At 71.1% G+C, this 41625-nt stretch carries 39 protein-coding genes; 17 read left to right on the top strand and 22 right to left on the bottom strand.

Going from position 1 to position 41625, the window contains the following annotated elements; translation table 11 throughout:
• Positions 1-73: 73 nt before the first annotated feature.
• From KDL01_RS12330 to KDL01_RS12275, 11 genes are all read right to left on the bottom strand, one after another.
• Complete coding sequence (locus tag KDL01_RS12330) at positions 74-397, bottom strand: effector-associated constant component EACC1 (RefSeq protein ID WP_212528575.1); 324 nt, start codon at positions 395-397, stop codon at positions 74-76.
• A 731-nt stretch (positions 398-1128) separates the two neighbouring features.
• Positions 1129-1584 carry a hypothetical protein gene (locus KDL01_RS12325; RefSeq protein WP_212528574.1) on the bottom strand — a complete coding sequence of 152 codons (456 nt, stop codon included), beginning with the start codon at positions 1582-1584 and terminating at the stop codon, positions 1129-1131.
• A gap of 28 nt (positions 1585-1612) precedes the next feature.
• Positions 1613-2905: an aminotransferase class I/II-fold pyridoxal phosphate-dependent enzyme gene (locus KDL01_RS12320; RefSeq protein WP_212528573.1), complete on the bottom strand. Its 1293-nt coding sequence runs from the start codon at positions 2903-2905 to the stop codon at positions 1613-1615.
• On the bottom strand, positions 2902-5358 hold the full coding sequence (locus tag KDL01_RS12315) for a putative bifunctional diguanylate cyclase/phosphodiesterase (RefSeq protein ID WP_212528572.1): 2457 nt from the start codon (positions 5356-5358) through the stop codon (positions 2902-2904). Before KDL01_RS12315 ends, KDL01_RS12320 begins: the two co-directional genes overlap by 4 nt.
• Positions 5359-5499: 141 nt before the next feature.
• Complete coding sequence (locus KDL01_RS12305) at positions 5500-7578, bottom strand: glycosyl hydrolase family 18 protein (protein WP_246576334.1); 2079 nt, start codon at positions 7576-7578, stop codon at positions 5500-5502.
• A gap of 265 nt (positions 7579-7843) precedes the next feature.
• Positions 7844-8986, bottom strand: coding sequence for an ABC transporter ATP-binding protein (locus tag KDL01_RS12300; RefSeq protein WP_212528571.1), 1143 nt, complete (start codon positions 8984-8986; stop codon positions 7844-7846).
• Positions 8983-9891, bottom strand: coding sequence for an ABC transporter permease (locus KDL01_RS12295; protein ID WP_212528570.1), 909 nt, complete (start codon positions 9889-9891; stop codon positions 8983-8985). The genes KDL01_RS12300 and KDL01_RS12295 overlap by 4 nt, the downstream gene beginning before the upstream one ends.
• Positions 9888-10742: an ABC transporter permease gene (locus KDL01_RS12290; RefSeq protein WP_212528569.1), complete on the bottom strand. Its 855-nt coding sequence runs from the start codon at positions 10740-10742 to the stop codon at positions 9888-9890. Before KDL01_RS12290 ends, KDL01_RS12295 begins: the two co-directional genes overlap by 4 nt.
• On the bottom strand, positions 10742-11887 hold the full coding sequence (locus KDL01_RS12285) for an ABC transporter substrate-binding protein (protein ID WP_212528568.1): 1146 nt from the start codon (positions 11885-11887) through the stop codon (positions 10742-10744). The genes KDL01_RS12290 and KDL01_RS12285 overlap by 1 nt, the downstream gene beginning before the upstream one ends.
• A gap of 146 nt (positions 11888-12033) precedes the next feature.
• Entirely contained in the window at positions 12034-12732 is a 699-nt protein-coding gene (locus tag KDL01_RS12280) for an HAD family hydrolase (RefSeq protein WP_212528567.1), read from the bottom strand.
• Complete coding sequence (locus KDL01_RS12275; RefSeq protein ID WP_212528566.1) at positions 12729-13835, bottom strand: FAD-dependent oxidoreductase; 1107 nt, start codon at positions 13833-13835, stop codon at positions 12729-12731. The genes KDL01_RS12280 and KDL01_RS12275 overlap by 4 nt, the downstream gene beginning before the upstream one ends.
• A gap of 277 nt (positions 13836-14112) precedes the next feature.
• Between KDL01_RS12275 and KDL01_RS12270 the strand changes: the two genes are divergently transcribed.
• From KDL01_RS12270 to KDL01_RS12260, 3 genes are read left to right on the top strand one after another with little or no spacing between them, the layout of a single operon-like run.
• Positions 14113-14856 carry a GntR family transcriptional regulator gene (locus KDL01_RS12270; RefSeq protein ID WP_212528565.1) on the top strand — a complete coding sequence of 248 codons (744 nt, stop codon included), beginning with the start codon at positions 14113-14115 and terminating at the stop codon, positions 14854-14856.
• Positions 14857-14865: 9 nt separating this feature from the next.
• Complete coding sequence (locus KDL01_RS12265) at positions 14866-15531, top strand: hypothetical protein (protein ID WP_212528564.1); 666 nt, start codon at positions 14866-14868, stop codon at positions 15529-15531.
• Positions 15528-16211, top strand: a complete 684-nt coding sequence (locus tag KDL01_RS12260; RefSeq protein ID WP_212528563.1) for a hypothetical protein — start codon at positions 15528-15530, stop codon at positions 16209-16211. Before KDL01_RS12265 ends, KDL01_RS12260 begins: the two co-directional genes overlap by 4 nt.
• Before the next feature lie 73 nt (positions 16212-16284).
• Here KDL01_RS12260 and KDL01_RS12255 read toward each other — a convergent pair whose 3' ends face one another.
• Positions 16285-17229 carry a mechanosensitive ion channel family protein gene (locus tag KDL01_RS12255; protein WP_212528562.1) on the bottom strand — a complete coding sequence of 315 codons (945 nt, stop codon included), beginning with the start codon at positions 17227-17229 and terminating at the stop codon, positions 16285-16287.
• Positions 17230-17627: 398 nt separating this feature from the next.
• Here KDL01_RS12255 and KDL01_RS12250 point away from each other — a divergent pair, with 398 nt between their 5' ends.
• The 5 genes from KDL01_RS12250 to KDL01_RS12230 all read left to right on the top strand — a co-directional run bounded on the left by KDL01_RS12250 (position 17628) and on the right by KDL01_RS12230 (position 23591).
• A complete protein-coding gene (locus tag KDL01_RS12250) occupies positions 17628-18302 on the top strand; it encodes an HNH endonuclease (protein ID WP_212528561.1) in 675 nt (224 codons plus the stop codon).
• A gap of 198 nt (positions 18303-18500) precedes the next feature.
• Positions 18501-20558, top strand: a complete 2058-nt coding sequence (gene malQ / locus KDL01_RS12245) for a 4-alpha-glucanotransferase (protein ID WP_212528560.1) — start codon at positions 18501-18503, stop codon at positions 20556-20558.
• Positions 20559-20689: 131 nt separating this feature from the next.
• On the top strand, positions 20690-21067 hold the full coding sequence (locus KDL01_RS12240; RefSeq protein ID WP_212528559.1) for a hypothetical protein: 378 nt from the start codon (positions 20690-20692) through the stop codon (positions 21065-21067).
• Between the two features lie 10 nt (positions 21068-21077).
• A complete protein-coding gene (locus KDL01_RS12235) occupies positions 21078-21425 on the top strand; it encodes a DUF5130 family protein (RefSeq protein WP_212528558.1) in 348 nt (115 codons plus the stop codon).
• A gap of 189 nt (positions 21426-21614) precedes the next feature.
• Positions 21615-23591 carry a methylmalonyl-CoA mutase family protein gene (locus KDL01_RS12230; protein WP_212528557.1) on the top strand — a complete coding sequence of 659 codons (1977 nt, stop codon included), beginning with the start codon at positions 21615-21617 and terminating at the stop codon, positions 23589-23591.
• Positions 23592-23876: 285 nt separating this feature from the next.
• Here the strand turns inward: KDL01_RS12230 and KDL01_RS12225 are convergent, their stop codons facing one another.
• Entirely contained in the window at positions 23877-24200 is a 324-nt protein-coding gene (locus KDL01_RS12225) for a hypothetical protein (protein ID WP_212528556.1), read from the bottom strand.
• A gap of 186 nt (positions 24201-24386) precedes the next feature.
• On the opposite strand from KDL01_RS12225, the gene KDL01_RS12220 reads away from it, so the two are divergent.
• Positions 24387-24896, top strand: a complete 510-nt coding sequence (locus KDL01_RS12220) for a hypothetical protein (protein ID WP_212528555.1) — start codon at positions 24387-24389, stop codon at positions 24894-24896.
• Positions 24897-24939: 43 nt separating this feature from the next.
• Here KDL01_RS12220 and nucS read toward each other — a convergent pair whose 3' ends face one another.
• Entirely contained in the window at positions 24940-25599 is a 660-nt protein-coding gene (gene nucS, locus KDL01_RS12215; protein WP_212528554.1) for an endonuclease NucS, read from the bottom strand.
• 362 nt (positions 25600-25961) lie between these two features.
• Here nucS and KDL01_RS12210 point away from each other — a divergent pair, with 362 nt between their 5' ends.
• The 4 genes from KDL01_RS12210 (at position 25962) to KDL01_RS12195 (ending at position 30004) form a co-directional block, all read left to right on the top strand.
• Positions 25962-26366 carry an SCO5389 family protein gene (locus KDL01_RS12210; RefSeq protein WP_212528553.1) on the top strand — a complete coding sequence of 135 codons (405 nt, stop codon included), beginning with the start codon at positions 25962-25964 and terminating at the stop codon, positions 26364-26366.
• Between the two features lie 358 nt (positions 26367-26724).
• The gene (locus tag KDL01_RS12205) at positions 26725-28506 is read left to right on the top strand and encodes a 3-hydroxyacyl-CoA dehydrogenase family protein (RefSeq protein ID WP_212528552.1); all 1782 of its coding nucleotides are present in this window, start codon (positions 26725-26727) and stop codon (positions 28504-28506) included.
• Between the two features lie 73 nt (positions 28507-28579).
• The gene (locus tag KDL01_RS12200) at positions 28580-28879 is read left to right on the top strand and encodes an Rv1322 family protein (RefSeq protein ID WP_212528551.1); all 300 of its coding nucleotides are present in this window, start codon (positions 28580-28582) and stop codon (positions 28877-28879) included.
• Between the two features lie 114 nt (positions 28880-28993).
• The gene (locus tag KDL01_RS12195) at positions 28994-30004 is read left to right on the top strand and encodes a zinc-dependent alcohol dehydrogenase (RefSeq protein WP_368861551.1); all 1011 of its coding nucleotides are present in this window, start codon (positions 28994-28996) and stop codon (positions 30002-30004) included.
• A gap of 53 nt (positions 30005-30057) precedes the next feature.
• Here KDL01_RS12195 and KDL01_RS12190 read toward each other — a convergent pair whose 3' ends face one another.
• The 6 genes from KDL01_RS12190 to KDL01_RS12165 form a co-directional block, all read right to left on the bottom strand.
• The gene (locus KDL01_RS12190) at positions 30058-30975 is read right to left on the bottom strand and encodes a DUF2705 family protein (protein ID WP_212528549.1); all 918 of its coding nucleotides are present in this window, start codon (positions 30973-30975) and stop codon (positions 30058-30060) included.
• Positions 30972-32039, bottom strand: coding sequence for an ABC transporter ATP-binding protein (locus KDL01_RS12185; RefSeq protein ID WP_212528548.1), 1068 nt, complete (start codon positions 32037-32039; stop codon positions 30972-30974). Before KDL01_RS12185 ends, KDL01_RS12190 begins: the two co-directional genes overlap by 4 nt.
• A 156-nt stretch (positions 32040-32195) precedes the next feature.
• Positions 32196-33041, bottom strand: a complete 846-nt coding sequence (locus KDL01_RS12180) for an ABC transporter permease (protein ID WP_212528547.1) — start codon at positions 33039-33041, stop codon at positions 32196-32198.
• A complete protein-coding gene (locus KDL01_RS12175; RefSeq protein ID WP_212528546.1) occupies positions 33028-34077 on the bottom strand; it encodes an ABC transporter ATP-binding protein in 1050 nt (349 codons plus the stop codon). Before KDL01_RS12175 ends, KDL01_RS12180 begins: the two co-directional genes overlap by 14 nt.
• A gap of 143 nt (positions 34078-34220) precedes the next feature.
• Positions 34221-35069, bottom strand: coding sequence for a DUF2705 family protein (locus KDL01_RS12170; protein WP_212528545.1), 849 nt, complete (start codon positions 35067-35069; stop codon positions 34221-34223).
• A 2-nt stretch (positions 35070-35071) separates the two neighbouring features.
• Positions 35072-35995 carry an ABC transporter ATP-binding protein gene (locus KDL01_RS12165; protein ID WP_212528544.1) on the bottom strand — a complete coding sequence of 308 codons (924 nt, stop codon included), beginning with the start codon at positions 35993-35995 and terminating at the stop codon, positions 35072-35074.
• A 668-nt stretch (positions 35996-36663) separates the two neighbouring features.
• Between KDL01_RS12165 and KDL01_RS12160 the strand changes: the two genes are divergently transcribed.
• The 4 genes from KDL01_RS12160 (at position 36664) to KDL01_RS12145 (ending at position 39501) form a co-directional block, all read left to right on the top strand.
• The gene (locus KDL01_RS12160) at positions 36664-37176 is read left to right on the top strand and encodes a YcxB family protein (protein ID WP_212528543.1); all 513 of its coding nucleotides are present in this window, start codon (positions 36664-36666) and stop codon (positions 37174-37176) included.
• Between the two features lie 222 nt (positions 37177-37398).
• Positions 37399-38085, top strand: a complete 687-nt coding sequence (locus KDL01_RS12155) for an urease accessory protein UreF (RefSeq protein ID WP_212528542.1) — start codon at positions 37399-37401, stop codon at positions 38083-38085.
• Positions 38075-38833: a GTP-binding protein gene (locus KDL01_RS12150; protein WP_246576333.1), complete on the top strand. Its 759-nt coding sequence runs from the start codon at positions 38075-38077 to the stop codon at positions 38831-38833. Before KDL01_RS12155 ends, KDL01_RS12150 begins: the two co-directional genes overlap by 11 nt.
• Complete coding sequence (locus KDL01_RS12145) at positions 38830-39501, top strand: urease accessory protein UreD (protein ID WP_212528541.1); 672 nt, start codon at positions 38830-38832, stop codon at positions 39499-39501. The genes KDL01_RS12150 and KDL01_RS12145 overlap by 4 nt, the downstream gene beginning before the upstream one ends.
• 57 nt (positions 39502-39558) lie before the next feature.
• On the opposite strand, the gene opgC is transcribed toward KDL01_RS12145, so the two are convergent.
• Both opgC and KDL01_RS12135 read right to left on the bottom strand, forming a co-directional pair.
• A complete protein-coding gene (gene opgC, locus KDL01_RS12140; protein WP_212528540.1) occupies positions 39559-40677 on the bottom strand; it encodes an OpgC domain-containing protein in 1119 nt (372 codons plus the stop codon).
• A gap of 137 nt (positions 40678-40814) precedes the next feature.
• On the bottom strand, positions 40815-41489 hold the full coding sequence (locus tag KDL01_RS12135) for a DUF4232 domain-containing protein (RefSeq protein ID WP_307846266.1): 675 nt from the start codon (positions 41487-41489) through the stop codon (positions 40815-40817).
• Between the last annotated feature and the right edge of the window lie 136 nt (positions 41490-41625).

Genomic DNA, 41625 nt, shown 5'->3' with positions numbered 1-41625 from the left:
GGTGGGGTAGGGCGGTGGCGAGGAGGGCGGCCCGTAGCGGCAGGCGCGGGGGCCTGAGCTCAGGAGCCGGCGCTCAGGGGCCGTCCAGGAGCGAGACGATGGCTTCGATCGCCTTGGCTGAGGCGTCGGTGACGGTCACGGCGAGCTTGCCGTCCGCCGTCTCGAAGGTGACGGGGCACTCGTCGGTGTTACGGCGGGACAGGCGCCAGGCCGCGTAGGACTGGGCCAGGCCGCGCAGGCCGGCGACGCCGGTGACGGAGGCGGTGGTGGCCTTGGCCGGGATCAGGGCTATGCGGGTGCCGGGGTCGAGATGGGCGTGCGCGTCGGCGTCCAGCCAACGGTAGAGCGAGAACAGTACGGTCTGATCCGCTATGAGGATCCTGATTTCGGTGGGCATGCGCCCCTCCCGTCGCCGACACCGGACCTGGGCCCGCAGCATAGCGCGACGTAGGGGTTGGACTGCGTAGCGCACACGGCGCGCCTTGTACCGATAAATTCCTCGGCTTTTACCCGCCGGTGACCGGACGGTGCTGGAACTGCGTCGGCCTACTTTGACAGGATGCACAAAGGCTGACTACACGACCGATGATCGTACGATTGCTCACATGACCACGCCGCCGCGACCGCAACATTCGCTCTGGCGCACCGAACAGCTCGGGGCTCGTCGTTGAACTACTGCAAGAACTGTCGCAGACATCTGAACGGTGCCGTCTCCTGTCCCGGCTGCGGGGCCACCGGCCTCGAGATCGACCGCATGCAGGACGTGCGTTCGACGGTACGGATGCCCCGGATTCGGGATGAGGACGAAGGCGCGGGCGGGGGGCCACAGTCGCCGGTAGCGGCGGCGGAGATGCCCCAGGCCTCTGAGCCGCCACAGGCACTGGATGACGCGGAGCCGTTGGAGGCGCCGGCGGCCGAGCCGGAGCCGGACGCGCAGGTCGAGCCGCCGAGCGCGCAGCGGGGTGGACACGGTTCGGCGCAGGAGCCTGACGGAACGCTGATCGTCGTGCCCGAGCCGCCGCGGACGCTTCGGATTCCGGTGGAGGAGGAGATCCTCGCCGGGCCGATGCCGGAGGCGGCCAGGCCGAGTTTGTCCGACCAGCCGGGGCAGAGGTCTGCGAGCACGCGTTACGGCGCCAGTACGGGTGCCGGGCCCGAGGCGGAGGGGGCGCGGCGGGCGGATCGGCGTAAGCGCGGCGGGCTCAGTCTCGGGATCGGGCTTGCGCTGGCGGGGGGATGCGCGGTTGTGGTGGTGTGCGCGTTGGTCCTGCTGGGCGGCAATTCCGGCGGATCGGGCAGCGCCGGCGGTTCCACCCCGGCCGGGTCCACCACCTCCTCGCGCCAGGCTGTGCAGTCGACGGGCGTGGGAGTGGTGAACATACCCGCGGCCTCCGTCGCGGCTTCGGCGCTCGGGCAGTCTTCGGCGACATCGGCTTCGACCTCTGCTTCGCCTTCGCCGACGCGTTCGACCGCCGCGCCCAGCCCGACTTCGGCCTCGAGCACCTCGCCTGCGGCCTCGCCGTCGGCTACGAGGACGAAGAAGAAGGGCGGGTCCACGGCCAGTCCGTCGTCCTCGGCGACCACGTGCTTCCTGGGCGTGTGCTGGTAGGGACTACCACGTGCGCAGATACGGCGAGAGCTCCCGCAGCGTCTGGTTGAGGCGGTCGATCTCGGCGTCCGTGTTCGACGCCGTCACCTGCACGCGGAATCCGGCCTGGTCGCGGGGGACCAGGGGGTAGGCGGCGAGGGTGACGTAGATGCCCCGGTCCCACAGGATGCGGGCGACCTCGTCGATGTCGGAGGCGTCCTTGAGCGGGAGTTCGATCACCGGGAAGCCGCTGGTGTTGGGGCAGTCGAGCTTCAGTGCCCTGATCTCGTCGAGGACCCGCTTGGTCTTGCGGTACAGGTCCGCGCGGATCGCCTCGCCCCTGGCCTCGTTGACGTCGAAGCCGGCCAGGACGGTCGCGAGGGACGCGGTCGGGACGGGGCCGGAGTAGAGGTAGGGGGCCGCGGCGAACTTCACCAGCTCCTTCGTCTCCGTGGGCAGGGCCATGAAGGCCAGCAGGGACGAGTACGCCTTCGAGAACCCGCCGATCAGGATGACGCCGTCGTAGCTCTCGCCGAGGTGGCGCACGACGCTGTTGCCGCGCAGGCCGAAGGGGGAGGTCTCGTTCTCGCCGCGCTCGCCGATGACGCCGAAGCCGTGGGCGTCGTCGACGTAGAGGGTGGCGCCCTCCTCGCGGCACAGGTCGGCGATGCGGGGGAGGTCCGGCGGGTTGCCCGTCATGCTGTTGATGCCGTCCATGCACACCAGCCGCGGCTTGTCCGGCGCGGCCCGGCGCAGCAGGTCCCGGAGTTGGTCGAGGTCGTCGGCGTGCCAGCGGTGCAGCTGCGCGCCTTGGCCCTTGGCCACCGAGCAGCCGTCGAAGATGGTGCGGTGGGCCTGGGCCTCGCACAGCACCGTGCCGCCCGCGCTGTATCGGCCTGCCATGTCACACTGCGCGAGGACCGGGATGACGGTCAGGTGGATGGTCGTGATCGTCGGCAGCACGAGCGTGTCGGGGGCGCCGAGCAGCTCGGTCAGGCGCTCCTCGATCTCGGGGTAGAGCCTCGGGTTTCCGAGCAGCCTCGACCAGCTCGGGTGGGTGCCCCAGCGGGCGATCTGCTCGGCCGGGGAGGCCATGATCTCCGGGTCGAGGTCGAAGCCGAGGTAGTTGCAGGAGGCGAAGTCGGCCAGCCAGTGCTCGCCGATGCGGATCATCCGGCCGTCGATCTCGTCGATGACCGCGTCGAAGAAGTGGGTCTCGCGCTTGAGCCGGGCCAGTTCCTGCCAGCGCGGGGTCCGGGCCTGCGTCGAGGCCGAGCCGCGGGGGTCGCGGATGTTCGAGGTCTTCGTGCCGCTCATGCTCCAGGTCCTTCCAGCTGCGCGGTGATCGCGGCGACCCGGTCGATCGGGACCGCCCGCGAATAGAAGAAGCCCTGGCCGAACGAGCAGCCCATCGCCCGCAGCAGCTGCTCCTGCTGCTTGGTCTCCACGCCCTCGGCCACGACGTCGATGCCGAGGGTGGTGGCGACGGCGACGATGCCCTGGAGCAGGGCCAGGTGTTCCTTGTCCTCGGCGATCCGGTCCACGAAGGAGCGGTCCGCCTTGAGGATCTGGATGCTCAGATCGCGCAGGTAGGCGATGGAGGAGTAGCCGGTGCCGAAGTCGTCCACGGCGATGCGCACGCCGAGGGCGGACAGGGCGTTGAGGTTGCGGGAGACCTCGGGGCCGTGGTGGTGCAGGAACGCCGTCTCGGTGATCTCCAGGACCAGCAGCTCGGAGGGCAGGCCCTCGCTCATCAGCTTGCGGTTGATCTCGTCGACCATGCCGTCCTCGAGGAACTGGTGCGCCGAGACGTTCACCGTCACGTGCTTGGCCTCGCGCACCGGGCGCCCGGCGTTCCAGGCGGCGGCGTCGGCGATGGCGCGCCCGAGCACCCACGCGCCGAGCGGGACGATCTGACCGGTCTCCTCGGCCAGCGGGATGAACTGGCTGGGCGGGAGCAGGCCGTACTCGGGGTGCTGCCAGCGCACCAGGGCCTCGAAGCCGGCCACCCGCAGGGTGCCGCGCAGGTGCACGATCGGCTGGTAGGTCAAGAAGACCTCCTCGCGCTCGATCGCCTGGTCCAGGCTGGTGCGCAGCCGCATCCGCTCCATCGCGGCGTCGTAGAGCTGCGGGTGGTAGCGGCGCCACACGGCCTTGCCGTCCGCCTTGGCCGCGTACAGGGCCAGGTCGGCGTTGCGCAGCAGGATGTCGGCGGCGTCGCCCTCCTCGTCCTGCTGGGCGCCGGGCGGGGCGTCGGCGCTGGTGGCGACGCCGATGCTGGCGCGCACGTCGGCCTGGGCGTCCCAGATCAGGAAGGGGGCGTTGAAGGTGCGGATGAGCCGGGCGGCCAGGGACTCGGCGCCCTCGGGCGGGGAGCCGTCGGCGAGCAGCACGGCGAACTCGTCGCCGCCGAACCGCGCGGCCAGGTCGCCCGGGCGCACGGTGCCCTGCAGCCGGCGCGCGGCGGCCTTGAGCAGTTCGTCTCCGGCGCGGTGGCCGAGGGTGTCGTTGACCTCTTTGAAGTTGTCCAGGTCGATCAGCAGCATGCAGACGGCGCCGCCTGACTCGTGCACGCGCCGGAACGCGCGTTCGGCCCGCTCCTGGAACTTGGCCCGGTTGGCCAGGCCGGTGAGCGCGTCGTGGTACGCCCGGTTGCGCAGCTCGCGCACCATGGCCCGGCTGTGCGCGACGCTCTCCTGGTAGCGCAGCTGCCGGCTCTGCAGCGAGAGCCGGATGATCACCAGGATGAAGCTGACCGCGGAGAAGACCGCGATCACCGGCGCGTCGTGCAGGCTGCGCTTGAGCGCCTCGAACAGCAGCAGCGCGGGGGCGATCAGGGCGGTCAGGGCCAGCGGGAGCACCCGGCCGGTGGCCAGCGGGCTGCTGCGCGGGTTGGGGCGGGTGAGGTCCACCATCGAGGGGTGCAGCGCGGCGCAGGCCCAGCTGATGTAGAACACCACCCAGCCGAGGTCGGCGGGCGAGCCGACGTGCCAGGTGCCGTAGAGCCGTACGGTCAGGTACGCCACGTCCGAGGTCATCAGCCCGAGCGAGCCGGTGACCAGCAGGATCGCGGACGGGCCGCGCACGCTGCCGCCGGTCAGCAGGCGCAGGATGACCACGAGCAGCAGTACGTCGCCGATGGGGTAGCCGACCGAGACCGCGCTGTTGAACCAGGGCACGGACTTCTGGTTCACGGTCGGGGTGATGATGAACACCCACAGGATCAGGGTCAGCCCTGAGGCGAACAGCAGCGCGTCCACCAGCGCGGTGACGTCGCGGCGCGGATTGCGCAGCCGGATCATCATCATGATCCCGGCCGCGGCCAGGGGATAGGTGAACAGATAGGAGGCGTCCGCGGCGGAGGGGAACGGCTCGTTCTCGTGGAAGACGTCGGTCAGGATGTTGTAGATCGTGTCGCCGTTGATCAGCGTGAACATCGCCGCGGCGAGCAGGTACCAGGGCAGCCGCTTGTCGGGCCGGTTGAGCCGGGTGCCGACGAAGGCGGCGACGGAGCAGGACAGGCCGAGGGTGGCCCAGACCGGCAGCTCCCACTGCGGCTTGGCGTAGTAGACGATCACCACCAGGACCATCGCGGCGGCGAACCAGAGGGTGGCGTACTCCATCACCGGCCGGGCGCCGGGGCGGGTGGGGGAACGCTGGTGGCGCGCGGGAGCCGCGTCGGAGTCCGACGCGGAGGTGCCGTCGGCCTCGAGAGCGAGCGATTCCTCGGCGTCCAGCGCCTCGGTCTCACCCCTGTCCGTCCGTGCCATGCGTCGACCACCGTCTGCCCGTTGACGTCCCACCTCCCAGGAGATCATCCGGGGACGCGGGTGGCAACGCGGGCGGTCCGCCGGACTGACGGGCCGCCCACGTGGCCTGGGGCGATGATCCTATCGGTTACGGGTTGCGGATCAACCGGTCAGGGACAGGTCGTCGGCGTAGTACGTGCCCTCGCCGTACCAGCCGTGTACGTACACGGTCAGCGAGGTCTGGGACGCTCCGGTGGTGATGCTCAGCGACAGGGACTGGTAGCCGCTGGTGCCCGGGGTCCAGTTGTCGCCGCCGCCGGTGTCTCCGAGGAAGACGTAGGCGCCGTCGACGTATCCGCTGAGGGTGTAGGTGTGGTTGGCCGCGACGGTCACGGTCTGGGTGCACTGGGCGTCATCCGAGTTGGACGCGGCGCCGGCCAGTGCGTACTTGCCTGAATGGATGGGTGAGGTGGTCACCGAGTCCAGGCTCGAACAGGTCCAGGCGGTCAGGTTGCCGTCCTCGAAGCCCGGGTTGACCAGCAGGTTGCCGGAGGTCGGGGTGCCCGAGCCGGTGGAGGTGGGGCTGGCGCTTGCGCTGGCCGAGGGTGAGCTGCTGGCCGAGGCGGACGCGGACGGCGACGCGGACGCGCTGGCCGAGGCCGAGGCGCTGGCCGACGCCGAGCTGCTCGCGCTCGCCGACGCGCTGGAGGACGGCGGCGGGGTCGGGCAGCTGCTCGCGGAGCCGTTGATGTCGCTGACGGCGTCGTTGAACAGCGTCGTGGCGGGATCGAGGTCGTAGAGCGAGAACATCATGAACCCGCCGTAGCCGTTGCAGTGGACGTAGTTGGCCTGTACCTGGATCGACTGGGCGGATTCACCTCCGTAGAAGTTCGTCCCGTCATAGAAGTAGGCCGAATCGGTGACGGGGTCGAAGTAGGTGTCCGCGGAGTTCGCGACGATGTTCTCGATCTCCTTGTACATGGCCACACCTGGCACGTCGCCGGACAGGGTCTGCCCGGCCGAGGCGCCGGTGGCCGTCTGGTAGAGCCCGTGGTTCGAGCCCGCGGGCACCCCGGTCCAGCCGCGATAGTAGAACGGGATCCCGACCAGGAGTTTGTTCGCCGGGAAGCCGCCGGTTATCCCGTATGAGGAGTCCCCGGTGGTCCAGGCTTTCATCGCGTTGTCGATGCTGTAGGTCTGGGTGCCGCCGGTGACGGCCGGCTCGGGTGAGTTCGGGTTGGCGTAGAGCGGGTTCTGCTCGTCGGTCGGCCCGGTCGCGTTCCAGGCTCCGTACATGTCGTAGGACATGACGTCGCCGAAGGTCAGGTACTGCCCGATCTGGCTGGTCTGGATCTCGTCGATCTTGTCCTGGCCGCTGGGCAGCGCCGCGGAGAGATAGTAGCTCTTGCCGTTCGCCGTGCCGGCCGTGTTCAGCTCGCTGCGGAACTCGGCGAGCAGCGCGGTGTAGTCGGCGGTGTCGGCGCTCGAGGTGATGTTGCCGAGGTGGCCGCCGCTGGAGCCGGGGTACTCCCAGTCGATGTCGAAGCCGTCGAAGATGCCGGCGGCCGACCCGGTCCCGCCGTAGCCGTTCTCCTCGGGCAGGTTGCCGTCGATGAACATGTTGATGCAGGAGGAGACGAACGCCTGCCGGGAGGAGGCGGTGGCGGCCATGGGGGAGAAGTACTTCGAGTAGGTCCAGCCGCCGATGGACAGCAGGATCTTGAGGTTCGGGTACTTCGCCTTGAGCTCGCGCAGCTGGTTGAAGTTGCCCTCGATGGCCTGGTTGTAGACGTCCGCGGTGCCCGAGACCGAGTTGGCCGCGCTGTAGCTCATGCCGTAGTCGGCGTACGCGTCCTCGGCGCCGTCGCCGGCGTCCGGGTCGTTCTCCCCGGCCGGATCCGGGTCGGTGGCCTTGGTGTTCTCGAAGCAGGTGTACGGGGCGGTGTCGCTGATGTTCTCGAAGTCGTAGATCAGGTAGTCGAGATTCTTCGCGATGCCCTCGGTGTCCAGGGCCTTGAGGTAGAAGGCGTTCTGGTAGACGGACCACTGGTCGTAGTACGCGACCTTGAGTCCGCCGGTGGTGGCCGCGGCCGGGACGGCGGCGCTGCCGGCGACGGCCGCGGCGGCGGTGCCGGCCCCGGCGGCTCCGGCGGCGACCAGACCGGTGGCGGCGAGCGCGGCGCACGCGATCGCCACCGCGGCGGTCCGGCCGCGGCTGAGCATGGATGATCGGAATCGCATGGTGCTCCTGGGTGCAAGAGGTGGGTGTTCCTGCGGCCCAGCGTGCGCGCGCCTCGCGTTGGCCTCCCTATCCGTGTACTGCCGCCGGATGGCCCCGTCAAGGCAATGGACTAGACCAATCTTGAAATCAGTGGTCGAGACCAAGCGCGGCTCAACCCCGCCCTAACTGCGGCTTAAGTGAACGGCGAATGCGCGAAGGGCCGAACCCCTGAGGTTTCGGCCCTTCGCGGCGAATCGCCCGCGGCGACTCAGTTCTCTGTGATGATCAGCCTTCCGCGGTGTCGTCCGCGTCTTCGACCGCGAGCACCGGACGCGGCGCCGGGATCAGGTCCACCCGGCTGCCCACCGGGAACTCGGAGGCACGGTGCGAGGGCAGGTCGGCCTTCGCCTCGGAGCCGTCGCCGAGCCGCACGGTCAGCCGCGTGGTCGCGCCGAGGAAGGTGGCCATCAGCACCTGGCCCGCGCCCGCGCTCTCGGCCGTCCCGGCCTCGGCCGAAGCCGCCGCCAGATCCAGGCTCTCCGGCCGGATCAGCACCTTGACCTTCGTGCCGACCGTCGGGCAGGGGCCGTCCACCGGCAGTTCCCGCCCGGCCACGCGAACCCGGCCGGCCTCGATGATCTGCCCGGACAGGTGGTTCATGGTGCCGACGAACTGGGCGACGAACGCGGTGGCCGGGCGGTCGTAGAGCTCGGCCGGGGCGGCGCACTGCTCCAGCGACCCGGCCCGCATCACGGCGACCCGGTCGGCCATCGACAGCGCCTCCTCCTGGTCGTGCGTGACGAACAGGGTGGTGATGCCGAACTCCTGCTGGATCCGGCGGATCTCCTCGCGCAGCTGCAGCCGGACCTTCGCGTCGAGCGCGGAGAGCGGCTCGTCGAGCAGCAGCACCTTCGGCCGCACCGCGAGGGCGCGGGCGAGCGCGACGCGCTGCTGCTGGCCGCCGGAGAGCTGGTGCGGGTAACGCCCGCCCATCCCGGCCATGCCGACCAGCTCGAGCAGCTCGTCGGCCTGCCGGTCCCGCTCGGCCGAGCCGATCCGGCGCAGCCGCGGGCCGAAGCCCACGTTCTGGGCCGCCGTCAGATGCGGGAACAGGCTGTAGGACTGGAACACCATGCCCATGTCCCGCTTGGCCGCCGAGAGCCGGGTCAGGTCCTTGCCGTCGAGGCTGACCGTGCCCTGGTCCGGGGTGTCGAAGCCGGCCACGATCCGCAGCGCGGTGGTCTTGCCGCAGCCGGACGGGCCGAGCAGCGCGACCAGTTCGCCGGGGGCGAGGGAGAGGTCGAACCCGGCCAGGGCGCGGGTGGCGCCGAAGGAGCGGTGCAGCCCGGACAGGTCGAGCCCCACGCCGCGCATGCGCGCGGCGGCGGAGTCCGAGGCGGGAGCGGGGGCGGGGGCGGTGGTGTTCATGCGGAACTCCGGTCGGTGCCGACGACGGCGCGGCGGCCGCCGAGGAAGGAGACGAGGAACAGCACTGCCCAGGAAAGCAGCAGGCTGAGCAGGGAGACGGCCGGGGCCAGCTGGCCGCTCTGGGCGCCCTGGCTGTCCTCGACGATCCACACCGAGAACGGCTGGAACTGCAGGATCGAGGAGATGGTGTACTCGCCGAAGACCAGCGCCAGGGTCAGGATCGCGCCGGAGAGCAGGCCCGTGCGCAGGTTCGGCAGCACCGCCCGCCAGACCGTGAGCGGCCAGGAGGCGCCCAGGCCCCGGGAGGCCTCGACCAGCGTGCGCAGGTCCACCGTGCGCATGCTCGCGTCCAGCGACCGGTAGGCGAAGGGCATCGCGATCAGCACGTAGACGATCGGCAGGATCCACGGGGTGTTCGGGTCGCGCAGGTCCACCGAGAGCTGGAACAGCGGCGTGCCCGGGTCCTGGTTCGTCCCCCAGCCGAGCACCGTGTTCACGCCCACCACCAGCGCCACCGGCGAGAGCACCAGCGGCACCATGGCCAGCGACTCGAGCACCGGGCGCAGCCGCGGCAGCCACAGCTGCACCGCGATCATCGCCGGGATCAGCAGCAGGTACTCGATCACGATCGTCAGCAGCGCCACCTTGACGGTGAACCAGACGCTGGTGGTGAAGCCCTGCGCGCCGAAGATCTGGCCGTAGGGGGAGAGGCTGAACTGGTGCGTGCGCGAGTCGTACACGGTGAACCAGAAGCACGCCGCCAGCGGCACGACGAAGTAGAGCGCCAGCAGGCCCAGCACGCCGCCGCGCCACCAGCGCACCCGGCGCAGGTCCAGGCGGCGGGCGCCGGGCGCCGTCTTGCGCACCGGGGCGGCCTCGGGCTCGGTCTCGGTGAGCGTCGTCATGATTCCAACCACTTCGCGCTGCGCTTGCGCAGCGGCAGGTAGACGGCCATCATCAGGCCGCAGACGATGATCGTGTTCAGGGCCAGCGCCATGCCCAGGTTGGTCTCGGTGGCGAGCACGTTGCCGGAGAGCACCGAGGCGATCTGGGTGGTGACCAGCGGGACCGTGCCGCTGCTCAGGGCCCGCGCGGTGGCGTACGCGGCGAACGAGGCGCCGAAGCAGAGCACGAATCCGCCGAGGGCGGCGGGCAGCAGCAGCGGGCCGCCGACGTAGCGCCAGTACTGCCAGGCCGAACCGCCCAGGTTCGTCGCGGCCTCGCGCCACTGCCGGCGCAGGCCGTCGAGGGCCGGGAGCGTGGTGAGCACCATCAGCGGGACCAGGAAGTAGGGGTAGACCACGACCAGGCCGTCGAAGGTGCCGAGCTGGAAACTCGGCCACGCGTCGTTGAGCCAGGACAGGAACACCCCGCCGGTGCCGATGGTGGCCACGAAGCAGAAGGCCAGCGGGATGCCGCCGAAGTTGGCCAGCACGCCCGAGGCCGTGAGCACCGCCTGCTTGAGCAGCCGGCCCCGGGACTGCGCGATCGCGTACGCCGCGACCAGGCCGACCACCGCGGAGATCACGGCGGTCAGCAGGGAAAGGCGCAGCGAGCTGAGCATCCCGGTGAGGTAGACGCCGTGCCAGGAGGTGGTGAAGTTGGAGAACGTGAAGTGGTTGACACCGTTGGCGTCGGGCGCCTGGATGCCCTCCCAGATCAGCGCCCAGACGGGGAGTCCCAATGCGACGGCGCAGTACCCGAGGAGCGGCAGGACCGCTCCCCAGGCACCGAGCTTCTTACCGGATCGAGCCATTAGCCGAGTGCCGAGGCCCAGGCCGAGGTCAGGGTGGTCTGCGCGGCGGTCTGCTGCGCGGTGGTCGGGTAGCTCACCGTGCCGGTGACCGAGGGCAGGTTCTGCTCGTCGGTCGCGTCCAGGGTGCCGGCGCTCTGCATGGCGTCGAACTCGACCGGACGGGCGAAGCCGCCCATGAAGTCGTTCTGGCCGATGGCGCTGTAGAGGTACTCCTCCCACAGCCGCGCGGCGGCCGGGTGCGGGGCGTACTTGCTGATGGCCTGGTCGTAGTAGGCCGAGTACAGGCCGTCGCTCGGGATCGAGACGGTCAGGTCGATGCCCTTGGCCTTGAGGTCCGAGGCGAACTGCGAGTTGTTGAACTCCCAGTCGATGGTGATCGGGGTGGCGCCGGACTCGATGGTGGACTCGGTGTCCGTGGTGGCGTTGTACTCGCTGTTGGCCTTGAGCTTCTTGAAGAAGTCGATGCCCGGCTGGATGTTGTCGAGCGAGCCGCCCTGGGACAGCGACGCCGCCCACACCGCCGAGAACGCGGCGTTGGCGCTGGTCGGGTCACCGGAGATGGCGACCTTGCCCTTGTAGTCGGCCACGTAGGACGGGTTGATCAGGTCGGCGAAGGTCTTCGGGCACGGGGCCGGGGCGACCTTGGAGGCGTCGCAGGCGATGGAGATGTAGCCGCCGTAGTCGCCGAACCAGCTGCCGTTCGCGTCCTTGAGCGCGCTCGGGATGGAGGACCACTCCGAGACCTCGTAGGGGGCGAACAGGCTGGTGTTCGGGGTGGCGTGCGAGTTGCCGATGTCGAGCACGTCCGGCGCGGTGGACAGGCCCTTGTCGCTCTTGACCGCGGTGATCTCGTCGCCGGAGGAGCCGTTCGGGTTGGCGTCGTTGATCTTGATGCCGTACTTCGCGCTGAAGTCGTCCATGATCTTGCCGTAGTTGGCCCAGGTGCGCGGGAGGGTGATCACGTTGAGCGTGCCCTCCTTCTTCGCCTCGGCGATCAGGGCGTTCATCCCGCCGGCCGCGGAGGCCGAGCTGACGGTGTTCCAGTTCACCGACGATCCGGTGGAGGAGGACTTGCTAGAGCTACAGGCGGTGGCGGCCAGCGTGACGGCGGCGGCCGCGCAGGCGAGCTTGGCTATGCGGTGCATCGGGTGATCAGCCTTCTGTGAGGGTGTCAGGACTCGGTGCGTATGCGAAGAGAATGCGGATACTGCGGTGGTGCTCGGTGGTGCTCGGTGGTGCTCGGTGGTGCTGTACGTGGTGCGGTTACTGCGGTTACTGCGGTTGGTGCGTGTCACGGGTGGAGCGGTCGAGCCTGCTCACGCAGCAGGGCGGGGAACTCGGCCACGTGGTCGAGCACCCGGGTCGCGCCGGCTGCGGTGAGCGTGGCGCGGTCGTGCGCGCCGGTGAGCACGCCCGCGACGATGGGGGCCCCGGCCGCGAGGCCGGAGCGGATGTCGGAGGCCGTGTCGCCGAGGACGGCCACGGCCCGGGTCTCGTCGTCGGCCAGGCGGGCCGCGGCGGCGAGGATCATGTCCGGATGCGGCCGGCCGCGGCCGCCGACCTCGCCCGGGGTCACCGAGAGGTCGATCAGCGGGCGCCAGCCGAGGTGCTCGAGCAGCGCGTCGGCGGTGGTCCGGGAGAAGCCCGTGGTCAGCGCGACGGCGATGCCCTCGGAGCGCAGCGCGGCGAAGGCCTGCTCGGCTCCGGGCAGCGCGCGGGTCAGTTCCACCCGCTCGCCGTAGGCGGACTCGAAGGCCGCGTTCCCCTCCTGCGCGGCCTGCTCGTCGCCGGGGAACAGGGCGCGGAAGACGGTGATCTTGGACTCGCCCATGGTGTCCACGACGTACCGCGTCATCCGCTCGCGCTCGGCCGGCTCGGCCACCTTCAGCTCGTCCAGGGCGGCCGAGAACGCGGCGAGCACAAGGCCGTCGTCGGCCACGGTGGTGCCGGCCATGTCGAGGCAGGCCAGCCGGATCGGGGTGGTGCTCATGCGGCGCCGTCCAGGTCGTCGAAGGTCTCCGCGGCGATGGCGGGGGAGCAGGTCATGCCGCGTCCGCCGGGCGCGGTCACGGCGATCACGCCGGGGCGCACGGTGGAACGGTGGTAGAGCGCGCCGTCGGTGGTCTCGCTGTAGACCCCGGCCCAGCGCCGGCGCACCGGCGGCAGCGGCCGGCCGAGCAGGGCCTCGGCCACCTCGCGCAGGTGCGTATAAGGAGCCTCCTCGACCGCGAAGTCGAACGGCTCGTCGTAGGCGTGCGTGTCGCCGATGGTCAGGCCGCCGTCCGCGCGCTGCACCATGAGCAGCTGCATCCGGTGCTCGGCCGCGATCGGGGCCTGCGGGCCGAGGCCTTCGAGGCCGGCGTCCCGGTAGGCGGGGTAGTAGCGGAAGGAGTCGCCGTCGGCGACCGAGGTGAGCAGGTCCTCGCCGAGCGGCTCGGTCTGCATCATCTGCAGCCGGCAGCGGCGGATCGGCGCGGCGCTCAGGTGCGCGCCGGCCACGCCGGTCAGGGCCGCCCCGGTGGCGAGCACCACCACGTCGCCGCGGTGCCGGGCGCCGGTGTGGTCGAGTACCGCGTGGTCCTCGACCTCGACCGCCTGACGGCCGGGCAGGTAGGTGTAGCCCGGGTACGCGGCCATCCGCTCGCGCAGCGCGCCGAGCACCTGGCCGGGCTCGACCGAGCCGTCCTCGATGGAGAGCAGGCCGCCGAGGAACTCGCCGCGCAGCGCCGGGTTGGCCTTGCGCACCTCGTCGGCGTCCAGGTACGCGAAGCCGTGCGCCGCGGCGTGCGGACCGGCCGCGGCCGCGCGGGCCACCGCGACCTCGGCCTCGTCGCGCACGACCGTGATCGAGCCGCGCGGGCGGAATCCGACCTCGGGCACCTCCGCGCCGATCTCGGCCCAGCGGCGGCGCGCACGCAGCGCGAGGGCGAGTTCGGCACCTTCGGCCCGGCCGGAGACCCACACGAGTCCGAAGTTGCGCACCGAGGCGCCGCGAGGTCCGGCCTCGCGCTCCAGGTGCACCACCTCGTAGCCGCGCCGGCAGGCCTCGTACGCGTGCATGGTGCCGAGGACTCCGCCTCCCACCACGATCATCCGGGCTGACGCCACGTTACGTTCACTCCACCCACATGTGCTGTGCGACGACAGGACAACAACCTGTCTGGACAAGTGGATTTAGCCGGGCGGAGGTGACCGGGCGGTGAACGGGGGCCGATCTGACGGTGGAGGCTGGCGCAATAACTGTTCCAGGGCGGGTTGGACCACGGAGACGGTCGTACGCCACACTCATCATCGCGGGGTTGGCACGGTACGGTCGTGCGCTACACGGTGCGCTCAGACGGTGGATCCTGAGGCGGAGAGAAGGGCTCAGATGGCGGCTCGTTACCAGCAGATCGCGCAGGAGCTGCGGGAGGCGATCCGGCAGGGCGCCTACGCGATCGGCACGCTGCTGCCCTCGGAGGGCGAGCTCGCGGCGCAGTACAACGTCTCGCGCGGCACGGTCCGCCAGGCCGTCGCAGCCCTCGAACAGGACGGCTCGGTGGCGGTGCGCCAGGGCGCGCGCCGGGTGGTGCTCGGAGAGGTGCCCACCAACAGTTTCGCCGAGATGCAGAGCTTTTCCATGTGGGCGGTCAGCCGCGGCCACCACCCCGGCGCGATCGTGCTCAGCGCGGCGAAGGGCCCCTCCACCGAGGAGGAGGCGGCCCGGATGCGGGTGCCGGTGGGCGATCCGGTGCTGCGGCTCAACCGGCTGCGCACCCTGGACGATGCCCCGGTGATGGTGGAACGGTCCTTCTTCCCCGAGTCGGTGGCCGAGCACATCCTGGCCATGGACCTGACCACGGGCTCGATCACCGAGCAGCTGACCGAACTCGGGTTCGTGCACGCGCACGGCGACCACCTGATCGACGCGGTGGCCGCGACCACGCTCGACGCCAAGCTGCTCGGCGTGCGCCGTGGCAGTCCCCTGCTACGCCAGCGCTGGCTCGCCTCCTCGCCCACCGGCCAGCCGCTGGCCTGGTCCGAGGACAGCTACCGGGCCGACGCGGTGATCATCAGCGTGCGCAATTCGATGTCGGCGAACACACTCGCGCGCCTGTCCGGGCGGCGCGTATAGAGTGCTCGCATGGGGCGGGGCACGCATGCGGAACTGGGGCGATACCGCCACTGGCGGGATGCGGTGGTCCTGCTGCGCGAGGGCGTGTCCGTGCGCGACTCCCACCGTGGCTGGATGCTGATTCCGTGGGAGCTGATCCGCGAGGTGCGGGAGGAGCGCGCGCCGCAGGATGAGCGGCGGCGGCTCGTGCTCGAGCTGTTCGACCACACCACCGCCATGCTGCCCGCGCCGGTCGCGGAGTCGGTCGGCGGGTCGGGCGGCGGCCGGAGCGATGCGCGCTTCGGGGAGGCGCTCGCCCTCGTCACGGCCCTGCATCGGGAATTCGGCACGGGCTCGGCGCCGGACCAGCCGCGGGACGCGATCCCGCCGGAGTATCAGGCCGAGCTCGCCCGCGAGGTCGGCTTCCGGGGTCGGAGCGGACTGTGGCGGGGCGGGGGTCTGTGCGCTTTCGCGACGGTGGTCGGCGTCTACTGCACGCTGCTCGCCCAGGCCGTGCGTGTCGCCGACGCGCAGCCGGATCAGCCCGGCCCGGAACTGTCGGCGCAGCCCGAGGGCGGTTACGTCTGGGTTGTCGTCATGGCGAGCCTCACCGCACTGTCCGTCGCCGGGGTGATCTGGCAGCGGGTCAGATTGCGCCGGCTGCGTGAGGGCGTCGGGCGAGGGATACGCACATGACCCGGATCGGGATCACCGAGCAGGGCCTGGAACTGCGCGGCGCCGGGCCCGCGATGGACGTCCCCTGGGTCGCGATCGGGCAGTTGCAGGTGGTCGACGGCCGGCTGCGGATCCATCTCGCCGACGGCCGCGTGTTCGATGCGCCCGAAGTGGCCGAGGTCACCGCGGTGCTCAAGGCCTGGCGGGCCGTGACCGGACCGCACAGCGGCCGGCCGCACGACGCCGTCCCGGTGGAGTTCCGCCGGGCCGCCGCGGCGCGCGTCGATCTCGGCTCCGTCTCCGACGCTCCGCCGCAGCCGGAAAGCCGGCCTGCCCAGCCCCCGCCGGGCATCTACCGCGCGGGCCTGAGTTCCACCATCGTGGACGAGCAGGGCCTGGTCGTCGTGCGGCCGAGGAAGGGCCGGCTGCGCATACCGTGGCGCGCCGTGCGCAACGTGACGGCCGTCGAACTGACCGGGCTGCGGAGCAAATGGGTCGTGCGGGTCAGGCTTTACGACCGCACCGACCACATGCTGCCCGCGCCCTCCACGCGCAAAGGCCCGCGGGATCCGGAGTTCCAAAGGGCGCTCGGCGAGATCGCGGCGGCTCTGCGCGCGTCCCGTCCGGCCCCCGGCGAACCGGCCGACCACATCGGCAAGCGGGAGCGCCGTCAGGCGGCGAAGACGATCCGCTACGAATGACCGGGCTCACGCTCCTGCCCAGGTCCTGCTCGGGTCCTGCCCAGGCCCTGCTCGGGTCCTGCCCAGGTCCTGCTCAGGCCGCGAGTGCGACGACCTCTATGCCGGCGGAGTCCAGCGCGGCCTTGATCCGGGCCCGCAGCTCCCGGGCCACCTCGTAGTTCTTCTGCGGGGCGGTGCGCGCCTGGACCCGGATGACGACCGCGCCGCCGTCCAGGTTCTCGATCCCCATCACCTGCGGGGGCTGGTCGTCGAGGAAACGCGGCCGCCAGTCCTCGTCCTCGTACATGCTCTCCACCGTGACCGCCAGCACCTCGTGCACCCGCCCGACGTCCTCGCCGTAGTGCACCGGGATGTCCACCACCGCCCGGCTCCAGCCCTGCGACTGGTTGCCGACCCGGGTGATCGAGCCGTTGCGCACGTACCAGATCTCGCCGTCCGCGTCGCGCAGCTTGGTCACGCGCAGTCCCACCTCGAGCACGGTGCCCTTGGCCAGCCCCGTGTCCACGACGTCGCCGACGCCGTACTGGTCCTCCAGGATCATGGAGATGCCGGCCAGGAAGTCGGTGATCAGGTCCCGGGCGCCGAGGCCCAGGGCCACGCCCACGGCCGAGACCGAGGCCAGGATCGGGGTGATGGAGATCTGCAGGACCGAGATCACCATCAGCATGCCGACGCCGAAGATGACCGAGGTGGCCACCGAGCGCAGCACCGAGCCGATGGCCTGGGTGCGCTGGCGGGCCCGCTCGTAGGCGATCAGGCCGGAACCCTCGAGCAGCCGGCCGGCCCGGGACTCGGCCACCGCCGTGGCGTGTTTCACAATCCTGTTGATGAAGCGCGAGACGAATTTGCGCAGCAGGACGCAGACCAGGACTATGCCGATGATCTGCATGCCGTGACTGAGCAGCAGCGAACCGTGATCGCCCACCCAGGTGCCCAGATTGTGCGGATTGACGTCCAGGGTGGTGTTCGTCGAGGTGGGAGTGGGGGCGGGCGTGCCCGCCGCACGTATCGTGGCCATGGGCCCGCTCACCTTCTTCCGTTCGGTCCGACCCCCGACACGTTAGCCGATCGACTCCCGCCGGTGGCCCACCGTCCATTCATCCGACCGCGGCCTGCGGCAATAATCTTTCACGCGGCGTGAAAACACAGTGGCGCGGGAACAACACCGAAAGCCACACTAGATGCGGCTAAGCATGATGCCCTGAGAAGGGCGACGCGGTCGGGTGTGTGATCGTGGGAGCGTACGGGCCAGTCCGGCTCGGAGCTCCGGCGAACCCGGCGCGCGGCGGAGGGGCCATGGTTCCGTCATGGCCGTACCGCCCGCGGGTTCGAAGCCGACGGACACAGCGTCGCCAGTCGAGGGGTACCCGGAGTCCGGTGCGAGCCACGTGCCGGGCGCTGACCAAGGAGCCCCAGTTGCCTCACACGCTGGTCCTGAACGCGTCCTATGAACCCCTGTGCGTCGTACCGCAGCGCCGCGCGGTGGTCCTCGTCCTCAATCACAAGGCCGTCACCCTCGAGGGGACCGGAGCCTCCCTGCACGCCGCCGGAGCGCGCGGCGTCGGCTGGGATCTGCCGGCGCCCTCGGTGGTCAAGCTCACCCGGTATGTGCGCGTGCCGCTGCGGCGCGGCGTGCCGCTCACCCGTCGGGCGATCTTCGCTCGGGACGGCGGCCGCTGCGTGTACTGCGACGCGCCCGCCACGAGCGTGGACCACGTGATCCCGCGTTCCCGCGGCGGCCAGCACGCCTGGGAGAACGTCGTCTCCTCCTGCCGCCGCTGCAACCACGTCAAGGCCGACCGGCCGCTGCTCGAGCTCGGCTGGCGGATGAAGCGCCCGCCGGTACAACCGAACGGCTCGGCCTGGCGGATCCTGTCCTCCGGCCGCACAGACCAACGGTGGCTGCCGTACCTGCGCGGGTACGGCGTCGACCTGGAGCTGCTGCCGTTCGAGCCGCAAGGGCCGGACGGCGTTTGTGTCCCCGGGACCCTTTCGGTCGGACCGTCGGTGGTGGCCGGCGTAGCCGAGGTCCCGGTGCTCGCCCCCGTCTCCGCCGTCGCGGCCGCGGTCGTCACTCCGTTGGCGGCCTGATCGCCCGTCTGCCGCAGGCAGCCCCGGACCGCGCCGGCCGCGGTCCGGGGTTCTTCATCATGAGGTGGATACTCCAATCGTGATACGCCGGACGGGCGCCGGAAAACGCTGCTCGGAGCCGTTATCGCGAGGGTGCGCCGAGGGGTGGCGCGGCGCGGCGCTACTTTCGCACCGGCCGGGAACGCGGCACAATGAAGCATGAGCCCCGGGCCCGATCTCATGGCGCTCGCGCGCGCCTATGGCATTTCCACCGAATACCACGACTGGCGCGGCCGCCGCATCGAGGTGGGCGAGGCCACGCTGGTGGCCGTCCTCGCCGCCTTCGGGGTGGACGCCTCCGACGCCGAGAACTGTCGCAGCGCCCTGCGCACGCGCAGAGAGCGGCGCAGCCTGCCGGCCGCGGTCGTGCTGCGGGCGGAACCCGGCGGCGCGAGCGGACGCGGCACCGAGGTGACCGCGCTCGGCCCCGCGGACAGCGCCCCCCGGCTGTGGATCGAGCTCGAGGACGGCAGCCGGCGCTACGACCTGGCCACCGTGCGCTCGCGCCCGGGCCCCTCGCACGAGCAGGTCGAGTACGACTTCGCCCTGCCCGCCGGGCTCCCGCTCGGCTGGCACCGGCTGACCGGCACCTGGGGCGGGCGCACGCTCGGCTGCCCGCTGGCCGTCGCGCCCAGCCGGCTGACCGCGGGCGCCGGACGCGGCCGGGCCTGGGGCCTTTCCCTGCAGCTGCACGCCGTGCGCTCGCAGCAGTCCTGGGGCATCGGAGACCTCGAAGACCTCGCCCAGCTCGCCCTGTTGGCCGGGCACGACCTCGGCGCCGGGTTCCTGGTGGTCAACCCGCTGCTCGCGTCCAGCGGCGTGGAGCCGATCGACCCCTCGCCCTACTTGCCCGCCTCCCGCCGCTACCCCGATCCGGCGCACCTGCGGATCGAGTCCACGTTCGAATACGCCTACGCCCCGCCCGAGGTGCGCGCCCAGATCGACGAGCTCGGCCACGACCTGCGCAAGACCGGGCCGGCCGGGGACCTGCTGGACCGCGACCTGGTCTGGGAGGCGAAGATCGCGGCCCTGCGGCTGCTGCGCGAACTGCCGCCCACCGACCGCGGACCCGGCCGGGACGCCGACTTCCGCGCCTTCCTGCGCCGCGAAGGCGCCGCGCTGCGCACCCACGCCACCTGGATGACCATCGTGGGCCTGCACGGCACCCACCGGGAGAACTGGCCGCAGGGCCTGGAGGATCCGGACAGCCCGCAGACCAGGGCCTGGCAGCGGGCCGAGGCGGAGGAGATCGACTTCCACTGCTGGATGCAGTGGCTGCTCGACGAGCAGTTCGCCGCCGCGCGCACCGCCTGCGAGCGGGCCGGGATGCCCTACGGCATCATCCACGACCTGCCCATCGGCGCCCAGGCCGACGGCGCCGACGTCTGGGCCGACCCGGACGTCTACGCGCCCGGGGTGACCGTGGGCGCGCCCCCGGACGAGTTCAACCAGCAGGGCCAGAACTGGGCCTCGCGCCCCTGGCGTCCGGACCGGCTGGCCGAGACCGGGTACCTGCCCTACCGCCAGATCCTCGTCAATGCCCTGCGTCATGCCCACGGCCTGCGGATCGACCACGTCATGGGCCTGTTCCGGCTCTGGTGGATCCCGGAGGGCTTCAGCCCGGATCAGGGTACGTACGTCAACTACGACCACGACGCGATGCTCGGCGTGCTCACCCTCGAGGCGCAGCGCACCGGGGCGCTGCTGATCGGCGAGGACCTCGGCACGGTCGAACCCTGGGTGCGCTCTGAGCTGGCCGGCCGCGGCATCCTCGGCACCAGCGTGCTGTGGTTCGAACGCGACGACGCCGGCCGCCCGCTGCACGCGGCCCGCTGGCGCGCCGACTGCCTGGCCACCGTCACCACGCACGACCTGCCCCCCACCGCCGCGGTGCTGGCCGGGGACGCGTTCGACTGCGAGGACTGGCTCGAGGCGCTGCGCCGCGAGGGCATGCTGCGGCGCGGCGCGGGCGAACCGGAGACGGTCGACGCGCTGCACCGCTATCTGGCCTGGACCCCGGCCCGCCTGGTCGGGGTCTACCTGCCCGACGCGGTGGGCGACCGCCGCGCGCACAACCTGCCGGGCACCAGCGGCGACGCCTACCCCAACTGGCGCTACCCGGTGGCCGACGGCAGTGGCGCGCCGGTGCTGCTCGAGGAACTGGCCGCGAATGCCCGGGTGCGCTCGCTCGCCCGGGCGCTGCGGGCGCTGGGATGAGCCGGCGGTGAGCCCTGGAGCGGGCCGGAGACCGGCCGCGGTGCGGCGAACGGGTGGCCCCTCGGCGCGACCTGCCTGCGAACGGCCTACCTGGCTGCGAGACCGGATCCGGTGTCGAGTAACGTTGTGCTGTGACTATCACATCGCCATCGCGCCGCGCGGTGCGTGCCGGATCCGTGGTCGCGCTCACCAGTGCGCCCCTGCTGGCCGCGTCTTCGGCGTTCGCAGCCAACTTCCAGGGCGAGGACCCGGGTCCTCGTCTGTCCGTACTGACGACCCTGGGGATCTTCGTCGGCATCCCGGTCGCCCTGTTCCTGATCATCGCCTTCCTGGTGATGCTCCCGGGCTGGGTACGCGGCGACCGCAACCGGGCCGAGGTCGGCTGGGACAAGCAGACCGCGGCCGCGCGCACCGAGCCGGGCAAGGGCGAGCAGTCCACGGCCGAGGGCGACAAGGCCCGGGCCGGAGCTTCTTCGAGTGGAACCGGCGGAGCCAGTGGCTCCTGGTGAGGCGACGGTGATGACGATCGAGTCCGCGCAGATTCAACGGGCGATCAAGCTGGCGGAACGGCGTACCGGGCTGAACTGGTCGGTGTTCGTCGGCGACCTCGGCGCCGAACCGCGGACCGAGGCGCTCGCCCGACACGGCGCGCTGGGCCCGGCCGCGGCCGAGTCGGTGCTGGTCGCGGTGGACCCGGCCCAGCGCAAGCTGGAGATAGTCACCGGGGCCCGCGCCCGCAAGCGCCTGGACGACCGCTCCTGTGCGCTGGCCGCCGCCTCGATGGCCGGCACCTTCGCCGTGCGCGACCTCGACGGCGGTATCGCCCGCGGGATCCTCGCGCTGGTCGAGCACGTGCGCCGCGGCTGAGTCCGCCCGCCTCGACCCCCGGCCTCGCCGTCCCGTCCGGACGCGCGGGGCCGTTGCTTTTGCCGCGACCGCGCGCCCGCGCCGCACCTCGCCCCCCTTCCCAAGCTTGTTACCGGCCAGTAGTATCCGCAGCAAGAGCGCCGACCGGGCCCCTCGGCGGCGACCGCACAGCGGAAGGTGCCGTCCGTCATGTCTGCAGGCAGCGCGAAGCGGGACCGGCCCTGGGTGATGCGCACGTACGCGGGCCACTCCACCCCGGCCGAGTCCAACGCCCTCTACCGGCGCAACCTGGCCAAGGGGCAGACCGGCCTTTCGGTGGCCTTCGACCTGCCCACCCAGACCGGCTACGACGCGGACGCGGAACTCGCCGCGGGCGAGGTCGGCAAGGTCGGGGTGCCGATCGCGCACCGCGGGGACCTGGCCCGGCTGTTCGAGGGCATCCCGCTGGCCGAGATGAACACCTCGATGACGATCAACGCCACCGCGATGTGGCTGCTCGCGCTCTACCAGGTGGTGGCCGAGGAGCAGGGCGCGGATCCGGCGCTGCTGGCCGGCACCACCCAGAACGACATCGTCAAGGAGTACCTCTCCCGCGGCACCTACGCCTTCCCGCCCGGGCCCTCGCTCCGGCTGACCACCGACATGATCTGCCACACCGTCAGCGCCCTGCCGAAGTGGAACCCGATCAACATCTGCAGCTACCACCTGCAGGAGGCCGGCGCCGAGCCGGTGCAGGAGATCGCCTACGCCCTGTCCACCGCGATCACCGTGCTCGACGCGGTGCGCGACTGCGGCCAGGTGCCCGCCGAGCGCTTCGACCGCGTGGTGGAGCGCATTTCCTTCTTCGTCAACGCCGGAGTGCGCTTCGTCGAGGAACTGTGCAAGATGCGCGCCTTCACCCGGCTGTGGGACGAGATCACCCGGGAGCGCTACGGCGTCACCGATCCGGCCGCCCGCCGCTTCCGCTACGGCGTGCAGGTCAACTCGCTCGGCCTGACGGAGGCCCAGCCGGAGAACAACGTCGCGCGCATCGTGCTCGAGATGCTGGCCGTCACGCTCTCCAAGGGCGCCCGCGCCCGCGCCGTGCAGCTGCCCGCGTGGAACGAGGCGCTCGGCCTGCCGCGGCCGTGGGACCAGCAGTGGTCGCTGCGGCTGCAGCAGGTGCTCGCCTTCGAGTCCGACCTGCTCGAGTACGGCGACCTGTTCGACGGCTCGCACGTGGTCGAGGCCGAGACCGCCGCGTTGGTGGACGCGGCGCGCGCGGAGATGCGGCGGATCGAGGACATGGGCGGGATCGTGGCCGCCGTCGAGTCCGGGTATCTCAAGGGCCAGCTGGTCTCCGCGCACGCCGAGCGCCGGGCCCGGATCGAGTCCGGCGAGCAGATCGTGGTGGGCGTCAACGCGTTCCGGGAGACCGAGCCCAACCCGCTCACCGCGGACCTCGACTCCGCCATCCAGACCGTGGACGCCGCCGTCGAGCAGGAGGCCGCCGACGCGCTGGCCCGGTGGCGGTCCTCGCGCGGGCAGGGGGCCGTCGACGCCGCGCTCACCCGGCTGCGCAAGGACGCCGCGGATCAGGGCACGAACCTGATGTCCGCCACGCTCGAGTGCGCCAGGGCCGGGGTGACCACGGGGGAGTGGGCCGGGGCGCTGCGCGAGGTGTTCGGCGAGTTCCGCGCCCCCACCGGCGTGGCCGGCGCCGCGGTCGGCACCCAGGTCTCGGCCGAGCTGAGCGCGCTGCGCGAACGGGTGCGGGCGGCGGGGGAGCAGCGCGGCCGGCGGCTGCGGATGCTGGTCGGAAAGCCGGGTCTGGACGGGCATTCCAACGGCGCCGAGCAGATCGCGGTGCGGGCCAGGGACGCCGGTTTCGAAGTGGTCTACCAGGGTATCCGGTTGACCCCCGCCCAGATCGCGGCGGCCGCCGTGGCCGAGGACGTGGACGTGGTCGGCCTGTCCGTGCTCTCCGGCTCGCACCTGCGCCTGGTGCCGAACGTGCTGCGGCTGCTGGCCGACTCGGGCGCGGGGGAGGTGCCGGTCGTGGTCGGCGGGATCATCCCGGAGGCCGACGCCGAGACGCTGCTCGCCCAGGGAGTCAGGGCCGTGTTCACCCCGCGCGACTACGACCTGACGGCGATCCTGGGGCGTGTGCTCGACGTGATCGGCTAGGCCGTGTTTTCAAACCAGCGTCGGGTCAGGCCGCGGCGTCTGACGCGTGCGCTCGCAAGGCGCCGGGCCGCGCGCATACTCGGTCGTCTGTAAGCGGTCCGGCAACGCCGCGAGCGTGCGTGGCAGGCGTCGCGGCCCCGACGATGGTTTGAAAACACGGCCTAGAGCGACAAGACCTTACCGAGGCCTCGGTGCGGCGAGGCGGACAAGCCGGGTGCCCGGCGACCCCACCAGGTCGCCGGGCACCCGGCTTTCTCCCACCCCGAATTACTGCGTGCGCGAGCCTCAGGCCTCGGCCTTGGCGGGCTCGGCGGCCTCTTCCGGAGCGATGTCGTGCTCCTTGATGAACTCGTCGCCGAGCACCTCGTGCGCGGCCTTGAGGTGGTCGAGGTCGACCTCGCCGTGCTCCGCGGCGTGCCCGTCGAGGGCGCCGAGGATGCGGTCGACCGGCCCGTGCTGGCCGCCGAGCCGCTGCTCGGCGTACACGGCGATGCCCAGCTTCAGGAAGAGCTTGGCGCCGTGCCGGTGGGTGTTCCATTCCTCGATGGTGTGTTCGGTCTCGTCGAAAACCTTCTCGGAGACTTCCAGCGCCTTGGCTATAAAGCTCATCGCGGTCCTCACAGTCCGTGGGAGGTAGCCCAGCGCTCCCCCTCAGGCATGAACAATTTCTTGCCAGCGCACTTTACTCCTCAAAAGGTGACACTGCGTAGGATCGAGCGCCGGGGAGCGCGACGAACGGCGGCGCGATCCCGTACGCCGTTTCCGAACGGCCGCACATCCGCTCGAATCGGCCTTATGGGGCAATGGAATCCCGCGGTGGGGCGGGCTTTGGCGGCGGTCCGAGCGGTGACGGTGCTCGGCGGGCTGCGGATCGTGGTGACGGTCGATCAGCTGGCGCGGTACGCCGGTGCGTCGATCTCGAGCCTTGACATCGGGCTGCGCAACGGACCGGTGGCGGCCGGCCTGCTGGAGCGGCTGACTCAGGGCACGCACATCGGATATCGGCATCCCGACGCGGCTTGGACCAGCCTGCCCAGCCGCATCGACGCGGCGCCGGACGCGGTGCTGTTCGCGCGCTGGTACGCGGACTGGCTGGAGGCCGGCGATCCGGCGCAGCGGGAGGCGGCCAGGCTCACCGCGTTCACGGTCGCCGCGGCGGCGTCCGCGGCCGGGGAGACGGCACTGGCCGCCCGCATCCGCGGCGTCTACGCCCGAGCCGGGCGCCGTACCCGCACCGGGCGGGCCGGGGTCGGGGCCGCGGTGGCGGGCGCCGCGGCCCTGGGATCGCCGAGCGGCGCGACGTAGTCGGCGGGCGGTCAGGGGCTGCGCCGGGCAGAGCCGACGCGGCTCAGAACAGCCGGGAGTCCGCGTCGTCGAAGCCGCGCAGGACGTCGTAGTCCAGCACCTGGCAGTTGATGCCGCGGTCGGTGGCCAGTACCCGCGCCTGCGGCTTGATCTCCTGCGCGGCGAAGATCCCGCGCACCGGGGCGAGCAGTGGGTCCCGGTTGAGCAGCTCGAGGTAGCGGGTGAGCTGCTCCACGCCGTCGATCTCCCCGCGCCGCTTGATCTCCACGGCCACCGTCATCCCGGTCGAGTCCTTGGCCAGGATGTCGACCGGGCCGATGGCGGTGGGGTACTCGCGGCGCACCAGCCGGTAGCCGCTGCCCAGCGTCTCGATCTGCGCCGCGAGCAGCTCCTGCAGGTGCGACTCCACGCCGTCCTTGCGCAGGCCCGGATCCACCCCGAGCTCGTGCCGGGAGTCGTGGAAGACCTCTTCTATGGTGATCACGAGCTTCTCGCCGACCTTGTTCGTCACCGTCCACACGCCCGGTTCCTCGCGGACCGAGCAGGGCGGGCTCATCCAGTTCAGCGGCTTGTACGAGCCGCCGTCGGAGTGCACGAGCACGGAGCCGTCGGACTTCTGGATCAGCAGCCGCTTGGCGCTGGGCAGGTGCGCGGCGAGCTTGCCGGCATAGTCGACGCTGCAGGTGGCGATGACGAGGCGCATCCGACCACCTTAGCCGCTCGGCTTCGGGCCCCGGCCCGGGATCGGCGGATTGCCGCGGCCGGCCCGGACCCCCGAACGTGCGCCAGCGTACGCTCCGGCGCGGCCGAATCCTCCGTTCATCACGAGATCAGACGTCCGGTGACATGTGATTCCGCCGGGCCCGGCCGGGCAGGGTTGAGCCTCGCGCACCGGGGTCATTCATTCCCTGTGAGCGCACGATGACGGTGGCGCCACCTCACGAAATGACGATCCGGGGCCCGCACCCGGCGGTGTGCAGGGCTGCGCGCCGCGCGGCCCCGCACCGCGTTGCGTGTCCACGCCGCCGTTCGCCACCACGCCGTGATGAAGGAGAGTGCTTACCCATGTCCCTGGACGTCTCCCCCGACCTGTTGGCCGCCGCGGAGCGCGGAGAGGTCGCCGACCAGGAGTTCGCCGCCTGTGTGCGCGCCTCGCTGCCCTACGCCTGGCACATGGTCAGCGGCCTGTCCACCCGCTTGCACGTCGAGGGCGGCCCCTTCGTCGACAACACCGTTCCGCCGAGCACCGAACAGGAACGCGGCCAACTGCTGCGGGCACTGGCCTCGGACTCGATCCGCGGCTGCCTCGAGCGCTACTTCGGGGTGAGACTCGCCTTCCAGAACTGCCACCGGGTCGCCGTGTTCCCGGCCGCCGACGGCCAGCCGGGCATGGAATCCGGTGCCTATCGCCGCTTCGTCTCCCCTCGGGCCCAGCTGCTCAACCAGTCTCCGGAGCTGCGCGACTGCTGACAGGCCCGGGGAGGGCGGCGGAGTGGGGGATACGAGCCGGTACGGAAGGGAGTGGTCGCGGAACTGTCAGAGCCTTGTGCTGGACTGCACTGGAGGGATCCCCGGCGGGGAGAGACCGGTCGCGACCGAAGCACGCGCAGTGGAGGGCGTCGTGCGGGGAAGTCGGAAGCGACCGGTCTCTGCGGTACCCGGGCCGCGCCCGCCCGCGCCCGCTCGCGCCCGAGCTTGCGTCCGGGCCGTGTCCGCGTTGTGTCCCCGCTCACACTGTCCGAGCCCGTCCCCGTCATAGATACTGGCGAGTAACCAATGGCCGTACCCTGGACGACGGGGACGGTACGAGCAGTCAAGGGAGCCGGCAGTGGCGCGGGACTTCAAAACAGTGGGCGTGGTGGGCCTCGGCACGATGGGCGCCGGGATCGCGGAGGTGCTGGCCCGCAACGGACTGCACGTGTTCGGCGTCGAGATGGACGCCGTCTCGCTCAACCGGGGCCGCGCGCACGTGGCGCACTCCACCCGGCGGGCCGTGGCCAAGGGCAAGCTCAGCCCCGAGGACGCCGCCGCGCTGCTCGACCGGATCACCTTCACGGCGGAGCTGACCGACCTGGCCGAGGCCGACCTCGTCATCGAGGCCATCCCGGAACGGCTCGAGCTCAAGCGCAGCCTGTTCCAGCGCCTCGACGCGATCTGCCGCGACGAGACCGTCTTCGCCACCAACACCTCCTCGCTCTCGGTCACCGAGATCTCCGTCGCCACCTCCCGGCCCGGCCGCGTGGTCGGCATCCACTTCTTCAACCCGGCGCCGGTGATGAAGCTGGTCGAGATCGTGCGCACGGTGGTGACCGAGCCGGACGTGCTCGCCGACGTGGAAGCGCTCGCGGCCAGGCTCGGCAAGTCCCCGGTCGTGATCGGCGACAAGGCCGGGTTCATCGCCAACGCCCTGCTCTTCGGCTACCTCAACCACGCCGCCACCATGTACGAGGCCAGATACGCCACCCGCGAGGACATCGACGCGGCGATGCGGCTGGGCTGCGGACTGCCGATGGGGCCGCTGACGCTGCTCGACCTGATCGGCCTGGACACCGCGTACGAGATCCTCGACACCATGTACAAGCAGTCGCGCGACCGGCTGCACGCCCCCGCCCCGATCCTCAAGCAGATGAAGACGGCCGGACTGCTCGGGCGCAAGAGCGGGCGCGGCTTCTACACCTACGAGCAGCCCGGCGTGCCCACCGTCGTCCCGGACGAGTCGACCCCCGAGGGTGCCCGGCACGCCGTGCCAGGCCGGGCCGTCGGCCGCATCGCCGTGATCGGCTCCGGCACCATGGCCAACGGCATCGCCGAGGTCTGCGTCAAGGCGGGCATCGCGACCGTGCAGATCGCGCGGGACGAGCGCAAGGCGGGCGCCGCGCGGGCGGCGATCGAGCGCTCCCTGGCCAAGGCGGTGGAGCGCGGCAAACTCGAGGACGAGCAGCGGCAGCGGGCGCTGGCCCTGCTCACCTGCGCCGCGACCCTGGCCGACGTGGCCGACTGCGACGTCGTGATCGAGTCCGTGGTCGAGGACCTCGAGGTCAAGACCGCGCTGTTCCGTGAGCTCGACGGCGTCTGCAAGCCCGGCGCGGTACTCGCCACCACCACCTCGAGCCTGCCGGTGATCGACTGCGCCATGGCCACCAAGCGGCCGCAGGACGTGGTCGGGATCCACTTCTTCAACCCGGCCCCGGTGATGAAGCTGGTCGAGGTGGTGCGCACGGTGGCCACCGCCCCCGAGGTGCTCACCACCGTGCACGAGCTGTGTGCCGCGCTGGGCAAGCACGCCGTGGACTGCGGCGACCGGGCCGGCTTCATCGTCAATGCCCTGCTGTTCCCGTACCTCAACGACGCGGTCCGGATGCTCCAGGCGCACTACGCCACGGCCGACGGCATCGACACCGCGATGAAGCTCGGCTGCGGCTACCCGATGGGCCCGTTCGAACTGCTCGACGTGGTCGGCCTCGACGTCGCCCTGGCCATCGAGCGGGTGCTCTACCTGGAGTTCCGCGAGCCCGGCTTCGCCCCCGCGCCCCTGCTCGAGCACCTGGTGACGGCCGGATACCTGGGCCGCAAGGCGGGCCGCGGCTTCCGGGACCACAGCGCGGCGTAACCGCGGCGGGCCCCGCTCCGAGCGGGTCGGGGGCGTACGCCCGGACGGGTGTATCGGCTGCGAGAATGTCAGGGTGAGCCCGCGCAGGAACACCAACCGACCAGACCACGACCCGGACGGCCTCGCGCGCGCCTTCGGCCATCAGCGCACCGAGTCCGGCGCCGACGGTGACTGGGTGGTGCGCTCCGTCACCGGTGCCGCGGCGGGCAAGACCTACCGCTGCCCCGGCTGCGACCAGGAGATCCCGCCGGGCACGCCGCACCTGGTGGTCTGGCCCGGCGTGCCCGAGTACGGCTCGGGCGGCGGCGTGGGCGAGCGCCGGCACTGGCACACCCCCTGCTGGAACGCCAGGTCCCGGCGCCGCCGCCGCTGACACCGGCCGCGGGAGGTGGTGCGGGCGGCTCGCGTGGCGGGTGCGCCGGGGCGGGCCGAGGATGGAGGCGCCAACGTCCTCGAACGCCCAGGGAGCGGAGAGCGCGCCATGACCATGCAGGCCGCCGTCGTCACCGATTTCACCAAGCCGTTGGAGTTGCTGGCCTTGCCCGTGCCGAAGCCGGTCCACGGCCAGGTGCTGGTCCGGATGCAGGCCTGCGGCGTCTGTCACACCGATATCCACGCTGCGCGCGGTGAGTGGCCGGTCAAGCCGAACCCGCCGTTCATCCCCGGCCACGAGGGCGTCGGTGTGGTCGAGGCCCTCGGCCCGGGCGTGCAGGGACGCGCGGTCGGCGAACGGGTGGCGCTGCCCTGGCTGGGCTCGGCCTGCGGCCACTGCCGCTACTGCGTCTCGGGCCGCGAGACACTCTGCGAGCAGCAGGCGAACACCGGCTACTCCATCGACGGCGGATACGCCGAGTACGCGGTGGCCGACGCCCGCTACGTCGTCCCGGTGCCCGACGCCGTGACCTCCTTCGACGCCGCCCCGCTGACCTGCGCCGGCGTCACCACGTACAAGGCCGTGAAGGTGGCCGGGGTCGGCATGGACACCAAGGTGGGCGTGTTCGGCGTGGGCGGGCTCGGCCACCTCGCCGTGCAGTACGCGCGGCTGGCCGGCGGCTTCGTGACCGCCGTGGACATCGAGGACGAGAAGCTCGAACTCGCGCACCAGCTCGGGGCCGACCACGTGGTCAACGCGCTCAAGACCGAACCGGTGGCCGACATCCAGAGCCGCGGCGGCCTCGACGTCGCCCTCGCGCTCGCCGCCTCCAACGAGTCCTTCCGCCAGGCCTTCGCCAGCCTGCGCCGCGGCGGCCGGATGGTCTGCGTCGGGCTGCCGGCCGAGGGCGACCTGGACGTGCCCATCTTCGAGACCGTGCTCGGCGGGCTGTCCGTGATCGGCTCCATCGTCGGCACCCGCGAGGACCTCGCCGAGGTGTTCTCGCTGCACGCCGCCGGGCGCACCCGGGTGATCGCCGAGGGCCGCGAGCTCGCCGACGTCAACTCCGTCTTCGAGGAGATCCTCAGCGGCCGCGTCCCGGCCCGCGTGGTCATCGAGTACTGAGGGCTGACGGTCGGCGCTGAAGGCTGAAGGCTGAAGGCTGAAGGCTGACGGCGCTAGGCGTCGCGCCGCCGGAAGAGGATCCACGCCGGCACCAGCAGCACCGCGGTCCAGATCAGCAGGGTGAGGAAGCCGGCGAGCGGGGTCAGGTGCGGGGTGCCGTTGACGGAGGGGCGCGTGGTCATCATCGCGCTGCCCGCGTTGGACGGCATGACCTTGTTGACGTTCTTGCCGAGGGATCCCGGCAGGAAGTTCGTGATGATGGGGAGCACGAAGAACAGCCCGACCAGCGAGGAGATGGCCGCCGCGGTGTGGCGCAGCAGGAAGCCGAGGGCCAGGCCGATCAGCGCCACCAGCGTGAGGTAGACCGGCACGGCCAGCAGCGCCCGCAGGTTCGAGGCGTGGCTGAGCGTGAGGTCGACGCCGTGCCGGGAGTAGAACGGTTCGGCCAGTCCGTAGGACGCGAACGCGATCACCAGGCCGAGCAGCAGTACCACCACCGCGAGCACCACGGCCTTCGCGGCGAACAGCGTGCCGCGGCGCGGGAACGCGGTCAGCGCGGTGCGCATCATGCCGGTGCTGTACTCGGCGGCCACGACCAGCGCCCCGAGCACACCGGTGACCAGCACGCCGAAGAAGACCCCGGAGACCACCGAGGACATGTCGAAGGAGGCCCGGTCCGCGGGCGAGATCGTGTTCCAGTTCGCCGAGGTGACCGCGGCGATCAGGAACGAGATGCCGACCGAGACGACCAGGCTGATCAGCAGCGTCCACCAGGTCGAGCGCACGCTGCGGATCTTGGCGTACTCGCTGTCCATCGCCTCGCGGAAGGTCACCCGGCGCGCCGGCCCGTCCGGCCGGTACCCGGCGCTCGACATCCCGCCCAGCGCGTCCGTGGTGACGGCGCCGGCCTGCGGACCCGGGGGCGGGTTCGACGGCATCTGCGGGGCCGGGGTTTCGATGCGGTCGCTCACTGTCCACGCTCCGAGTTCTGATACGGCGTCGGCGGCTGCCCGGACGGGTCCGGCTCGGCCGGGGGCTGCGCCCGCCCGTCGCCGGCGGCCTCACCCCACACCGGCGCGTCCGGCGAGGACGGGGGCTTCGCCGCGTCCTGCGTCGTGCCGGTGCCCGCCGTGCCGCCGGCGTGGTACTCCACCGAGCTCGCGGTCAGCCGCATGAACGCCTCCTCCAGCGAGGAGTGCACCAGCGTCAGCTCGTGCAGCCACAGCTGTTCGGTACCCGCGACGTCGCCGATCTGCGAAGGCTTGGCGTCGTAGACGTGCGCCGAGCCGTCGCCCTGCATCTCCACCCGCCAGCCGCGCAGGGCCAGCTTCGGGGCCAGATCGGCCATCTGCGGGGAACGCACGAGCACGTAGCTGACCGAGTTCTTCGCGATGAACTCCGCCATCGGCTCGTCCGCGAGGATCCGGCCGAGCCCGATGACGACGAGGTGATCGGCCGTCAGCGCCATCTCGCTCATCAGGTGCGAGGAGACGAAGACGGTCCGCCCCTCGGCCGCCAGCGCCTTCATGAGGTTCCTGATCCACAGGATGCCCTCCGGGTCGAGCCCGTTGACCGGCTCGTCGAACATGACGATGCCCGGATCGCCCAGCAGCGCCGCCGCGATCCCGAGCCGCTGTCCCATCCCGAGGGAGAATCCGCCGGCGCGCTTCTTGGCCACCGAGTGCAGGCCGACCAGGTCGATCACCGTGTCGACGCGGGCGCGCGGCAGCCCGTTGGCCTTGGCCAGCACCTGCAGGTGGTTGTACGCGCTCCGCCCGCCGTGCACCGCCTTGGCGTCCAGCAGCGCCCCGACCTCGCGCAGCGGCGCCGCCAGCTTGTCGTACGGGATGCCGTTGATCGTCACGCTGCCGGAGGTGGGCCGGTCCAGGCCCAGGATCATCCGCATCGTGGTCGACTTGCCCGCGCCGTTCGGCCCGAGGAACCCGGTGACCTTCCCGGGCGCGACGGTGAACTCGGCATGGTCCACCGCCACCTTCGTCCCGTACCGCTTGGTCAACGCCGTGGCTTGGATCATGACCCCAAGCCTGCCCTAACCGGGCTCAATCAACCATTCAGGGCGCCTGTTGGGAGGAATCAGAATGATCATCATATATGCCATGAACGCGCAGGGAGGGCAGCCCGGTCGACCGGACTGCCCTCCCTGACAGGCGTTCAGCTGTCGCTGCTCGGCTCAGGCGTCGCGCCGCACCAGCAGCCAGGCGGCCAGCACCCACAGCAGCGCGGTCCAGCCCGCGAACACCGCGTAGCCCTCCCACGCGGTGAGCAGGAACTTGTCGGAGGTGTGGTTGGTGAGGATCGCGGCCCCGGCGTTCGTCGGCTCGTACGAGTAGAGGTACTTGCCGGCCGCGCCCGGAATCAGCTGGATGATATTGCTGATCACCAGCAGGAGCAGCACCACCCCGGTGATCGCGCCGGCCGGATGCCGGATCAGCGCACCGATCACCATGGAGAACAGCGCCAGCATGCCCAGGTACAGCCCGGCCCCGACCACCTCGCGCAGGTTGGTGCCCGCGCCCAGGTTGACCGTGAGCACGCTCTTGAACGTCAGTTGGCCGATGAAGAACGCGACGAACGAGACGATCTCGCCGATCACCAGGGCCAGCAGCGTGAAGACCACCGACTTGGCCGCCAGCATCCGCACCCGGCGCGGGCTCGCCAGCACGGTGCTGCGGATCATGCCGGTGGAGTACTCGCTCGCCATCACCAGCACGCCGAGCACGGCGATGCCGAACTGCCCGAGATCGATGCCCACGCCGATGATCGTGGAGACCGGATCCTGTAGGACCTGCGCCCGGCTCCCGGGGTCGGCCTGGTTCCAGTTGTGCGCGATCAGGAAGGGGATCAGCCAGCTGAAGAACGGGAAGGCGAGCACGACCGTGATCAGCGACCAGTAGGTGGAGCGCACCGAGCGCAGCTTGGTCCACTCGGCCACCAGCAGCCGCCCGAAGTGCGCGTGCCCGCTGCCCGCACCGTTGCCGGGCAGGGTGTTGATCGTGACGGATTCAGTGGCCGCCATCGTTGCCTCCCCTCGGTTGTCCCGCTCCGGCGCCCGGCGCTCCGGGTGCCGTGAATCCGGCGTCCGGCTGCCCCGACGGCGGCGCGTACTGTCCCGGCACCGGCGCGTCGGCCGGTTCCGGCTGCCCCGGCGCCCGGTGGGCGAACTGGCCCACCTCGCGGGTCAGCTCCATGAACGCCTCCTCCAGCGACGCGCGCTGCGGGGTCAGCTCGTGCAGCACGAGGCCGCGCGCCGCGGCGAGCTCGCCGAGCTCGGGCGCGGTGGTGCCGGTGACGACGACCGCTCCCTCCTGCCCGCTCGGCGTGCACTGCCAGCCCTTCTCGGCCACGGCCGCGCGCAGCGTCTCGAGCTGCGGGGAGCGCACCAGCACGGCGCTGCCGGAGAACTGCGCGATGAACTGCGCCACCGGCATGTCCGCCTGCAGCCTGCCCCGCCCGACCACCACGAGGTGGTCGGCGGTGACCGCCATCTCGTTCATCAGGTGCGAGGAGACCAGGATGGTGCGGCCCTCGGCCGCCAGCGCCTTCATCAGGTCCCTGATCCAGACGATGCCCTCCGGGTCGAGGCCGTTGACCGGCTCGTCCAGGATCAGGATCCTCGGGTCCGCCAGCAGGGCAGCGGCGATGCCGAGCCGCTGGCTCATGCCCAGCGAGAAGCCCTTGGTGCGCTTGTTCGCCACCGGCTGCAGGCCGACCAGCTCGAGCACCTGCTGGACCCGGCGCTTGGGCACGCCCTGGGTCTGGGCCAGGTAGAGCAGGTGGTTGAACGCGGTACGTCCCCCGTGCACCGCCCTGGCCTCGAGCAGCGCGCCCACGTGGCGCAGCGGGTCGGGCAGGTCCCGGTACGGCTTGCCCTCGATCAGGGCACTGCCGGAAGTCGGCCGGTCGAGGCCGAGGATGAGCCGCATCGTCGTGCTCTTGCCCGCCCCGTTGGGCCCGAGGAACCCGGTGATCCGGCCCGGCTGCACAGTGAAGCTCAGATGATCGACGGCGGTGGTCGCGCCGTATCTCTTGACCAGATCTCTGACTTCGATCATTGTCTTCCCCCTCTCGCCTTCCACGGTACCGGGTCCCGATTCCGGCGGCCCGCACCCAGGGAGACTCGTGAGGAAAACGAGACAGGAGCGGACCCGTACGGGTCCGCTCCTGCACGGCTAAGCTCGTGTCAGCTGGATCTTGATCAGGCGTCCTTGCGCTTGAACACCAACAGCCCGGCCAGCAGCGCGATCACGGCGTAGCAGATGTACACCGCGAAGCCGGCCCAGGCCCCGAACGCGGTGCCCACGTCGGCGGTGTGCTGGGTCGCCCAGACCTGGCCGCCCGCGTTGGCCGGCAGGTACTTGTCGATGTCGGCCTGCCAGCTGTCCGGCATGAAGTTGACGATGATCGACACGACGAACAGCAGGAACACGCCCACCGTGATCGTGCCCGCGGTGTGCCGCAGCGCCGCGCCGACGCCGAAGGCCAGCAGCGCCGCGCCGTCCAGGTAAAGGCCGCCGCCGATGACCGCCTGCAGCGCGCCGTGCGAGCTGAGCGAGAGGTCCACGCCCTTGGTCGCCCAGAAGTGCGTGCCGATCAGGAACGAGGCGAAGGAGATGATCTCCCCGACCACGAACGCGATCACCGTGACGATCACGAGCTTGGCGAAGTACACGTGCAGCCGGCGCGGCTGTGCGGTCAGGCTGGTGCGGACCATGCCGGTGGCGTACTCGCTGGTGATCGCGAGCGCGCCGAAGACCACCATGACCAGCTGGCCCAGCATGATGCCGAACATGCTGCGCTGCACCAGGTCGCGGCGCGCGAGGTCGGCGGCGCTGAGCGAGGTGTGGCTGGCCTGGCCCCAGTTGCCCAGGGTGCTGATGCCCACGGAGATGATGATCGCCGCGGCCAGCGTCCACACGGTCGACTTCACCGAGCGGATCTTGGTCCACTCCGAGCGCAGCGCGCCGCCGAAGCCGGCCCGGCCGGAAGCCGGAGGCAGCGGCGTGAGGCCGGTCAGCGTCGAGCGGGTGTCAGTGATCGTGCTCATGCTCAGGCACCCTTCCCGGCCGGAACCGCCGCGTGGTACTCGACGGAGTCCTTCGTCAGCTCCATGAACGCCTGCTCCAGCGAGGCCTGGATCGGGCTCAGCTCGTGCACCCGGATCCCGTTGTCGAAGGCCAGGTCGCCGATCTCGGTCATGCCGAGCCGGGTCACCAGCAGCGCCTCGTCGCCGTCCGCGCGCACGATGGCGCCCTTGTCGGTCAGCACCGTGTTCAGCTTCGTCAGCTCCGGCGTCTTGACCCGGATGGACAGCTCGGAGTTGTTGTCGATGAACTCCTGCACCGAGCAGTCCGCCACCAGCCGCCCGCGGCCGATCACGACCAGGTGGTCGGCGGTGTTCTCCATCTCGCTCATCAGGTGCGAGGAGACGAACACGGTCCGCCCTTCGGCCGCGAGCGCCTTCATCAGATTCCTGATCCAGAGGATGCCCTCCGGGTCGAGCCCGTTGACCGGCTCGTCGAACATCAGCACCTGCGGGTCGCCGAGCAGCGCGGCCGCGATGCCCAGGCGCTGGCCCATGCCCAGGGAGAAGCCCTTGGACCGCTTCTTGGCCACCGCGGCCAAGCCCACCAGCTCGAGCACCTCGTCCACCCGGCGGGTGGGCAGGTTGTTGGTCTGGGCCAGGCACAGCAGGTGGTTGTACGCGCTGCGCCCGCCGTGCACGGCCTTGGCGTCGAGCAGCGCGCCCACCTCGCGCATCGGGTAGGCCGCCTGCGCGAAGGGCTTGCCGCCGACGGTGACCCGGCCGGACGTCGGCGCGTCCAGGCCCAGGATCATCCGCATCGTGGTCGACTTGCCGGCGCCGTTCGGGCCCAGGAAGCCGGTGACCTGCCCGGCCTTGACGGAGAAGCTCAGCTGGTCCACCGCCAGCCGGTCCCCGTATCTCTTGGTGAGGCCAACCGCCTCGATCATGGTGGGTTCACTCCCGACGTCGATCTTCGCTCTGTGGTCCCCGCCACCCTAAGGGCCGGGTGGCGGCGGCGTCGTCCGACTGCGGGATGGTCCGGATCGCCCCGAGGTGCTACCTCAGGCGGACGCCCGCCCGCGCCCGCGCGGCGCCCTGCGGGCCCGTTCGGCGCGGAAAAACCGCCGAAAGGGCATGGGAACTTGCGCAAAGACCTTTCAAAACAGCCGCGAGGCCGTACAATCGAGACCTCGAGGACGCTGAGCTTCGCTATGCGCTGGCCGGGAACCTGTGCCGCCTTGTGCGGTGTGTGGGGGCAGCGGGAGCGCGCAGCCACGTCGTCGAGAACCGCGCGCCGCGCGGTTATCGAGTATGCCGTCGGTTACGTGGTGGTCTCCGACGGCAGAATCGTGCAGGTCGGTAGCGGAGCTGCCCCGACCGTCCGGCACGAAGGAGCCCGGGTGGTGGACGGTAGTGGGTGCCTAACCACCCCCGGGCTCGCCGTCTTTCCCCGCTCGCCGACCGCCCTGCGCCCACCCTCGCACGGCCGTGGCGCCACGTCACCCGAATTTCGGCTTCTGCCCTAGGATCTGTGATCGTACGCAGACGTAGGGTCGGCGTGCTCCGGCTGAACTGGTCCGGTTCCTCCTACAAGTTCAGGAAGCGTTGATCGCGCATGGCCACGCCCGTCACCCTCGAATTCGAACTGGCCGACGAGGAGATTGTCCGCGAGCTCGGACTGCGCCGCGAGCGCGCCAACAGCCTGTGGATCGCACTCGCGATGCTGATCGCCGCGTTCGTCTGCTTCGCCTTCTACCAGTGGGACAGCCGGCCCCGCATGTACCTGCCGGCCCTGCTGCTGCTCGCCTACGCGCTCGGCACGCTCTTTTACGCGCTCGTCTTCCTGCCGCGCAAGGGCAGGGCCGAGGTACGCCGGCTGTCCGGCACCGCCCGGGTGAAGTTCGCCGACGAGGGCGTGCGCTACGGCGGCGCCCACACCAGTAAGGGCTTCAGCTGGCCGAACGTGCGCGCGGTTTTCGAGCAGCCGGGCTCCTGGCTGCTGGTGACCAGCCGCAAGGAGACCGGCTACGTGATCCCGAAGTCCGCAGTCGCCGAGGCCGTTGCCGAGGAGTTCGCCGGATCGCTGCGGGAGTGGGCCGGCAAGAGCTACAAGGTCAGGCGCCGGTAGCCGGACCGGTCCGCACGGGCCCGGCTCCGGGCCGGGTCCAGGTTCGACTCCGGGCTCGACTCCGAGTCCGGCTCCGGGTCCGGCTCCGGGTTCTGAAACGGTGGGAAATCGTTGTCCCATAAGCAGTGCGCGGACACCCGAAGCCTGATATGAAGGGATGCGGCACTTTGCCGCATCCCGCGCTCCGTCCTGTTCGGCCGGCCTGACGACACTGTTGACCTGATGACCCGATCCGCGCTGCTCCTGCTGGCCGACTCCCGGTTTCCCGCGGGCGCACACGCATACTCCGGCGGCCTCGAATCGGCCGCCGCGGCCGGCCGGGTGCACGACGCCGCCACGGTGTACGAATTCCTGCTCGGCCGCGTGCACACCGGAGCCTTGGTCTGCGCTTCTTTCGCCGCGGCCTCCTGGCTGTGCACGGACCGCGAGGCGCTGGCCGAACTCGACCACGAATACGACGTGCGCCTGCTCTCCCCGACCCTGCGCGGCCACTCCCGCCGGCTCGGCCGCCACCTGCAGCGCGCCGTCGCCGCCACCTGGCCGAGCCCCCGGCTCGAACTCGTGCGCGGCCTCGACCCCGCGGGCGCGCACCACCCGGTCGTGCTCGGCGCGGCCTGCGCCGCCGCGGAGCTGACCGTGGACGACGCCGCGACCTGCGCGGTCCACGCCACCCTGGCCGCCCCGGCGAACGCCGCGACCAAACTCCTCGGCCTCGACCCCAACGAGGTCAGCGCCGTCCTGGCCCGGCTCGCCCCGACCGCGGACCGGATCGCCGCGAGGGCGGTCAGCCTCGCCCGGATGGCGCGCCTGCGCTCCGACCCCGGCATGCTGCCCGCCCTCGGCTCCCCGCTGCTCGACCTCACCGCCGAGGACCACGCCGGGTGGGAGGTGCGTCTCTTTGCCTCCTAAGACCCCTTCGACGCCCGGAAAGACCGTGCGGGCCAAAGCCTCGGCCACCGCGTCCCCGATCGCCTCGGTCACCCCGCTCAAGCCGCTCGCCCAGCCCGAGCCCTCCGCCGGACCGCCGCCCAACCGGATCTGCGTCCGGATCGGCGTCGGCGGACCGGTCGGCGCCGGGAAGACCAGCCTGGTCGCCGCGATCTGCCGGGTGCTGCGGGCCGAGTACTCCCTCGCGGTCGTCACCAACGAGCCGCAGACCCGCGAGGACGCCGACTTCCTGCTCGGCGAGGGCTTCCTGGACCCGGCCCACGTGCGCGCCGTGCAGACCGGATGCAGCCCGCAGACCGCGATCCGCGAGGACATCGCGGCCAACCTGGACGCCGTGGAGGCGCTGGAGGAGAGCTTGGACCCGCTCGACCTGCTCGTGGTCGAGTCCGGCGGCGGCGACCTGACCGCCCTGTTCAGCCGGGGCCTGGTCGACCGGCAGATCTTCGTGTTCGACGCCGCGGCCGGAGCCCGCGCGGCCCGCAAGGGCGGCCCCGGCGTGGACCGCGCCGACCTGCTCGTGGTCAACAAGACCGACCTCGCCCCGCTGGCCGGCGTCGACCTCGAGGACCTGCGCCGCGACGCGGGCGCGCGCCGCGAGTCGCGCCCGACGCTGTTCACCTCGCTGACCGAGCACCCCGACGCCCCCGCCGTCGCCGACTGGATCAGAGGCCTGATCGAAGAGCGCCGGACCCTGCTGGGGCGCGGATGAAGGCCCGCGCCCGCATCGTCGCCCGCGCGCAGCCGGACGGCACCACCCGGCTGGTCACCCTGGCCGGGGAGACCCCGCTGCTGCTGCGCCGCGCCCCCCACCCCGACGGCCTCGACACCGCGCGGGTGCACCTGCTCGGCGGCGCCTCCGGCCCGATCGGCGGCGACGACCTCGCCTACCGCGTCGACATCGGCCCCGGCGCCCGGGTCCAGGTACGCAGCGTCGCCGCCAGCCTGGCCCTGCCGGGCCCCGGCGGAGCCCAGTCCACCCTCGCCTGCGACGTGCAGGTCGCCGCGGGCGGCAGCCTCGACTGGCGCCCCGAACCGCTGATCGCCGTCCGCGGTGCCAACCACTCCGCCCACGCCGCCCTCGAACTGGCCGAGGGCGCCGAACTGTTCTGGCGCCAGGACGTCGTGCTCGGCCGCGAGGAGGAGGAGAGCGGATCGCTCTGCTCTCGCCTGCGCATCCGGCTGGCCGGCCGCGTCGTGTTCGACCACGAATTCGCCCTCGGCCCGCGCTACCCCGGCTCCCTCGGCCCGGCCGGGTCGGCCGGCTACCGGCGGCTCACCCTCACCGCCGAACTCGCTGCCGACCAATCCCGCCCCGCCGTCCGCCTCGCCCTGACCGGCGCCGGCCTACCCGAACTCGCCCACGCGTTCATCCCGTGAGCGAGTTCATGCGGTGAGAGTGCTCGTGCGGTGAGCGTGCTCGTGCAGTGAGCGTGCTCAAGCACTCGGGATGAGGAATGCCAGGAAGCGCACCCGCACCGCCACCCACATCGCCGCGATCACCGCCAGGTCGAACAGTGTGTTGACCCAGAAGCTCTGCTTCGGGAACGCGAACGGCGTCAGGAACACCACGAAGCTCTGCGCCACGTAGACGTACAGCGAGTTGCGCCCGAACGGGATGATCACCTTGCCGACCGTGCGCGCGAGCGGCGCCTCGATCCGGCGGATCAGGAAGTACGTGCCAGAGACGCTGACCGGCGCGAGCAGCGGCCGCAGCACGCCGAGCCGGTTGTTCTCGAAGAAGTCGTAGTACGTGCTGTTGTCGGTGAACCAGTGCGGCCGGAACAGCGCCACGATCCCGATGACGTAGATGACCGCCGTCGCCGCCATCAGCCCGTTGCGCACGAGGCTGCGCCACTGCGGTGCGAGCCGCCCCATCATCTGCCGCAGATCGTCCCAGTGGTAGCCGGCCGCCGCGCCGATGAAGAAGTACACGCCCCACTGCAGGAACGGCCGGAACCAGCCGGTGTCGACATGGGTCGTCTCCCAGTACCCGGCGTACGCCAGAACCAGCACCAGCGGCCACAGCTTGCGCGAGAGCAGCCACACGATCGCCGGCGCGACGAAGAACATCGGCACGTAGTAGGTCAGGAAGTCGGCCCACCCGTACGTGTAGTTCAGTGTGAGCGAGTTCGCCAGCAGGCCCCACAGGTTCGAATGGTGGTCGAGGCCTCCCTTCACCTGGGTGTGTCCGTGTGCCAGCATCGTGCGCGCGATCCAGGTGAACAGAAGCGTCAACGGCACGGCGACGATGTAGAGCTGTCCCGCGCGCTTCCAGGAATTGAGGGTCATGCGCACCAGGCCATGGCGCTCGAGGTCCCGCCGGCGCAGCATGCCGACGAGCAGTCCGGAGATCATGAAGAAGCCCTCGGCCTCCGAGACGAGCAGCGCGCCCCGGCCGTCGACCAGTCCGAGCAGACTCGGCACGTAGTCGAGGTGGATGGCGGCCAAAACCCCCACGTAGTAGCCGCGCATGAGATCGAGCGTGACGAGACGGGTACGCTTTTTGGGCGCCGCGGTACCTATGGCGGCCTGGGGCTGTAACGTCGTGGTCATGATCCAAGTGCCGCAAATCGACCTTCAATGGATCTGAAGATCCGGTTGGATCATGGAAACATTCAGGATCTTCCTGGCGGCTCTTCAGCTTTCTTCACCCCGAAGAGCCGCCAGGCCACGCGCCGTGATCGTTTTTGTCAGGCGGTCCCGGGGATAAAGGGCGTCACGTACGTCTGCGCGTGCGCGACCTTGTCCTGAAGCACCAGCCGCGCGTTCCACGCCGCCTCGTCCTGCGAGTACGTGTTCGGCAGCGTGATCGAGATGTTCAGCACCTCGATGTCGACGACGGCACTGGCCGTAGCCGCACTCTTGCTGGGCGCAACGGAAGCCTTGGCGGTCGAACTCGCCTTGGTAGTGGCCTTCGCACTCGCCTTGGGCGACGCACTGGCCTTCGTGCTCGCCCCGCTGCCTGCCTTCGCACTGGCCGAGGCCGCCGGAGCCGCCGCGCTAGCAGTGGCCTTCCCCCCGACCGCCTTGGCGCCCGCCGGCAGGTACACCACATAGAAGTGCGCCGAACCACCCGGCTCGAGCGTCACCGGCGAGTGCCGCGCCGTACCCCACTGCAGCGTCCACGTGTACTGACTCACCCCGTGCGCCACCCCGACCAGGTTCACTCCCGGATACCCGTCGAGCACGCACGCGCTCGTGCCGTTGTTCATCAGGTCCACGGCCTGCGTCACGGTGGTCGTACCCGAGTGATGTCCCAAAGTCATCGCCAGGTAAGTGGATGTGCACGGACTCAGCGTCGATGTAGCCGCAGCCGTCGCCTGAACGGCGGCCGCGGTGGTGCCCGAGTCCGAGCAGCCGCTCACCGTGAGCCCCGCCACGGCAAAAGCGCAGCTGGCAGTAGTGACGCGGTTCCTCAAGAGCCCCAAGGGATGCCTCCACGAATGTCGGTGTCGATCGCATCCCGTACGACTATGCCATCCCACCCACCACCCGCGCCGC

The organism is Actinospica durhamensis, from assembly GCF_018139695.1.
Lineage (GTDB): Bacteria > Actinomycetota > Actinomycetes > Streptomycetales > Catenulisporaceae > Actinospica > Actinospica durhamensis.
The sequence above is the reverse complement of the archived record's forward strand: the minus strand, read 5'-3'. Positions and strand labels throughout refer to the sequence as shown.

Excerpts from the sequence above, each read along its gene's own strand:
- KDL01_RS12195 (WP_368861551.1), top strand. The coding sequence starts at position 28,994 with ATGCAGGCCGCCGTCGTCACCGATTTCACCAAGCCGTTGGAGTTGCTG.
- KDL01_RS12155 (WP_212528542.1), top strand. The coding sequence starts at position 37,399 with ATGACCCGATCCGCGCTGCTCCTGCTGGCCGACTCCCGGTTTCCCGCG.
- KDL01_RS12165 (WP_212528544.1), bottom strand. The coding sequence starts at position 35,995 with ATGATCGAGGCGGTTGGCCTCACCAAGAGATACGGGGACCGGCTGGCG.
- KDL01_RS12175 (WP_212528546.1), bottom strand. The coding sequence starts at position 34,077 with ATGATCGAAGTCAGAGATCTGGTCAAGAGATACGGCGCGACCACCGCC.
- KDL01_RS12270 (WP_212528565.1), top strand. The coding sequence starts at position 14,113 with ATGGCGGCTCGTTACCAGCAGATCGCGCAGGAGCTGCGGGAGGCGATC.
- malQ (WP_212528560.1), top strand. The coding sequence starts at position 18,501 with ATGAGCCCCGGGCCCGATCTCATGGCGCTCGCGCGCGCCTATGGCATT.
- KDL01_RS12290 (WP_212528569.1), bottom strand. The coding sequence starts at position 10,742 with ATGGCTCGATCCGGTAAGAAGCTCGGTGCCTGGGGAGCGGTCCTGCCG.
- KDL01_RS12285 (WP_212528568.1), bottom strand. The coding sequence starts at position 11,887 with ATGCACCGCATAGCCAAGCTCGCCTGCGCGGCCGCCGCCGTCACGCTG.
- KDL01_RS12210 (WP_212528553.1), top strand. The coding sequence starts at position 25,962 with ATGTCCCTGGACGTCTCCCCCGACCTGTTGGCCGCCGCGGAGCGCGGA.
- KDL01_RS12225 (WP_212528556.1), bottom strand. The coding sequence starts at position 24,200 with ATGAGCTTTATAGCCAAGGCGCTGGAAGTCTCCGAGAAGGTTTTCGAC.
- KDL01_RS12295 (WP_212528570.1), bottom strand. The coding sequence starts at position 9,891 with ATGACGACGCTCACCGAGACCGAGCCCGAGGCCGCCCCGGTGCGCAAG.
- KDL01_RS12170 (WP_212528545.1), bottom strand. The coding sequence starts at position 35,069 with ATGAGCACGATCACTGACACCCGCTCGACGCTGACCGGCCTCACGCCG.
- KDL01_RS12180 (WP_212528547.1), bottom strand. The coding sequence starts at position 33,041 with ATGGCGGCCACTGAATCCGTCACGATCAACACCCTGCCCGGCAACGGT.
- KDL01_RS12330 (WP_212528575.1), bottom strand. The coding sequence starts at position 397 with ATGCCCACCGAAATCAGGATCCTCATAGCGGATCAGACCGTACTGTTC.
- KDL01_RS12280 (WP_212528567.1), bottom strand. The coding sequence starts at position 12,732 with ATGAGCACCACCCCGATCCGGCTGGCCTGCCTCGACATGGCCGGCACC.
- KDL01_RS12305 (WP_246576334.1), bottom strand. The coding sequence starts at position 7,578 with ATGCGATTCCGATCATCCATGCTCAGCCGCGGCCGGACCGCCGCGGTG.
- KDL01_RS12185 (WP_212528548.1), bottom strand. The coding sequence starts at position 32,039 with ATGATCCAAGCCACGGCGTTGACCAAGCGGTACGGGACGAAGGTGGCG.
- KDL01_RS12235 (WP_212528558.1), top strand. The coding sequence starts at position 21,078 with ATGACGATCGAGTCCGCGCAGATTCAACGGGCGATCAAGCTGGCGGAA.
- KDL01_RS12260 (WP_212528563.1), top strand. The coding sequence starts at position 15,528 with ATGACCCGGATCGGGATCACCGAGCAGGGCCTGGAACTGCGCGGCGCC.
- opgC (WP_212528540.1), bottom strand. The coding sequence starts at position 40,677 with ATGACCACGACGTTACAGCCCCAGGCCGCCATAGGTACCGCGGCGCCC.
- KDL01_RS12220 (WP_212528555.1), top strand. The coding sequence starts at position 24,387 with ATGGGGCAATGGAATCCCGCGGTGGGGCGGGCTTTGGCGGCGGTCCGA.
- KDL01_RS12320 (WP_212528573.1), bottom strand. The coding sequence starts at position 2,905 with ATGAGCGGCACGAAGACCTCGAACATCCGCGACCCCCGCGGCTCGGCC.
- KDL01_RS12265 (WP_212528564.1), top strand. The coding sequence starts at position 14,866 with ATGGGGCGGGGCACGCATGCGGAACTGGGGCGATACCGCCACTGGCGG.
- KDL01_RS12315 (WP_212528572.1), bottom strand. The coding sequence starts at position 5,358 with ATGGCACGGACGGACAGGGGTGAGACCGAGGCGCTGGACGCCGAGGAA.
- KDL01_RS12255 (WP_212528562.1), bottom strand. The coding sequence starts at position 17,229 with ATGGCCACGATACGTGCGGCGGGCACGCCCGCCCCCACTCCCACCTCG.
- KDL01_RS12160 (WP_212528543.1), top strand. The coding sequence starts at position 36,664 with ATGGCCACGCCCGTCACCCTCGAATTCGAACTGGCCGACGAGGAGATT.
- nucS (WP_212528554.1), bottom strand. The coding sequence starts at position 25,599 with ATGCGCCTCGTCATCGCCACCTGCAGCGTCGACTATGCCGGCAAGCTC.
- KDL01_RS12275 (WP_212528566.1), bottom strand. The coding sequence starts at position 13,835 with ATGATCGTGGTGGGAGGCGGAGTCCTCGGCACCATGCACGCGTACGAG.
- KDL01_RS12300 (WP_212528571.1), bottom strand. The coding sequence starts at position 8,986 with ATGAACACCACCGCCCCCGCCCCCGCTCCCGCCTCGGACTCCGCCGCC.
- KDL01_RS12145 (WP_212528541.1), top strand. The coding sequence starts at position 38,830 with ATGAAGGCCCGCGCCCGCATCGTCGCCCGCGCGCAGCCGGACGGCACC.
- KDL01_RS12230 (WP_212528557.1), top strand. The coding sequence starts at position 21,615 with ATGTCTGCAGGCAGCGCGAAGCGGGACCGGCCCTGGGTGATGCGCACG.